Source organism: Thermosynechococcus sp. M3746_W2019_013 (assembly GCF_015296045.1).
Taxonomy (GTDB): domain Bacteria; phylum Cyanobacteriota; class Cyanobacteriia; order Thermosynechococcales; family Thermosynechococcaceae; genus Thermosynechococcus.
Genome location: NZ_DVDW01000007.1, coordinates 1 through 53,495, shown reverse-complemented (window position 1 = coordinate 53,495; position 53,495 = coordinate 1). Strand labels below are relative to the sequence as shown.

41 protein-coding genes and 2 pseudogenes are annotated in these 53,495 nt (G+C 55.1%); 18 read left to right on the top strand and 25 right to left on the bottom strand.

Going from position 1 to position 53,495, the window contains the following annotated elements; all coding sequences use genetic code 11:
• The 7 genes and pseudogenes from IGQ16_RS00995 to IGQ16_RS00965 all read left to right on the top strand — a co-directional run.
• Positions 1-1,505 (top strand): class I SAM-dependent DNA methyltransferase (locus IGQ16_RS00995; RefSeq protein ID WP_297059912.1); only part of this gene is annotated, 1,505 nt, incomplete at its 5' end.
• Entirely contained in the window at positions 1,505-3,304 is a 1,800-nt protein-coding gene (locus tag IGQ16_RS00990) for a DUF262 domain-containing protein (RefSeq protein ID WP_297059910.1), read from the top strand. The genes IGQ16_RS00995 and IGQ16_RS00990, both read left to right, overlap by 1 nt.
• Entirely contained in the window at positions 3,301-4,701 is a 1,401-nt protein-coding gene (locus IGQ16_RS00985; RefSeq protein ID WP_297059909.1) for a restriction endonuclease subunit S, read from the top strand. Before IGQ16_RS00990 ends, IGQ16_RS00985 begins: the two co-directional genes overlap by 4 nt.
• The gene (locus IGQ16_RS00980) at positions 4,682-5,161 is read left to right on the top strand and encodes a hypothetical protein (protein WP_297059907.1); all 480 of its coding nucleotides are present in this window, start codon (positions 4,682-4,684) and stop codon (positions 5,159-5,161) included. The genes IGQ16_RS00985 and IGQ16_RS00980 overlap by 20 nt, the downstream gene beginning before the upstream one ends.
• Positions 5,154-5,720, top strand: a complete 567-nt coding sequence (locus IGQ16_RS00975) for a type II toxin-antitoxin system death-on-curing family toxin (protein ID WP_297059905.1) — start codon at positions 5,154-5,156, stop codon at positions 5,718-5,720. Before IGQ16_RS00980 ends, IGQ16_RS00975 begins: the two co-directional genes overlap by 8 nt.
• Positions 5,717-8,737 (top strand): type I restriction endonuclease subunit R, encoded by a 3,021-nt coding sequence (locus IGQ16_RS00970; RefSeq protein ID WP_297059903.1) that lies wholly within the window; start codon positions 5,717-5,719, stop codon positions 8,735-8,737. Before IGQ16_RS00975 ends, IGQ16_RS00970 begins: the two co-directional genes overlap by 4 nt.
• Positions 8,728-9,168 (top strand): annotated as a pseudogene (locus tag IGQ16_RS00965) (type I restriction enzyme endonuclease domain-containing protein); the annotation flags it as partial. The gene IGQ16_RS00970 and the pseudogene IGQ16_RS00965, both read left to right, overlap by 10 nt.
• A gap of 704 nt (positions 9,169-9,872) precedes the next feature.
• Here IGQ16_RS00965 and IGQ16_RS00960 read toward each other — a convergent pair.
• Together IGQ16_RS00960 and guaA are read right to left on the bottom strand one after the other, a co-directional pair.
• Positions 9,873-11,738 carry a hypothetical protein gene (locus IGQ16_RS00960; RefSeq protein WP_297059901.1) on the bottom strand — a complete coding sequence of 622 codons (1,866 nt, stop codon included), beginning with the start codon at positions 11,736-11,738 and terminating at the stop codon, positions 9,873-9,875.
• A gap of 61 nt (positions 11,739-11,799) precedes the next feature.
• Positions 11,800-13,407 (bottom strand): glutamine-hydrolyzing GMP synthase, encoded by a 1,608-nt coding sequence (guaA, locus tag IGQ16_RS00955; RefSeq protein WP_024124192.1) that lies wholly within the window; start codon positions 13,405-13,407, stop codon positions 11,800-11,802.
• A 230-nt stretch (positions 13,408-13,637) separates the two neighbouring features.
• Here guaA and IGQ16_RS00950 point away from each other — a divergent pair, with 230 nt between their 5' ends.
• Positions 13,638-14,717 carry an Mrp/NBP35 family ATP-binding protein gene (locus tag IGQ16_RS00950; protein ID WP_024124191.1) on the top strand — a complete coding sequence of 360 codons (1,080 nt, stop codon included), beginning with the start codon at positions 13,638-13,640 and terminating at the stop codon, positions 14,715-14,717.
• Positions 14,714-15,190: a signal peptidase II gene (gene lspA / locus IGQ16_RS00945; protein ID WP_297059898.1), complete on the top strand. Its 477-nt coding sequence runs from the start codon at positions 14,714-14,716 to the stop codon at positions 15,188-15,190. Before IGQ16_RS00950 ends, lspA begins: the two co-directional genes overlap by 4 nt.
• Here lspA and IGQ16_RS00940 read toward each other — a convergent pair.
• Both IGQ16_RS00940 and IGQ16_RS00935 read right to left on the bottom strand, forming a co-directional pair.
• On the bottom strand, positions 15,187-15,918 hold the full coding sequence (locus IGQ16_RS00940) for a metallophosphoesterase family protein (protein WP_024124189.1): 732 nt from the start codon (positions 15,916-15,918) through the stop codon (positions 15,187-15,189). The genes lspA and IGQ16_RS00940 overlap by 4 nt on opposite strands.
• A gap of 11 nt (positions 15,919-15,929) precedes the next feature.
• Entirely contained in the window at positions 15,930-17,597 is a 1,668-nt protein-coding gene (locus tag IGQ16_RS00935; RefSeq protein ID WP_297059896.1) for a DUF3370 domain-containing protein, read from the bottom strand.
• A gap of 468 nt (positions 17,598-18,065) precedes the next feature.
• Here IGQ16_RS00935 and IGQ16_RS00930 point away from each other — a divergent pair, with 468 nt between their 5' ends.
• A complete protein-coding gene (locus IGQ16_RS00930; RefSeq protein WP_024124187.1) occupies positions 18,066-18,794 on the top strand; it encodes a response regulator transcription factor in 729 nt (242 codons plus the stop codon).
• Here the strand turns inward: IGQ16_RS00930 and IGQ16_RS00925 are convergent.
• From IGQ16_RS00925 to IGQ16_RS00875, 11 genes are all read right to left on the bottom strand, one after another.
• Positions 18,791-20,659, bottom strand: coding sequence for an NYN domain-containing protein (locus IGQ16_RS00925; protein WP_297059894.1), 1,869 nt, complete (start codon positions 20,657-20,659; stop codon positions 18,791-18,793). The genes IGQ16_RS00930 and IGQ16_RS00925 overlap by 4 nt on opposite strands.
• Positions 20,660-20,714: 55 nt before the next feature.
• Positions 20,715-21,728 carry a 23S rRNA (adenine(2503)-C(2))-methyltransferase RlmN gene (rlmN, locus tag IGQ16_RS00920; protein WP_297059892.1) on the bottom strand — a complete coding sequence of 338 codons (1,014 nt, stop codon included), beginning with the start codon at positions 21,726-21,728 and terminating at the stop codon, positions 20,715-20,717.
• A 58-nt stretch (positions 21,729-21,786) separates the two neighbouring features.
• Positions 21,787-22,911, bottom strand: a complete 1,125-nt coding sequence (locus IGQ16_RS00915) for a glycosyltransferase family 2 protein (protein ID WP_297059890.1) — start codon at positions 22,909-22,911, stop codon at positions 21,787-21,789.
• Entirely contained in the window at positions 22,911-23,126 is a 216-nt protein-coding gene (gene sipA / locus IGQ16_RS00910) for a regulatory protein SipA (RefSeq protein WP_297040841.1), read from the bottom strand. Before sipA ends, IGQ16_RS00915 begins: the two co-directional genes overlap by 1 nt.
• Before the next feature lie 92 nt (positions 23,127-23,218).
• Positions 23,219-23,593, bottom strand: coding sequence for a cytochrome c (locus IGQ16_RS00905; protein ID WP_024124182.1), 375 nt, complete (start codon positions 23,591-23,593; stop codon positions 23,219-23,221).
• 105 nt (positions 23,594-23,698) lie between these two features.
• Positions 23,699-25,042, bottom strand: coding sequence for a four-carbon acid sugar kinase family protein (locus IGQ16_RS00900; protein WP_024124181.1), 1,344 nt, complete (start codon positions 25,040-25,042; stop codon positions 23,699-23,701).
• Positions 25,043-25,521: 479 nt separating this feature from the next.
• Positions 25,522-29,073, bottom strand: a complete 3,552-nt coding sequence (gene metH / locus IGQ16_RS00895; RefSeq protein ID WP_297059888.1) for a methionine synthase — start codon at positions 29,071-29,073, stop codon at positions 25,522-25,524.
• Between the two features lie 136 nt (positions 29,074-29,209).
• Complete coding sequence (locus tag IGQ16_RS00890; RefSeq protein ID WP_024124179.1) at positions 29,210-29,878, bottom strand: glycoside hydrolase family protein; 669 nt, start codon at positions 29,876-29,878, stop codon at positions 29,210-29,212.
• A gap of 10 nt (positions 29,879-29,888) precedes the next feature.
• Positions 29,889-30,551 (bottom strand): SDR family oxidoreductase, encoded by a 663-nt coding sequence (locus IGQ16_RS00885; protein ID WP_024124178.1) that lies wholly within the window; start codon positions 30,549-30,551, stop codon positions 29,889-29,891.
• Positions 30,552-30,580: 29 nt separating this feature from the next.
• Positions 30,581-31,114, bottom strand: coding sequence for a LapA family protein (locus tag IGQ16_RS00880; protein WP_024124177.1), 534 nt, complete (start codon positions 31,112-31,114; stop codon positions 30,581-30,583).
• The gene (locus IGQ16_RS00875) at positions 31,114-31,734 is read right to left on the bottom strand and encodes a flavin prenyltransferase UbiX (protein WP_225871776.1); all 621 of its coding nucleotides are present in this window, start codon (positions 31,732-31,734) and stop codon (positions 31,114-31,116) included. The genes IGQ16_RS00880 and IGQ16_RS00875 overlap by 1 nt, the downstream gene beginning before the upstream one ends.
• Before the next feature lie 103 nt (positions 31,735-31,837).
• Here IGQ16_RS00875 and IGQ16_RS00870 point away from each other — a divergent pair, with 103 nt between their 5' ends.
• Positions 31,838-32,338, top strand: coding sequence for a hypothetical protein (locus tag IGQ16_RS00870; protein ID WP_041428959.1), 501 nt, complete (start codon positions 31,838-31,840; stop codon positions 32,336-32,338).
• Here the strand turns inward: IGQ16_RS00870 and IGQ16_RS00865 are convergent.
• The 3 genes from IGQ16_RS00865 to cysH are packed head-to-tail and all read right to left on the bottom strand — an operon-like array spanning position 32,335 to position 34,828.
• A complete protein-coding gene (locus IGQ16_RS00865; RefSeq protein WP_297059886.1) occupies positions 32,335-33,201 on the bottom strand; it encodes a polysaccharide deacetylase family protein in 867 nt (288 codons plus the stop codon). The two genes, IGQ16_RS00870 and IGQ16_RS00865, sit on opposite strands and share 4 nt — an antisense overlap.
• Before the next feature lie 24 nt (positions 33,202-33,225).
• Positions 33,226-34,113 carry a glycine--tRNA ligase subunit alpha gene (gene glyQ / locus IGQ16_RS00860; protein ID WP_024124173.1) on the bottom strand — a complete coding sequence of 296 codons (888 nt, stop codon included), beginning with the start codon at positions 34,111-34,113 and terminating at the stop codon, positions 33,226-33,228.
• A 4-nt stretch (positions 34,114-34,117) separates the two neighbouring features.
• The gene (cysH, locus tag IGQ16_RS00855; RefSeq protein ID WP_024124172.1) at positions 34,118-34,828 is read right to left on the bottom strand and encodes a phosphoadenosine phosphosulfate reductase; all 711 of its coding nucleotides are present in this window, start codon (positions 34,826-34,828) and stop codon (positions 34,118-34,120) included.
• A 287-nt stretch (positions 34,829-35,115) separates the two neighbouring features.
• Here cysH and IGQ16_RS00850 point away from each other — a divergent pair, with 287 nt between their 5' ends.
• Positions 35,116-35,259 (top strand): hypothetical protein, encoded by a 144-nt coding sequence (locus IGQ16_RS00850; RefSeq protein ID WP_157869628.1) that lies wholly within the window; start codon positions 35,116-35,118, stop codon positions 35,257-35,259.
• Positions 35,260-35,386: 127 nt separating this feature from the next.
• Here the strand turns inward: IGQ16_RS00850 and IGQ16_RS00845 are convergent, their stop codons facing one another.
• On the bottom strand, positions 35,387-36,088 hold the full coding sequence (locus IGQ16_RS00845; protein WP_297059914.1) for a YggS family pyridoxal phosphate-dependent enzyme: 702 nt from the start codon (positions 36,086-36,088) through the stop codon (positions 35,387-35,389).
• Positions 36,089-36,205: 117 nt separating this feature from the next.
• Here IGQ16_RS00845 and IGQ16_RS00840 point away from each other — a divergent pair, with 117 nt between their 5' ends.
• The gene (locus IGQ16_RS00840; protein ID WP_297059884.1) at positions 36,206-37,591 is read left to right on the top strand and encodes a hypothetical protein; all 1,386 of its coding nucleotides are present in this window, start codon (positions 36,206-36,208) and stop codon (positions 37,589-37,591) included.
• 107 nt (positions 37,592-37,698) lie between these two features.
• Here IGQ16_RS00840 and IGQ16_RS00835 read toward each other — a convergent pair whose 3' ends face one another.
• Positions 37,699-38,877 (bottom strand): DNA double-strand break repair nuclease NurA, encoded by a 1,179-nt coding sequence (locus IGQ16_RS00835; protein WP_297059882.1) that lies wholly within the window; start codon positions 38,875-38,877, stop codon positions 37,699-37,701.
• A 115-nt stretch (positions 38,878-38,992) separates the two neighbouring features.
• Between IGQ16_RS00835 and dxr the strand changes: the two genes are divergently transcribed.
• Together dxr and IGQ16_RS00825 are read left to right on the top strand one after the other, a co-directional pair.
• Positions 38,993-40,180: a 1-deoxy-D-xylulose-5-phosphate reductoisomerase gene (dxr, locus tag IGQ16_RS00830; RefSeq protein WP_024124169.1), complete on the top strand. Its 1,188-nt coding sequence runs from the start codon at positions 38,993-38,995 to the stop codon at positions 40,178-40,180.
• 41 nt (positions 40,181-40,221) lie between these two features.
• Positions 40,222-41,430: a 4-hydroxy-3-methylbut-2-enyl diphosphate reductase gene (locus IGQ16_RS00825; protein WP_297059880.1), complete on the top strand. Its 1,209-nt coding sequence runs from the start codon at positions 40,222-40,224 to the stop codon at positions 41,428-41,430.
• On the opposite strand, the gene rlmB is transcribed toward IGQ16_RS00825, so the two are convergent.
• The 4 genes from rlmB to sat all read right to left on the bottom strand — a co-directional run bounded on the left by rlmB (position 41,427) and on the right by sat (position 47,740).
• A complete protein-coding gene (gene rlmB / locus IGQ16_RS00820; protein ID WP_024124167.1) occupies positions 41,427-42,314 on the bottom strand; it encodes a 23S rRNA (guanosine(2251)-2'-O)-methyltransferase RlmB in 888 nt (295 codons plus the stop codon). The genes IGQ16_RS00825 and rlmB overlap by 4 nt on opposite strands.
• 27 nt (positions 42,315-42,341) lie before the next feature.
• Positions 42,342-43,661 carry an META domain-containing protein gene (locus IGQ16_RS00815; protein WP_297059878.1) on the bottom strand — a complete coding sequence of 440 codons (1,320 nt, stop codon included), beginning with the start codon at positions 43,659-43,661 and terminating at the stop codon, positions 42,342-42,344.
• A 76-nt stretch (positions 43,662-43,737) separates the two neighbouring features.
• Positions 43,738-45,297, bottom strand: a complete 1,560-nt coding sequence (locus IGQ16_RS00810; RefSeq protein WP_297059876.1) for a glycoside hydrolase family 3 N-terminal domain-containing protein — start codon at positions 45,295-45,297, stop codon at positions 43,738-43,740.
• 1,246 nt (positions 45,298-46,543) lie between these two features.
• Entirely contained in the window at positions 46,544-47,740 is a 1,197-nt protein-coding gene (gene sat / locus IGQ16_RS00805; RefSeq protein ID WP_297059874.1) for a sulfate adenylyltransferase, read from the bottom strand.
• A 66-nt stretch (positions 47,741-47,806) separates the two neighbouring features.
• On the opposite strand from sat, the gene IGQ16_RS00800 reads away from it, so the two are divergent.
• The 3 genes from IGQ16_RS00800 (at position 47,807) to IGQ16_RS00790 (ending at position 52,728) form a co-directional block, all read left to right on the top strand.
• Complete coding sequence (locus tag IGQ16_RS00800; protein WP_297040803.1) at positions 47,807-48,733, top strand: alpha/beta fold hydrolase; 927 nt, start codon at positions 47,807-47,809, stop codon at positions 48,731-48,733.
• A gap of 55 nt (positions 48,734-48,788) precedes the next feature.
• Positions 48,789-50,219 carry a sodium/glutamate symporter gene (locus IGQ16_RS00795; RefSeq protein WP_367116104.1) on the top strand — a complete coding sequence of 477 codons (1,431 nt, stop codon included), beginning with the start codon at positions 48,789-48,791 and terminating at the stop codon, positions 50,217-50,219.
• Between the two features lie 82 nt (positions 50,220-50,301).
• Entirely contained in the window at positions 50,302-52,728 is a 2,427-nt protein-coding gene (locus IGQ16_RS00790) for a sucrose synthase (RefSeq protein WP_297059870.1), read from the top strand.
• A 57-nt stretch (positions 52,729-52,785) separates the two neighbouring features.
• Here IGQ16_RS00790 and IGQ16_RS00780 read toward each other — a convergent pair.
• Positions 52,786-53,410 (bottom strand): annotated as a pseudogene (locus tag IGQ16_RS00780) (response regulator transcription factor).
• Positions 53,411-53,495: the final 85 nt, after the last annotated feature.

Below are 53,495 nucleotides of genomic sequence, written 5' to 3'. Positions count from 1 at the left end.
TGGGCACCCTCTTCGAGGAGCTGGTGCGCCGCTTCAACGAGGAAAACAACGAAGAGGCGGGCGAGCACTGGACCCCACGCGACGCCGTGCGGCTCATGGCCCGCTTGATCTTCGAGCCAATTGCCGACCGGATCACCGATGGCACCTACCTCCTTTACGACGGCGCCTGCGGTACCGGCGGAATGCTCACCGTGGCCGAGGAAATCCTGTTGCAATTGGCAAAAGAGCGCGGCAAACAGGTCTCCGTGCACCTTTTCGGCCAGGAGATCAACGCCGAAACCTACGCCATCTGTAAAGCCGACCTGTTGCTCAAGGGCGAAGGCGAAGCCGCCGACAACATCGTCGGCGGGCCCGAACACTCGACCCTGTCCAACGACGCCTTCCCTGGCCGCACCTTCGACTTCATGCTCTCCAATCCGCCCTACGGCAAGAGCTGGAAGAGCGACCTGGAACGCATGGGCGGCAAGGAGGGCATCCGGGACCCTCGCTTTGTCGTGCAGCACCGGGGCGAGGAGCTGTCGCTCGTCACCCGCTCGAGCGACGGCCAGCTCATGTTCCTCGTGAACCTGCTCTCCAAGATGAAGCACGACACCCCGCTCGGCAGCCGTATCGCCGAGGTGCACAACGGTTCATCGCTCTTTACGGGCGACGCCGGCCAGGGCGAAAGCAACATCCGCCGCTGGATCATCGAGAACGACTGGCTCGAGGCCATTGTTGCGCTGCCGCTCAACATGTTCTACAACACCGGCATTGCCACCTACGTATGGGTGCTCACGAACCGCAAGCCCGAGCACCGCAAAGGCCGCGTGCAGCTTATCAATGCCACGGAGTGGTACAAGCCCCTGCGCAAGAACCTCGGCAAGAAGAACTGCGAGCTCTCCGAAGAGGACATCCGCCGCATCCTCGATACCTTCCTCCAATTCGAGGAGAGCGAGCAGTCCAGGATCTTCCCCAACGCCGCCTTCGGCTACTGGAAGGTGACGGTGGAACGCCCCCTGCGCCTGAAAGGGATTGACCCGGGGCGCGCCTACACCCCCAAGGAGATCAAGGCGCTGCGGGAAACGGCTGAGCGCGCCGACGACGCGCCGCCAGTCATCAAGAAGATCCACAAGCCTGGCACCGCGCCCGATCCTTTGCGCGGGCTGTTTGAGGTCACCCTCCACGGCAAGACGCGCGTGGTGGAGTATGAGCCGGACACGGAGCTGCGCGACACCGAGCAGATCCCGTTCCTCGAATGCGAGGCTTGCCACCAGCCCGGCTACCTGCCGGGGCCGGAAGACCAGCGCGCGGCCATCGAAGCCTTCCTGCGCCGCGAGGTGCTGCCCTACGCGCCGGATGCCTGGTACGACCCGGCCAGCGTCAAGATCGGCTACGAGATCAACTTCAACCGCTACTTCTACAAGCCCAAGGCCCTGCGCACTCTGGAGGAGATCCGCGCTGATCTTATGGCGGTGGAGAAGGAGGCGGAGGGGCTGCTGAATGAGATTTTGGGAGGGCGCGAATAATGGCGACACAACGTTACTCTGTCACCCCGCACCCCATTGAAACCCTGCTGACCTGGGTGAAATCGGGCGAGATCGCCATACCGGAAATTCAGCGGCCCTTCGTGTGGGACTCGACCAAGGTGCGCAACCTGATCGACTCGCTCTACCAGGGCTACCCGGTGGGCTACTTGATCGCTTGGCGCAATCCCAACCTCAGACTCAAGGACGGTACTATCTCGGCGGGTAAGCGTATCCTCATCGATGGGCAGCAACGGGTCACGGCGCTGATGGCGGCCCTGCTTGGCCATGAGGTGTTGACGAAGGATTATGAGACAGTGCGTATCCGCATCGCCTTCCACCCTGGGGAGGAGCGCTTCGAGGTCCACAACTCCGCCATCGCTAAGGACAGGGCATGGATTCCTGACCTCAGCCACCTATTTGCCCCCGATGCTTACTTAGGTGATTTTGTTGACGATTATGTCAAGCGCAACCCCGAAACCGACCGAAAGCAAATCGGCCGGGTACTCGAACGTTTGAAAAAGATTGTCAACAACCATATCGGCCTGATTGAGCTCGCGGAGGATCTCGACATCGAGACAGTCACCGAAATTTTCATCCGCGTGAACTCGGCGGGTGTTGAGCTTTCCCAAGCCGACTTTGCCATGTCCAAGATCGCCGTTAACGAAAGATACGGCGGCAACCTGATGCGCAAGGCGATTGACTACTTCTGCCACCTGGCCGTGGCTCCAGAATTCGCCTCGAAGATCGAAAAAGGCGATCCAGACTTCGCAAGGTCCGAGTTCTGGCCGGCCATACGCTGGCTCAGGGATGTCAACGACGCCCTTTACGACCCCACCTATACGGATGTGCTGCGCGTGGCGTTCACCTTCGAGTTCGGCCGCGGCAAGCTGCAGGACCTGGTGGCATTGCTTTCCGGGCGCAATTTCGAGACCAAGCAGTACGAAGAATCCACCGCTGAGGAGTCTTTTGCCAAACTGAAATCGGGCATCCTCGCCTTTATGAAAAAGACCCACTTCGATCGCCTGACCATGATCCTGCGGTCGGTCGGTTTTGTCACCAGCGACCTTATCACCTCCCGCAACGCCGTCAACTTTGCCTACATTGTCTACCTCCGCGGTCGGCGCGAGGGTCTCCCGCCCGACGACATCGAGCGGTTGGTGCGGCGCTGGTATGCGATGTCCATCCTCACGGGGCGCTACACTGGCAGCCCCGATACAGCTTTTGACCTCGACATCCGCCAGATCGAGACGCAAGGGCTGCGAGACTACGCTGAAGCCATTATCGCAAGCGAACTGCCGGACACCTTCTGGACCGGAATGCTGCCTCAGCTCATGGAGACGTCCTCGGCCCAGTCGCCATATTTCATCGCCTATCTGGCTGCCCAGGCACGGCTTGGCGACAAGGGTTTCCTCTCCAAGGACATCACCGTCCGCGACCTCTTGCTGAACCGCGGCGACAAGCACCACATCTTCCCGCGCCGGTACCTTCAGCAGCAGGGGATGAACCGCGGTCGCTACAACCAGATCGCCAATTTCGTCATGGCGCAAAGCGAAGTCAACATCGCCATCGGCGACAAGCCACCGGAGGTCTACTTCAAGGAGATCGCCGAGCAGGTGAACGGCGGCCCCAAGCGATACGGCGGCATCACCGACCCTGAAACGCTGAAGCGCAACTTCGAGGAGAACTGCCTGCCCATAAGCCTGCTTAGCGGTCAGGTGCCGGATTATGAAACGTTCCTGGCTGAGCGGCGTCGGCTCATGGCCCTTCGCATCAAACGCTGGTTCGAGGTGCTGGGATGATCAACAGACTCCAACCCTACCCCGCCTACAAACACTCCGGCGTAGAGTGGCTGGGCGAGGTGCCAGAGCATTGGGAGGTCCGGCGGATCAAAACCTTGTTCCGTGAGACGGATGAACGCAATGGTGATCGTAGGAGTCCGCTTCTTTCACTAACACGAGAACGGGGAATTGTACCACAGGCGGAAGCTTCAAACCGAATCGCGAGCGTTGAAGATCTATCAAACTACAAGGTCTGCAAGTCCGGAGACCTGATCATGAATCGCATGCAGGCTTGGTCTGGCATGTTCGCCGTTTCGGGCATAGAGGGAGTCATAAGTCCTGACTACAGTGTATTCCAGCCGAAGGGACCAATTGACGTCCGTTACTTCGAGGCCCTCTTCAAGACTCCTGCGTTGGTTGATGAATTCGCCAAACGATCTAAAGGCATCGGCAGTGGATTCAACCGACTCTACACACCCGACTTTGGCGCTGTACCCATCGCATCGCCTCCGCTGCACGAACAAACCGCCATCGTCCGCTTCCTGGACTGGGCGGACCGACGGATACGGCGCTACATCCACGCCAAGCAGAAGCTCATCAAGCTGCTGGAGGAGTACAAGCAAGCCCTCATCCACCAGGCCGTCACCGGCAAGATTGATGTCCGCACCGGCCAGCCCTACCCCGCCTACAAAGACTCCGGCGTGCCGTGGCTGGGCGAGGTGCCGGAGCATTGGGAGATGGTTCCGAATCGAGCGCTGCTAAAAAAACGCAAGAAGCTTGTTGGAAGTCGGCACTCTGAGTATCAAATGTTGTCCTTGACGAAACAGGGAATCATCGTCCGTGACCTCACGATGCTCAAAGGCAAGTTTTCTGCGGATCTCGGTACGAGCCAGGAAGTGCGGCCAGGGGATTTGGTATTCTGTCTATTCGATATCCCCGAGACACCGCGTACGGTTGGCCTTTCGCCCTACTTTGGCATGATCACCGGCGCCTATACGATTTTCGAGCCACTTGGTAGATGCCGCGGGGAGTTCATTGAGCGTTTCTACATTGCAATGGATGACCGCAAGCTCCTTGCGCCCCTGTACACAGGGCTTAGAAATACCATTCCTCCGTCTGTATTTCTTCAGACGAAAACACCCGTCCCACCCCTCCCCGAACAAACCGCCATCGTCGAATACCTCGACGCCAAGACGGCCAAGATTGACGTCGCCATTGCCGCCGCCCGCCGTGAGATCGAACTCCTGCGCGAATACCGCGAGCGCTTGATTGCCGATGTGGTCACCGGCAAGGTGGACGTGCGCGAGGTGGCGGCACAGCTGCCAGAGGAGCCGCCCGAGGACGAGGTCGACCCTCTAACCGACGAAAGCGAAGAAACCACTGAAACACTCAGCGCCGATGAAGAAACCGAGGAATGACAAACCTTTTCTCCGTGCCGAAACCGCGCCGAAGGAACCTGCTACACGCGGCGAGATCGTCCTCTATCGCGCCCCCGATGGCAGCATCGCGCTCGATGTGCGCCTGGAGCAAGAGACGGTGTGGCTTACGCAAAAGCAAATGGCGCAGCTATTCCAGACCGAGCGCAGCGTGATCACCAAGCATCTGCGCAACATCTTCGCAAGTGGAGAGCTGAAGAGGGAATCAGTATGTGCAATTTTTGCACATACTGCCGAAGATGGGAAAACATACCAAACCCAATACTACAACCTCGACGCCATCATCTCCGTCGGCTATCGCGTCAATTCCCCACCGTGGGACCCAGTTTCGCATCTGGGCCACACAGGTGCTGCGCGAGCACCTGGTCAAAGGCTACACCGCCAACGTCCGTCGGCTGGAGGAGCTCCACCAAACCATCCGGGTGGTGGCAAGCATGACTGAACAGCACCTGCTTACCGGTGACGAAGCAGCAGTCCTGTTGCGGCTGGTGCGCGATTATGCCGATTCGCTGGTACTGCTCGATGACTACGACCACGGGCGGCTGGCGGCGGTAGTGGGGCGTACAAACCAGGCGCAGCCGCTGACGGCGGATGAAGCGCGGCAACTGATTGCGACGCTGCGAACTCATCTTGGCGCCGGGGATCTTTTCGGATGTGAACGGGAACCGGGCCGGCTCGAGGGCATCCTTGCGGCTGTGTTCCAGACGGTTTTCGGTCGGGATGCCTACCCCACCCTGGAGGAGAAAGCCGCTCACTTGTTGTACTTTGTGGTCAAGGATCATCCATTTGTTGACGGCAACAAACGCATTGGTGCAGCGCTGTTTCTTCGTTTCCTCGACAAAAACCAGTTGCTCTACGCTGCCCATGGTATGCGGCGAATTTCGGATGAGACCCTTGTGGCACTGACGCTGTTGCTGGCGGAAAGTCATGCCAAAGACAAGGAGGCACTCACGCGCCTTGTCGTGGCTTTGCTCAATCGTTTATCGAACGAAGTACCATGAAACCTACCGACACCAGCGAAACCGGACTCGAAACTCTGATCTGCCGGGCACTCACGGGCAGCGACTGTGCGCCCCGGACTGCTGGCACCCCGGCGGTAGTGGCTGAGCCTAAGGCAGCCTATGGCGGCGTAGGTTGGCTCCCCGGGGACCCGGCCGACTATGACCGAGAGTACTGCGTCGATCTGGTTCAGCTCGCGGCGTTTCTGCGCGCGACGCAGCCTGAGGTCGCCGACGCGCTCGATCTCGACAACGACAGCCCCACACGGCGGAAGTTTCTGGCGCGCCTTCAGGGCGAGGTGAGCAGGCGCGGGGTGGTGGACGTATTGCGCAACGGGGTTCAGCACGGGCCGCACCGCATCGAGCTGTTCTACGGCACGCCTTCCCCCGGAAATGAGCAAGCGCGGGCACTCTATGAGCAGAACCGCTTCACCGTCACGCGCCAGCTCCGCTACAGCCGCGACGAGACGCAGCGGGCGCTGGATCTTGTGCTCTTCATTAACGGCCTGCCGGTTTTCACCTTCGAGCTTAAGAACCGCCTCACCAAACAGACCGTCCATGACGCCATCGAGCAGTACCGGCGCGACCGCAACCCGCGCGAAAAGCTCTTCGAGCTGGGCCGCTGCGTGGCCCACTTCGCGGTTGACGACAACGAGGTGTGGTTCTGCACCCATCTTGCGGGCAAGGCATCGTGGTTTCTGCCCTTCAACAAGGGATGGAACGACGGCGCGGGCAATCCCCCCAATCCGCAGGGGCTCAAGACCGATTACCTCTGGCGGGAGATCCTCACCCGGGAGAGCCTTACCGACCTCCTCGAAAACTACGCGCAACTCATAGAGGAGAAAGACCTCAAGACCGGCAAGAAACGGCGACGGCAGATCTTTCCCCGCTATCACCAGCTCGACGTGGTGCGCAAGCTGCTCGCCGATGCACGGAAGCACGGCGCAGGCCGGCGGTATCTCATCCAGCATTCCGCCGGCAGTGGCAAGTCCAACTCCATCGCTTGGTTGGCTCACCAGCTCATTGGCCTTGCCAAAGACGGCAAGCCCGTCTTCGATTCCATTATCGTGGTGACCGACCGGCGCATCCTGGACCAGCAGATCCGGGACACGGTCAAACAGTTTGCCCAGGTGAGCGCCACGGTGGGGCATGCCGAGCATTCGGGAGATCTTCGGCGCTTCATTGAGAGCGGCAAGAAGATCATCATCACGACGCTGCAGAAGTTCCCCTTCATCCTCGACGAGATCGGCAACGACCACCGCGGGCGCCGCTTTGCCATCATCATTGACGAGGCGCACTCGAGCCAGGGCGGCCGCACTTCGGCCAAGATGAGCTTGGCCCTGTCGGAGGCGGGAAGAGAGGACGAAGACGAGACCTTCGAAGACCAGATCAACCGGCTCATGGAGGCCCGCAAGCTACTGGCGAACGCCAGCTATTTCGCGTTCACCGCCACCCCCAAGAACAAGACGCTGGAAATTTTCGGCACGCCCGACCCGCAGCCCGACGGCACGATCAAGCACCGGCCGTTCCACGTCTACACCATGAAGCAGGCCATTCAGGAAGGGTTCATCCTGGATGTGCTGGCCAACTACACTCCGGTGAAGAGCTACTACAAACTCATCAAGAAGATCGAGGACGACCCGGAGTTCGATGTCAAAAAAGCGCAGAAAAAGCTGCGCCGCTTCGTCGAGAATCACGAGCATGCCATCCGCCTCAAGGCCGAGATCATGGTGGACCACTTCCACGAGCAGGTGATCGCCAAGGGCAAGATCGGCGGGCAGGCGCGGGCGATGGTTGTCACAGGAAGCATCGAGCGTGCCATCGAGTATTTCCATGCCTTCCAGGCGTATTTGCAAGAACGCAAAAGCCCGTATCGGGCGATTGTGGCCTTCTCGGGTGAGCACGAGTACGGCGGGGTGAAGGTCACCGAAGCCAGCTTGAACGGCTTTCCCTCGAACCAGATCGCTGAGAAAATCCGGAAGGACCCGTATCGGTTTTTGATCTGTGCTGACAAGTTCCAGACCGGTTATGACGAGCCGCTCCTACATACCATGTATGTGGACAAGGTGCTCTCCGGCATCAAGGCGGTGCAGACCCTCTCGCGCCTCAATCGCGCCCACCCCCAGAAGCACGATACGTTTGTGCTCGATTTCGTCAACGACCCAGAAACGATCCGGTTGGCCTTCGAGCCCTACTACCGCACGACCATCCTCGCCGACGAGACCGACCCGAACAAACTGCACAACCTTAAGGCCGACCTCGACAACTACCAGGTGTACGCGCCTGAGCAAGTAGAGGAACTGGCGCGGCGCTACCTAAGCGGGGCTGACCGCGACCAGCTCGATCCCATCCTCGACGCCTGCGTCGCCACGTACATGGAAGAGCTCGACGAGGATGGCCAAGTAGACTTCAAAGGGAAAGCGAAGGCTTTTCTGCGGATTTACAACTTTCTGTCCTCGATCCTCCCCTACACCAATGCTGCGTGGGAGAAGCTGTCGATCTTCCTTAACTTTCTGGTACCCAAGCTCCCGGCACCCAAAGGGGAAGACCTTGCAAAGGGCATCCTCGCAGCGATTGACATGGACAGCTACCGGGTGGAAAAGCAGGCAAGCATGAAGATCGCGCTTGCCGATGCGGATGCCGAGATTGAGCCGGTGCCTGCTGGGGGCGGTGGGCACAAGCCCGAACCGGAGCTCGACCGTCTCTCGAACATCATCAAGGCTTTTAACGATCAGTTCGGCAACATACCCTGGACCGACGCCGATCGGGTGCGCAAGCTCATCACCGAGGAGATTCCTGCCCGCGTGGCGGCTGACGCCGCTTACCAGAATGCCCGCAAGAATTCCGACAAGCAGAACGCCCGCATCGAGCACGACAGGGCGCTTCAGCGGGTGATACTCGCGCTGCTCCAAGATGACTCCGAGCTGTTTAAGCAGTTCAGCGACAACGAGTCGTTCCGGCGCTGGCTTGCGGATACGGTGTTTGGACTCACCTACGGCGAACGTGGCAGCGCAGGGTAGCCAACGGCGAAATTCACACGCGCCGCAAGAAGAATCTCGTCCAGGCGCGTTCCTTTGCGGAGTTGCTCGAACAGGCACTCCGTCGCTATCAGAATCGGGCGATCGAAGCAGCGCAGGTGATCGAAGAACTCATTGCGCTGGCAAGAGAGATGCGCGAGGCGGACCGCCGTAGCGAAGAGCTGAAATTGTCAGAAGAGGAGCTGGCCTTCTACGACGCGCTTGAGACCAACGACAGCGCGGTGAAAGTGCTCGGCGAGCCTACACTCAGACAGATTGCCCGGGAGCTTGTGCAGATCGTGCGGTAAAGTGTGACCATAGATTGTACGGTGCGCGAAACAGACAGAGCTTCTGTCTGCAGAATGGGCGATCGCCTGAACGGGGTATCTAACAACCACTTCCAACGGACAGTCCCCTACGCAGCCCGCTGCTGAACCGGGTCATTGGAAACCGGAGGACATATCAGCAGCTTTTGAGAAGTAAGAGAAATTGATCAAAGCATCTTGAGGAGTCACATCGCCGATGTGTATTTTTGCTTGTGCGCCGACCCTTTGTCGTCGAAGCCCATAAGGCAGAAAGTGGATAAACTACCAGACGACATTTCCAGGACGCCCTTGAATCAGATTCATTGGTGGAATGGGGGTATAACCAGAGATGATTTCCAGGCACGGAACGTTCTTTTCCAGCAGGAGGACCAGGCCACCTACATCAAGAAGCTGCTGGAAAAATGCTTGCAGGAGAATATGGCATCGCTCATCTGATCGCCGACAGATCGTCAACCGGAGGGGCAGTTGTCCAGTCCAGAGGACATTTCCCCAGAGGTGCGCGCAGATCTCTCGGAGGCAGCACAGTCTCAGTTCATCACAGCCTCTAATGAGGTGCTAAAGGAGTCGAATGATGAAGAGAATACCCTGATGAAACCTTGGGAGCACACCAAAGCCCTCTTCCAATGCAATGAGAAGGGCATCTATCTAGATCCTAGGGTGTGCATTTTTTTGCAGACCTAAGAGCAGGAGAATGCTCTCTGGGTAGACGTCTAAGCCAGTGTAGGATTCTCTTGGAGGCTGGTGTTGATGAGCCGCTGAGCCATCAGTGCTCAGACGGGGAACCCAGAAGGGCGCTGGTTCCAGTGATCTTACTACCGCGATCCGCCAAATAACCAATGGAGATTAACCCCTACCCCTGGGGACTCTTGACCAATGAGACCTGAATTGGGAATACTGCTGCCAACTGCCGTTGAGCCATAGAGATCAATTCCCAGACCCCACTGGGGCACAACATAGCGCAATCCTGCACTGTAAACACCTGTTTGCCCAAAGACAGGTGTGGCTTCGGCAATAAATTGGAGGTTGCGGACAACTTCAACATTGAGGCCGATCCCAACGCCACCCACCACTTTTTGAGCGGGCGTCAAAATCCCCAACTTCGGATTCAGCAGCAGTGCCACATTCTTGGTTGGCTCATACATAAAGGCGAGTTCCAAACCCCCTAGGGAACGACTCGCACCCCCTCCCTGCTCAATGCCACGATTAAATGAGCCTTGAAAGGCGAAAGAAAAGGGATCTCCTTGAGCCTGATCGAGGAAGCGCAACTTGGCTGCCAGCCCCAACTGCAGGTTGCCACTGTAGTTGATGTTTTCGATGAGGGTTCTGCCGCGCTCCCACTGTTCAATGGCAACAGTCAATTGGGCATCGTAGGCCAGCCCAAAGCCCACCTGAAAACCGGTTCCTGTGGTGCCGCTATTGCCCCGCAGGTACAGCATACCTGGATCGAGGGTACTGGGGGAAGTAAGAGTCAGACCATTAAGGAGCAGCTGGCGATCGCGATCTGTGAGGGGTTGCCGCGGCCCGCTGCGAAAACTGGGCAGAAAAGGGGGAGCAAAATCAGGTCCCATATTGGGGGTATAGCTTAATCCCGCCATGATGCCCACTTGATCGGCACCGGGCAAAAAAGCCAAGGTACGACTTGCAGGGGTGATTCCAAAGGCGTTGGTTGCTGCCAGATCAATACTCACCGAGGGGTTCACGAGGAAACGCACACCAGCACTCCACACGGGCAGGTTGACGATCGCGCCATCACTACTGCGCACCGCATTGCCCCCAGGCCCCACCGGCATATTCACATCGGCAAAGAGGTTAAACCGAGGATGGGGTTGCCAACTGATGCCGGTGCCAAAGTTGACGTTGGTGTCGTAGAAGTTTGCCCCGCCGTTAATGGTGGCGGGAAAGTAGGTGAGGTTTGGTGTAAAGTGCCACTGTAACTGGGGATTGAAGGTGTAGGTAAGGGGAACTTGGAGTGAAGCAGCCACCGTCCATGTCCCTGTTGGCGCCGCAGCAGGCGTAAAGAGAAAATTGCTCGATCGCAGCCGCACCGCCTCTAGGGAGCCAGCCACGGCTACAGAGAGGTTTTTGCCACGATGCACTTGATATTTGAAACCACCGGCGATCGCCCCAAACTGAAGGTCAGGTTGTAGCCCATTCACCAAGCGTCCCAAGGGGTCGTCGTAGTAATTGCCACTAAAGCTCACTTGCAAACGATGATTGATGGCATAGTCAATGGAGCCATAGAAAATTTGTAGACCGCCGCCGCCGCCAGCCACTTCGGGATCATAGTTGCGAATTCCCCCCCGCAGTTCAAGGGTTTGCTCGGGCAGGATATTGGCCGTCTCCAAGTTAAAGAGACGGGTAGGCGGACGCATTAAGGGGGGAATGCGATACTGGGGTTCTTCGGCAATGACCGGTCTCGGTGCCTGCTCAGCGACGGGAGGTAAAACCGGTTGCGCCAATTCCTCTGAGGTCGCTGGCTGCCACGGGCGATCGCCACTGGGTTCAGGACCAGCTTGCCACTGGGGGGGAGTTTCCGCCGTTGGTACCACTTCAAAGGTTGGGGGAGTTGTCGGCCGAGCCTCAATTTGCCACTGGGGTGGCCCAGATTGCGCCGCTGCCCCTAGGGGCAGCCACACACCTGCACCGAAGCTAAGGGCCAGCGTCCATTTACTATTCATGCCACATCCCTCACACCACCATCTCTCCCAGGGAAACTGATCGCTCCCCCTGCCAGCAAATTTACTCCCACTCAATGGTTCCCGGCGGCTTGGAGGTAATGTCATAGACCACCCGATTCACCCCCGGCACTTCGTTGACAATGCGGTTAGAAATTCGCTCCAGGAGGTCGTAGGGGACCCGTGCCCAGTCGGCGGTCATGCCATCTTCGCTAGTGACAAATCGCAGCACCACCGGATAGGCATAGGTGCGCTGATCCCCCATGACTCCCACGGTACGAATCGGCAGTAACACCGCAAAGGCTTGCCAAAAGTCGTGATACATCTCAGCGCGGTTAATTTCCTGCCGCACAATCAGATCCGCATCCCGCAGAATCTCTAGGCGTTCCGGGGTCACTTCCCCCAGAATCCGAATTGCTAAACCAGGACCGGGAAAGGGATGCCGCCGCACAATTTCTTCGGGTAGCCCCAGCGATCGCCCCACTTGGCGCACTTCATCCTTAAAGAGCTTGCGTAGGGGTTCCACCAGCTTAAAACGCAAGTTCTCGGGCAGGCCGCCAACATTGTGGTGGCTTTTAATTTTCACGGCTACGCGCTCACCAGTTTGGGGGTCAATGTTGGCATTGGCAGATTCAATGACATCGGGATAAAGGGTTCCCTGCGCTAAGTAGTCAAAGGGACCGAGCCGCTGTGATTCTTCTTCGAAAACGCGGATAAATTCATGGCCAATGCGTTTGCGCTTTTCTTCAGGATCGGTGACCCCCACCAGTTGGGCAAGGAAGCGATCGCGGGCATTGACGTACTCCACCTTGATGTGAAACTGCTCCTGAAAGAGCTTGAGAAGTCGCTCGGGTTCCCCTTTGCGCATAAACCCTTGATCAATAAACATACAGGTGAGTTGATCGCCAATGGCACGGTGCAGCAAAAAGGCCAGCGTCGAGGAATCTACCCCCCCCGACAGGGCAAGGAGCACCCGTTTGTCCCCCACTTTGGCTCGCACTTCCCGGATGGCTTCTTCAACAAAGGCAGCAGTTGTCCAAGTGGGTTCGCAATCACAAATGTGATAGACAAAGTTGCGGATCAGGGCAATGCCCCCCAGGGAATGCACCACCTCTGGGTGAAACTGAACTCCATAGAGTTTCCGCTCGGGATGGGCGATCGCTGCCATTGGCGTATTGTGGGTATGCGCCAAGACCCGAAAACCCGGGGGCAACTCCGTGACACTATCGCCATGACTCATCCACATAATTGTTTCCTGCTCAACATTGGTGAGCAGATCCGTGGGGTCATCAATAAAAAGCGCCGCCTTGCCATACTCGCCGGCGATCGCTCGCTCCACCCTTCCCCCCAACTGTTGCACCATCAGTTGCATGCCGTAGCACACCCCAAGAATGGGAATCCCCAGGTTCCAGATCTCCGGATCGCATTGGGGCGCATTTTCGTCATAGACAGAGTTGGGGCCACCGGAGAGAATAATGCCCTTGGGTGCCAATTGGGCGAGTTGCTCAGCAGTGGTGCGATAGGAAATGACCTCGGAATAGACTTGGGTCTCCCGAATGCGGCGGGCAATCAGTTCCGAGTATTGCGACCCAAAATCGAGAATGACAATGAGTTGGCGTTGCAGGCCTTGGCCAGTGGCTGTATCCGGTTGGTGGAGGGTGGAGTGAGTCAACGTTGCAATCCTTCTGATCCCAAATGGCTCATACTTTCCAGAATACCGCCCTTTTCTAGAAATTATGGCCTGGGGGAAGTGATTCTCGCCCACGGTAACTTTAGCGGTTTTCAGAGGCTTGACTTCTTGGCAGCGCAGCGGTATCGCTGCTGTTGGCGACAGGGGAACTTGCCCAACATGGTACGATCGCTACCTAAGCTACTCAATAAACGTCAGTTATTCACTACCCCATGAGCGCCCCCCTAACCGTTGAATCTGTTTTAGCAGCACTGCGCCCCGTTGAAGATCCGGAACTGCGGCGATCGCTGGTGGAGTTGAACATGATCCGCGATGTCGCCATTGAGGATGGCACGGTTCGTTTTACACTGGTGCTGACAACCCCCGCCTGCCCCCTACGGGAATTCATTGTCGAAGATTGCAAAAAGGCCGTCTTTGCCCTACCGGGGGTAATGGATGTGCAAGTGGCAGTGACCGCTGAAACGCCCCAGCAAAAAAGTCTGCCCGATCGTACCAATGTACCGGGGGTCAAAAATATTATTGCTGTCTCCAGTGGTAAAGGGGGGGTTGGCAAAAGCACCGTTGCCGTGAATTTAGCCCTCGCCCTTGCCCAAGCGGGGGCTGCCGTCGGCATTATTGATGCCGATATCTATGGACCCAATGTCCCCACGATGCTGGGGCTAGAGGAGGCCATTGTCGAAGTGCGCAAGGAAGCAAGAGGCGATGTCCTGTTACCCCCAGTGGCCCACGGCTTGAAAGTGGTCTCCATGGCCTTCCTGATTGATCGCGATCAGCCAGTCATTTGGCGTGGTCCCATGCTCAACGGCATTATTCGCCAATTTCTCTACCAAAGTAATTGGGGGGCATTGGACTATCTGATTGTGGATTTGCCCCCGGGCACTGGGGATGCCCAACTCACCCTGGCTCAAGCGGTGCCCATGGCGGGTGTGGTGATTGTAACAACGCCCCAACCCGTTGCCCTTGGGGATGCGCGGCGGGGATTGCGGATGTTTCAGCAGTTGGGGGTAACGGTCCTGGGGTTAGTGGAAAATATGAGCTACTTTATTCCCCCTGATCTGCCCAATCGTCGCTATGACATTTTTGGCAGTGGCGGTGGCGAAGCCTTGGCAGCGGAAATGGGTGTGCCGCTTTTGGGACAGATACCCTTGGAATTGCCCGTGCGGGAAGGGGGAGATTTGGGTCAACCGATTCTGATTGCGGATCCGCAGTCGGCTGCCGCTCAAGCGCTGCGGGCGATCGCCCAACAGGTGGCAGCACGAGTCTCTGTGGCTGCCCTGAGCTCTGTGGGATGAGCAGTCAGCGGTTGAAGATCAAGAACTTCCTCTTTTGGTGGGTTGCTGGTCTCGCCTTAGCTAGCGATCGCCTGACCAAAGCATGGATTGTGGCCACCTATGCCCTCACAGTGCCGCCGCAAACAACGCCCATTATCCCGGGTGTCTTTCACATTACCTACGTTACGAATACTGGGGCAGCCTTTAGCCTCTTTGCCAATGGCAGTCTCTGGTTGCGCTGGCTGTCCCTCATTGTTAGCTTGGGGCTGATCACTTGGGCAATTCTAGGTCCGCGGTTAGATCGCTGGCAGCAGGTGGGCTATGGTTGTTTACTGGGTGGCGCCTTGGGCAATGGCATTGATCGCTTGCTCACGGGTGAGGTGGTTGACTTCTTGGATTTTCGCTGGATTCAATTTCCCGTCTTTAATGTGGCAGACATTGCCATCAACATCGGCATTGTGTGTCTTTTGTGGTCCGCGTCGCACCAACGCTAGCCCCTATTCCAAGACAACTTTGCCAAATCGACAAGAAATGTGTCCAGTTCCCCCTGGCGGGTACCACCGTAGAGCACATTCACTTGATAGACCCATTGATTGGTCCAGTCGAGGGCCGTCAGGTAGCCACTGCGGCGATGGTAAGCACCGGTTTCAATGTCTAGCCAACCGGCACCCCGCACAATTTGTCCTGCTTGAACCCTGGGAAACGTAAAGGTAATGGTGTGTCCGACCACAATAGTTTTATCTGGAAAGTAGGGGCTGGGGTGAGCCAAAAAGGACTCGCGAATCCAGCAACACTCTTGATGAGTTTGCTGTTCTAGGGGCAATGCCGGATTCAGCCCCGCATGGACAATAAACACATTCCCTAAATCTTGATAGAGGGGCACCGTGTGCAGCCAATCCAAATGTTCCCAAAGCAACTCTGTGGAGGTGTAGCTGGCAAGCGTCTCATCTCCACCACTTTGGGACCAAACCAAGAGTCGTGCCGGATTGATTTGTTTGCCCTCAAAGGTGAGAAGCATCATATCCTCATGGTTACCCCGTAGGGCACCATAGCCACACTGTCGCACCAATTCAACTACGGCCGCACTCCTGGGGCCTCGATCCACAAGGTCACCAAGGAAGTAGAGGCGATCGCCCACTGTGGGGGAAACGAGATCCAGCAAACGGCACAGACCCTCGTAGTGACCATGCACATCCCCAATTAGGATGAGGCGGCTGTCCACCGTGGTGACTCCTAGGGTGTACTGACAGGTGTGAGGGAGAGAGAATTGGGAGCGGCGGGCACTTGAGTGGTGTTCTCATAGCTAGGGCCAAGTAATGTCGCCACTGTCAGCACTTGGGGTGGCGTTGCATCGGGGGGATAGAGCAGATCCACAGTAACATTTCTTTTTTCACCTGGACGCATATTTAACGTTACTAACGGTTCTCCCCGCTGACCCTGCCGCTGTACTAAATGAACATAGCGCTCTTGCCTCTGTCCTAAATCATCTGTGAAGCGGACGCGCACCGTTCCTCGAAAAAAGACTTGGGGGGCTGGCGGTTCCAAAAATTTGAGGACAACACTGCGGTGATCTTGCTTGACAGGGGTTTGCAGCGTTAGCACGACGGACTGCAACTGACCGGTATTGTTGACCAAGGGCAAGGTCAAACTATAGTGAACGCCGTAATTGCCGTGGGCATAGTAGGCAGTGTCTGGATAGCGTACCAACATGGGCGCACTTTGAATTTGACCGGTGCCAAGGGTGCCGCGGTGGAGCGTACTAATCCCATAGGAGATGGCCCGCCCCGGTGCAGGAATTGTTAAAGCCTGTCCATGGGTTTGGTGATCGGTAAGGGTGGCTTGCCAGCGGGAGCCTTGACTAACCCCGGCCACACGGCCATAGAAGAAGCGACCAAACCGATCACTGGTGGGGGGAGTGGGTGGAATGTCGCGGGGAGTAACCAGTTGACCCCGGTGGAGCAGTGCCCACCATTCCTCTAGGGTGGGTGCCCGTTCGATGCCCTGCTCGTTCACGCGGGCAAACATTGACATTTGTGCCAGATAAATCGGGCCACTGCTTTCTAAGTACATTAGGGTTGAGCGGCCATTGGAGGAGGAGACATCACCAAAGGGATTCGTATCCGGGATTAAGGGCAACTTGGGACCGACCGCGCCATCGGCATTGAGCATCAACTCTGCGCGGAAACGATTGAGTACTGCATTGGGAAATTGGGTGGGCAACGGCAACGGCAGATTAGCCAGCAGCCGCGCTTCGCGAGGAGGAATCGTGACCTGTGAGGGAAAGAAGGTCTGGCGTACCCCCCGCAGCACTTGGTTGGTGACCCGACTCCCAGGCCCTGAAAAAACAAAGCCAGTGGGGTTATCGACTATGGCGGGCAAATTGCGGAAAGGGGCATCTGGAGTACTTAAAAAACTAGCGGCTTGATGAAATCTCACCGTGACATAGCGATCCGTTGGGTTGTAGGCCAGTAGCCCTAAATAGAGGGTTGGCGTACTCACCGCCCGATTGGATTGAGTAATGTGGTGGGCAAAAACATCAAAGCGCCCCTCTAGGGGATAGTTCAGGTGAGCCGCTGGTTGCCATTTCCCTTGGGGTGGAAACGTCGAGAGGAGAATCCCCTCCGAGCGCACCATCTCTGGACTGTTGCTATTAAAGACTGGCACATCGTCTAATTGGCCGGGGAGTGGACGAATGTCTTGGGGAAAGTAGGCAAAGTGGGTGGGTGTGACGTAGGTCGTTGTAGCCGGTGGGGAAGAGACTTCAGGGGGTAGGACCTTGACGGGTACGGCATTGGCTTGAACAACAACATTTGAGCGAGGCGAATATTCCTGTATGACGGTGGCTGAATGTTGGGGTGGAGTTGCTAGAGCGGCTTGTGCCACAAGAATGGGAGCCAGCATATCTGATCCAAACCACAGCATTACAGTGAGTGAGCAGTTCGCAAAAGTCAGGACAGGGTCATCGTTTCTGCCCAAAAGTTGCATTCCCAAAGTATAGCCTAGGTTTGTGGAAAATCCCCTCAAGAGCGCATAAAGCTTGCAGCATAAACGTACCTCCAGCTTGGGTAGCTCTGCGTATAGCACCCTAGAACTGGGTTTCAAACTCTACCCAGGGCTGATTAGAAAGTGGTCTCGGCCAATTTAGAGGGTTCAGTGACCCCTCAACCTTGTAAAGCTGTTGTAGGACAACATCCTATGTGCTGGGTATAGTCCAATTTTAGAAAGAAAAGGTCTATATCCCTAGATTGGCCTCAAATATTGAGAAAATCTAAAGAAACTCAGCAAACTCTTAAGGTTTTTGCAGCGATGTTTATAATTCTCTCAGAAGCGGTAGTCCGCCGCCTATGAGGATTGAGTACCGTTCATCCTATGAAGCCCCGCATCTTAATCATTGATGATGACCCTGCGATCGCTGACGTTTTGGCAATTAACCTGCAAATGGCGGGCTACGAGGTCACAAAGTCCTTGGATGGGATGCAAGGGCAAGCCCTCGCTGTGCAACTCTCTCCCGACCTCATTCTCCTTGACCTGATGTTGCCCCAAGTGGATGGCTTTACCATTTGCCAACGCCTGCGGCGCGATCCGCGCACCCAAGATATTCCGATTTTGATGCTGACGGCCCTGAGCCAAACCCATAACAAGGTGGAGGGGTTTAATGCCGGCGCCGATGACTATCTCACCAAACCCTTTGAATTGGAGGAAATGCTGGCACGGGTACGCGCCCTCTTGCGACGGGCCGATCGCATTCCTGCCACAGCAGGCCATCGAGAAATCCTCAGCTATGGTCCATTGACGCTAGTGCCCGAACGATTTGAGGCCTCTTGGTTTGGCAAAATCATTAAGCTGACACGCCTTGAGTTTGAACTGCTCCACTGTCTGCTGCAACGCCACGGCCAAACCGTTTCTCCCAGTGAAATCCTTAAGGAAGTCTGGGGCTATGACCCCGATGATGACATTGAAACCATCCGCGTCCATGTGCGTCACCTGCGCACCAAACTGGAACCTGATCCCCGCAATCCTCGCTATATCAAAACGGTTTATGGTGCTGGGTATTGTTTAGAGTTGCCAAGTCATATTGAACCCCCCAATGCGTCCTAGGACGGAGGTTCTGGTGCCTTTTCTGGACTCTTTGTAGGCAGTTGCAGCGGCTGGAGGGGAACCGCTTGGGCAAAGACCTGCTCATTGATTGTCTCACCAATCCTGCTGAGGCGCTCTTCCACAGCTTGGCGAAAGCGGCTTTGTAGCTCGATAACCAAACTAGAAAAGTCCTTGATGGCAGGGTTGAGGGTCAGGGTGTCACCACTGGAGGATAAGGCGCGCGTTAGAATACCCGCTTTGACATAGTTGGCGATCGCCCGCTTGATTCCTGTCTCACTCATTGGCTGCCCCTCCCTGTGGCTCTGCTCAAAAATGGCGTTAGTCATTCTTCTGGAGGCCACATTGCGGGGGCGATGGGCTATTAACCAGTGTCCCACGTTAGTTAAGAGGGCATCTCCTGCGACTTCCTGGGCAAAAATGGCGCGATAAATTGAGATGGTGTGGATACTCTGTGGCCCATGGGTATGAACTGTGCAGTACTCGGGGAGCTTATTTCGCCAACAGAGAACAGCTTTGCGCAATTGACTATTCACTGCAACGCAAATAGGTAACTGATGCTGATCGGCTAGATAAGCCACCCAGCCGGAGGGCTTGAGGAAACCAAACCGCAATGGGTCCAGTTGGGGGAGTACCGATTTGATATCCCAAAAGACAGTATCAAAAACAATTCCGTTGACGAGTTCCTGGGATTTTGCCGGATCGCTTGTATAGTAAGACAACAGTTCCAGTAGTTTTTCGGTTTCCCGTTGGCCGATAGCGCTCACAGGAATTTGATGATAGTTCAACGGCTCAATGGGTAAACGAGAAGACAATAAAGGTGAAGCCTGACTCGTCGTGTTGGCTGGCTTGGATTGAGGCGGGAAAAGTGTGCCGTTTCTGCCATTGGTTGGGGGAGGGGAATCAATGAAGGGATTCTCAAGAAAGATAAATTGGTGGCAAACCTTCTGAAAGCTAAGACTAGCGGCATTCCAATAGGCACAGCCAATCACAGTTTTACCGTAGTCGCGCAGGCGCAGGGCAATGGAGCCAAACCCACCATCACCAGAGATTAGAACAAAGGTGTTAATGTCAGGATAGTGGTGAATTAGGTCAATGGCATCGAGGGCGAGCTGAATGTCAGCGGCATTGCGTTGATCTCGATTGTGGCCATAGACAGGAACCCGTTGAATCTGTGAGCGCTGGAGTTGATCGTTAAGGGCTTGAAGCGTTTTATTTTGCCAGTTGCCATAGGCGCGCTTGATGGCAATTTCCCCCAGATCAATGGTGCTTTTAATTGACTCCAGAATCTTGTCTAAGGACACAAGCTCATTGACTTTGGCGGGGTCTAATCGCTGCCCTTGGTTAAAGACTAAGTTCTCAATGTCATAGAGGACAGCGGTTTTTAGGGTATTTGCGGGGGGTTGGGGTCTTTGGAGGAGTGTCTGAATGGTTTGCAGAGCCGCACTCTGGGCGTGAATGGCTTCAATCAGTGGCTCTAGTTCCTGGGCACTCAGTGGGGAGGTGTCTCTTAAATTGTCCTTGAGGGTTTCCAGTGGCTGGGCTATCTGGTTGCGAATCGGGCGCCGGGCTTCGGGAAGTGCTTCGTGTAGTTGCTGGGCAAGGTCAGTGAGGCGTTGTTGCTTGAGTTCTTGCAGGAGAAGTGTCTTGAGTTCCGTAGTCTCTGGAAAGGATGCGAGGAGGGTGTGAATGTCTTGAAGCAGGCGATCGCTACGGCGCTGGTTCTTTTCAATGAGGGGAGCCCCCGCAAGGGCACCAATGCCACTCCCTAAAAGGGCTGCTAAGGGTTGTTGGGGTTGAATCAGGGTGGCAATACCACCGAGGGCGATCGCGCCAATGGGAGCAACGAACCAAAGCTCTGGCTTCATTCAATAATGGGATAGGAATTACAGGAAATTAGAAAGTTATGATAGCAAAAAATGTTTAGGGAATGAGTTGGCCTTGGCGCAATTGGCCACAGGCGGCTTGCTGATCCAGACCCCGCGATCGCCGAATGCTGGCAGTAACCCCTCGGGCTTGCAGTTGACTGAGAAATTGCCGCAGGCGCTGATCCGTAGGACGTTGATAGGCTGCCTCAGGAATGGGATTGTAGGGAATCAGGTTGACATGGTTTTGGAAGCCCCGCAATAGCTGCGCCAGCTCCTCGGCGTGCTGGGGGCGATCGTTGACCCCCGCCAGAACAGTATATTCAAAGGTAATGCGGCGACCGGTTTGTTGCACATAGCCACGACAGTCGGCAATTAACTGGCTGAGGGGATAGTGTTTGGCACTGGGAATGAGTTGCTCCCGTAGGGCTTGGTTGGGGGCATGGAGGCTGACGGCAAGGGTGGTTTGCAATTGGTGCTGTGCCAGTTGCTGAATTTGTTGGGGAATGCCCACGGTGGAAATGGTGATGTGCCGCTGACCAATGCCAATATCGCGATTGAGACAGGTGATTGCCTGGAGAACGGCAGGTAAGTTTAACAGGGGTTCGCCCATGCCCATAAATACCACATGGCTGACACGGCGCTCCATTTCACTTTGGATCGTGAGCACCTGATCCACGATTTCGTGGCAGGCCAGATTGCGGCGGTAGCCCCCTTTACCGGTGGCACAAAAATCACAAGCCATTGGGCAGCCTACTTGGGAAGATACGCAGACCGTCAGGCGATCGCCACTGGGAATGCCTACGGTTTCAATGGTTTCACCATCGGCTAAGGTCAACAGCAGCTTTACGGTGCCATCCTGGGCATCATGGCGGTAGCGAATTTCTGAGCGGCCAATCTCTACACCTGTCAGGGCATCGCGCCACTGTTTCGGAAAGACAGTGATCTCTTGGAGCGATCGCGCCCCCTTTTGATAGAGCCACTGATGGAGTTGTTGCCCGCGATAGCCGGGCTGTCCTTGGGCTTCTACCCATGCTTTCAGTTCTGCTGCGGACTGTCCCAGCAGTGCCATCCTGTTTAACTGCTTTACTTTCCTATTTGATCCTAGCAAACTACTAACCTACGCTTTTCTAAATTTTCTGAAGTTGCTGCAAGTATATCTGGGCAGGGGTATAGCCAGGGTTAAATTCAAGGGCTTTTTGAAAGTAGGCAATGGCGCGATCGCGCTCCTGAAGGGTCATATAGGTGTAGCCCAAACTGTAGGCGGGCTGGGTGGTCATCCACTGGCGATCAAAGGGTTCAGCGCGATCGTAGGTTCCCTGCTCAAGGAGATCTAAACAGCGGTGAAAGTAGGGCAGCGCCCCTCGCTGCAGGCCCAATTCAAAGATAAGTAGCCCCGCTACATAGAGCAGGGGCGGATAGCGATCAAAGAAGCGCAGGCCATAGCTGAGGTAATACTGGGCGGTTTCGTAGTCCTTGGCTTCAAAGGCGCGGTAGCTAACCCAAAAGAGAAGATGACGGAGCCATGTGGTGTCCCTAGGGAGTATCCCCTGTTCGACGGCAGGGGCAATCTGCTCGAGGGCTTGTTCGTACCATGCTTGGGAGCGATCGTTATCGCCACAGGCGGCGTAGTGATCCCCAAGGCAGACCAAGTTTTGCAGGCGGCGATCGCCCTGCTGCACCATTTTTTCAAGGATCGGGATATTGCGATCGCGAATTTTGGCAAGGAATTGCTCTTGGCTTTGTTGGTTGTGGTGAATGAGATAAACCCCCTGCAATTGACCCACCACCGCTTCTCGTTCTCGATAGTAGAGTTGCTCATGGAGGGCGCCGGCAAAATGGAGGTCGGGGAAGCGGCGGCCAAAGCGCACATTCCAAAATTCACTCCAGTTGCGATCGCTAGACTGTTCACGGCGCAGCAGACTCCACTGATTCATGGCATGGGCACCCGGCGCCGTCAATTGGTCTTGCCAGTGGGCATCCGTAACCACCAATTCTTCATCGGCATCAATGTAAAAGACCCACTCCCCAGTGGCCTGGGCTAAGGCGGCATTACGGGCGGCTGCAAAATCCGCTTGCCAAGCAACGGCATGGACGTGGGGTGTAAATTCCCGAGCAATGGCGATCGTCTCATCGGTGGAGCCTGTGTCCACAATAATGATTTCATCCACCCAAGGCTGAACCGACAGCAAGCAACGCCGCAATTGATGGGCCTCGTTTTTGACAATCATGCACAGGGACAGCAGGGGAGCCATTAAACCCGCTTCAAATACTTGGCTTCCAGCAAAAAGGCACCCCGCTCGAGCCGCACCACCCAATAGTTTCGCGGTTGCTGGCCTAGAATAACCCCTTCTTCACCGAGGGTGAGGATACTGGCGGGACGCAACATTGGCATTGGTTCCGCTGTTTTCACATAGGGTGGCAGTTCCACAAGGCGAACGCGATCGCCCACTGCAAAGACTTCTTCCATTCCCACCAAAGGATGCTCGAAATTGGCAATGCTAATAACACAATTTTTAATTTAATATACCAGCTTTACCTGGGGGATTTTTGTCAAAATTTTTAGAGTGTCTTCAAGTAGCTTAATAGGTCAGCCATGTCTTGGGGCTGGGCTTGAAACTTGGGCATGGGCGGGGTATTGCCACTGATAATTTGCTGAATGAGCTGTACCTGCGATCGCCGGTGGCTAATCTGCACGAGGCTAGGGCCGACTTCCCCTTTGCCATCAATGCCATGGCAACCCGCACAGTTGAGGATGAAAATTTGTTCGCCGCGACTGGGATTGCCCACCGCCGCCCGTACAGCTTGAATGTAGGGATCCCGCAGGGGCAACAGGAGAGCCAACATCCAACCGCCGCCCACCAGCAGTACCACTAAAACAGGCAGTAGCCACCGCCATACCGTTGATTTCGCCCCAACCGTGTTGACTAAACTCATTCACTTATCGGGAAAGATTAAAAATTGTTTATTATTGTTGCAACTGCATTCTAAACCCTGAACTCAGCGAGATTCAAGGGAGTGGGGAATCATTCCTAATCATTCCTAAATTGCAGTGCCACTGCCCTGAAAGCGATGATAGACCGTGCGCAGTGCCTCGCGATCGCCCACATTACCGGGGAACAGCACCACGGGTAATTCTGGAAAGCGGGGATGATCGGCAGCGGTGCGCACCACGGAGCAGCCGGGAATCACTTGCCCCAAGAGGCGAACCGTGGCCAGGTTTAAGCCCTTACTGAGCACATCGTTGGAAGTGATGCCTCCTTTGCTGATCAGATAGCGCAAATCGGCGGGGAGCTGCTGAAGGATCGCCATCAGCACTTCAGAAACCCGCTGCCCAAAGGCTAAGCGTGTCGGTGCATCTGCAAAGGTGAGTTCCTGACGGCTGGTATAGATGACAGGGGTTTTCCCCTGGGCGATCGCCCGATCCACCGCCGCCAAGACCTCAGCAATCATTTCTGCTTCAGCCACCGCACTGTCCCGCAATCGTGCTACGGGCACTTCAATGGAAAACACATCGGGTTCCTTCAGCAGGGCGGTCAGTTGTTCAGTGGTTTTGCGCACATGGGAACCCACTAAAACTGCCCCATAGCGCCCAGGGCGGCAATAGGTGGCCATTGCCGCTGGCGGGGTGGGTTGGGGGGGCAGTTGTGCGAGGGCAGTCAGTAAACTGGCAGCACTGCGGAACAAAAAGCGTTTTCCTTGACTGGCCACCTGGAGCACGGCCGCAGCAAACTGATCCAAATCCCCTTGGGTTTCAGCATCCACAACGGCGCAGACATTCCCCTGCAAGCGGGCTAAACGATCGAGCAAGGCCGCTGGGTGCCGCAAATCCGCCAGTAAAAAGCGTTCTACAGCGCCGGCTGGAATTCGCCCTTGGGTCTTTTCGGCCACATAGTCGGGCAAATAGCTGTGGCGGTAGCCAAAGACAGAATCGCGAGCAAACTCAGTTTCATGGACAGGCACAGGCTGACCCTCGACCATGAGGTAGTGCTGGCTATCGCGGGTAATGCGCCCCCCCTCCAAAAAGGCAGGCACTAGAAAATGGGCATCAAAGGGACCCAGTTCCGCAGCAATGATATCCGTTTCGAGGGGATAGTGGCCGCGGAGGGTGGAGTCGGAACGACTGACAATCATGTAATCGGTTGTGCCCGTTTGGGCGATCGCCTCCTTGAGATGACGACAAACCCTGCGCGTCACCTCTGCTGCCATTTCTGCTGGCAAGGCACGGGTATTGGTGAGGATAAAAAAGATGGGTACGCTATCAGCAAGGCCACGACAGAGGGTATCCACATCCCAGCGGGTCAACAGCAGGCAACTGTGCACCGTTTGTGAACCGGTGGGGTCATCATCTAGGACAATAATTTTTGGGCGCGTCACCGCGGGCATCTCCGGCACTCTTTACGTTTGCAGTTTATCATTGGGGCGATCGCTGATCTCAATCAATAGCAATTGCATTGGCTGGACTCCACCCTTGCAATCAGAGTTGCTAAGGGATGAACTTGCCGCCGCCGATCAAAACCTGCCCTCTGGTTTAGCGGTGGACCGATAACCCAAATGACTCGGTTCTTGCAAGGAGGGAAAGATCAAGTCTATACCGCCACGCATCAAAGGGAACCAGCAACCCGCCACCATGACTCGACAACAGGTTATCCCTAGGGGATCAGGAGAGTTCACCTAGAACCCGTGGCAGTGCCCCAAGTCCCTGCCCTCGTTGAGGGACTACAAGTGCCCAAAAATGCTGGCGAAACATTGAGAGACAACTGGTTGCTGCCATTGGCCTTGGGAGGCGTCAGGGGCAGCTAGTCCTCAAAGAACTGCTCAGCCAACAGGGTTTTCGCTCCGATTGGTCCAAGGAAAGCTGGGGCTTAGACGCTAAAATACTTGGCGGTGGGATGGTAGCAGATAATGGCTGTCGTGGATTGCTCAGGGTAGAGTTGTTCGCTCTCGTCCATGTACATGCCGATGCGATCGCTATTAAGGAGTCGCAGTTGCGTATATTGGTCCTGCATATTGGGGCAGGCAGGATAACCAAAGCTATAGCGGGAGCCTTGGTAGCGCTGGGCAAGAATATCGCGAATGGACTCGGGATCAGGGGTGCACCCCAACTCGCGGCGAATGCGGGCATGACACCACTCGGCGAGGGCTTCAGCCGTTTGCACCGCCATCCCGTGGAAGTAGAGGTAATCGCTGTATTGATTGGCGGCAAATAGCTGCTGCGCCACTTGGGTGGCAATTTCACCAACGGTGACGGCCTGCATGGGAAAGACATCAATGATGCCCGATTCCACAGGAGCAAAGAAGTCGGCAATACACAGACGACGGCCACCCTTTTGGCGGGGGAAGGTAAACTGGGCGATCGCCCGCTCAGGGACACAGGCCTCTTTATCCCCTACCCTTTCGGGATCATAGATATAGACAGTGTTGCCCTCACTTTGGCAGGGGAAGTACCCATAAATCAGTTCAGGATGGAGCAGGTTTTCAGCAAGGATGCGCTGTTTCCACTCCTCAAGGATGGGATAGACCTTCTCCGCAAGGAAGACGTTGTAGGTGGCACGGTCTTGATCCTTAGGTTTACGAAACTGCCACTGACCTGCAATCAGGGCTTGGAGATCCAGATAGGCAAAGACCTCAGAAAGTGGAATCTGATCCGGCTTGAGGTGACAAATGCCCCAGAAGGGGGGTGTGGGGCGGGGAATATCTACAGCAACAGCTTCAGAGCGGCGGGTATCCACCACTTCTGGTGTGTCGGGTTCAGCAACCGCGGTGGGTTCGGGGGCGATCGCGGGTGTGCTCCCTGCCTCTGGGGTGGAGATCGTTGTACCATCCAAAAATCCTTGGCGATCGTCCCACTGACCTGCGGCCTTTGCACTCATTAGCCGATCCATAAAATGCAAATCGGCAAAGGCATCCTTGCCGTAGATCACTTGACCGTGGTAGGTGGACCGGCAATCCTCATAGACAAATTTGGGGGTGAGGGCAGCTCCCCCCAAAATGACGGGAACGGTAATGCCCCGCTCATTAAAGACCTCGAGATTTTCCTTCATAAAGGCGGTGGATTTGACCAAGAGGCCACTCATGGCAATGCAGTCTGCCTGATGCTCCTCATAGGCTTGGATGATATTTTCAACCGGCTGCTTAATCCCCAAGTTAATCACGCGATAGCCGTTGTTGGTGAGGATAATATCCACTAAGTTTTTACCAATATCATGGACATCCCCCTTCACGGTGGCAATGACGACGGTGCCCTTGGCAGTGTCCCCGGTGGCGGATTTTTCCATAAAGGGTTCGAGGTAGGCCACAGCCGCCTTCATCGTTTCTGCCGACTGCAAAACAAAGGGAAGCTGCATCTGCCCAGAGGCAAAGAGTTCGCCCACCACCTTCATGCCGTCGAGCAGGAATGTATTGATAATTTCAAGGGGGGCATAGGTTTCAAGGGCCTTGGCAAGGGTCTCCTCGAGGCCAAGGCGATCGCCATCAATAATGTGGCGTTTGAGCCGCTCCTCAAGGGGCAGGTTTTCCACTGGGGAGCGATCCTGCTTGGTGGTCTTGCCCTCAAACAGACGAGTCAGTTCCGCAAGGGGGTCATAGACACACACTTCCCCCTCAAATCGCCGTCGGTCGTAGATGAGATCACGGCAGACCTGCTGCTGCTGTGGCTCAATTTTGGCCAAGGGCAGGATCTTGGCAGCACTGACGATCGCAGCATCCATGCCCGCCTGCATGGCCTCGTGGAGAAACATTGAGTTGAGGACTTGGCGAGCTGCTGGATTTAAGCCAAAGGAGATATTGGAAACCCCCAGCAGAATATGGCAGCCGGGGAGTTCAGCGCGAATTCGCCGAATGGCCGCAATGGTTTCTCGACCATTGCCCCGATCCTCTTCAATCCCTGTGGAAATTGGCAGTGCCAGAGGGTCAAAGAAAATTTCCCAGGGGGGAATGCCGTAGTCAAGGGCTGCCCTGTAGGCCCGTTGGGCAATGGCAAACTTTTTTTCAGCCGTTCGCGCCATCCCCTCTTCATCAATGGTACCGATGACCACGCCGGCGCCGTAGGTTTTTGCCAGTTCTAGGACCTTATAAAAGCGGGGTTCACCATCCTCAAAGTTGGTGGAGTTCAGCAAGCACTTGCCCCCGGCCACCTTCAGACCCGCTTCCATCTTTTGCCATTCAGTCGAGTCGAGCATCAGGGGCAGCGTTACGTTGGTAACCAGCCGCGATACCAGCTCGCGCATATCCCGCACCCCATCGCGCCCCACATAGTCCACGTTGACATCCAGGATGTGGGCACCTTCACGCACTTGGGCACGGGCCAGGGCAACGAGACCATCCCAATCTTCGGCATTGAGGAGATCGCGGCATTTTTTGGAGCCACTGGCATTGAGTCGCTCACCAATAATCAGGAAGGAATTCTCTTGGTCATAGGGCTGAGGACTGTAGATGGAGGCGGCAGCGGGAACTCGTTGGGGCGATCGCGCCTTGGGGGTCAGGGTCGCTGCAATTTCTGCCAGGGCTGCAATATGATCCGGCCGCGTGCCACAGCAGCCGCCAATCACTTGTACCCCAAAGTCTTCGACGAAGCGGGTTAGGGCCAGCCGCAATTCCATCGGCGTCAGCTTGTAGTGGGCATGGCCACCGATGTTTTCAGGTAAGCCGGCATTGGGAATACAGGAAATGACAAAGGGGGAGTGCTGCGAAAGGTAGCGGATGTGCTCCGTCATCAAATCGGGGCCAGTGGCGCAGTTGAGACCCAAAATATCAATCGGATAGGGTTCCAGAATCGTCAGGGCGGCGCCAATTTCCGAGCCCACCAGCATCGTGCCCTGCTGCTCCATCGTCACGGAAACCATCAGGGGGCGGCGTTCTCCCCGCTCCTGAAAGACGGCCATCACCCCATTGAGGGCTGCTTTAATTTGCAGGACATCTTGGCAGGTTTCAATGATAAAGAGATCCACCCCGCCGTCAAAGAGGCCAGCAGCCTGTTCGTGAAAGGCCCTGTAGAGGGTGTCGTAGTCAATGTGGCCCAGGGTGGGCAGTTTAGTACCTGGTCCCATCGAGCCGGCAACAAAGCGGGGTTTTTCGGGGGTGCTAAATTCAGCGGCCACGGATTTAGCAAGCACAGCGGCTTTCTTGCTGATTTCGTAGGCGCGATCGCCCAAATTGTATTCACTTAGAACAATTGAAGACGAGCCAAAGGTGTCCGTTTCAATGACATCGGCTCCTGCTGCCAAAAAATCGCGATGCACTTTGGCCACCGCCTCTGGCTGACTAATGACCAGATATTCGTTGCAGCCTTCGTACTCCTTGCCACCAAAATCCTCTGCCGTCAGGTTTTGTGCCTGAAGATTTGTGCCCATTGCGCCATCAAAGACAATGACACGACGGGGTTCTGCATGGAGATACTCAAGAAACGACATAGACATCTACCAAGGCCAGCCAATTTGCACCAGAGGGTTCTTTTGATTTTAATCTGTGGGGGCAAGGGAAAGCCTCTTTGTTACTGAGTGCATTGCAAGACCAGAATCAGCGATTGGAGCAGCCGTCGGCAGAGAAAATGAACTAGGGCGATGGGCTCCTCCCCGCAGATTGGGCGGTCTGGAAGGCGGCTAATTCTTGAGCCAACAATTGCTGGTAGATCTCTTCGAGGTAGGGCGTGATCCGGTTGCTCTCCATGCCATAGCCCAGACTGGTCCATGTATCCGACAGGAGGGCAAAGACCTCCTGTACTCGGCCTTCCCGCAGGAGCTGGGGAATATCGGCATTCCAAGCGGCAGGATCCGTGAGCCAGCGATAGACCACCTGATCCTGATACTCTGGGGCAAAGCTATAGCCCTGCCAAAACCAGCTTGGCGGTTGGGGATGATAGCGGGCGGCTTTTTCTTGCCAAGTGGTGGTGAGAAATTGATAGCGGCCGGCGGCGGTGGTACACAGGTGCTGATTGGCGCCTTGGCGAATGGGAATACAGCGATCGGGATGCTGGCTGAGGTCTTGGACGTGCTCCCCCCCATAGAGCAGCGTGTAGGGATTGGCATCATTGGCTTCACTGGCAGAAATGGTGCGCATCAGGGCCCGTACATAGGGATCCCCCCCCTGCATCACTAAGGGGGCAATTTGACCCGGCTGCCAGCGGTACCAGTACCACCAGAGAGCACTTGAACGCGTCCCCAAAAAGAAATAGCCTATCGCCACCAGACCGGCGATCGCCCCCAACCAACGGGAAAAGCGCATCAACTTATCCTCACACCGCCGCAACTGAGCGGAATAACTCTGGATAGGCCACCGGCGTCTGATCGGAACGGCTCACCACCTCAAAGATTTTGTTGTAGGCACTTGGCTCGCCCAAGGCTGCCACACAGATTTCTGCCACCCGCGATCGCGGGATACTGCCCTCAAAGAGGGTATCCGCTGGGGCAATGATCGGAAAGCCACCCTCATCGGTTTCCTTCAGACCCCCTGGCCGCACAATCGTGTAAGTTAGACCGCTTTCTTGGAGATAACGTTCTGCCTGCTGCTTCCAATACAAAATTAGCCAAAAAAGATTCAGGGGATGGAAAAATTGCGAGACACACAGCGACGAGACAAGAATAAACTGCTGCACTGGGGCGGCTTTGGCGGCATCCACAAGATTTTTGGTGCCCAGATAATCAACACTCAGGGGTTCTAGGGGGTTAAGACTGGGGCTAGCGCCCGTGGCACAGATCACTGCCTCGCAATCTTTAAGGGCGGGGGGAAGTGTCTGGGGTTGGGTGACATCGGCAGTACGAATCTCGACCCTTGGCCACCGCCCTTGGGCTTTGGCGGGGTTACGCACAACGGCAATTGCCTGATGCTCAGATGATTGTAGGGCACTCACAATTCGCTGACCGGTGCGGCCTGTAGCACCAACCACTGCAACCTTCACAGCAGATCCCTCCGATGCAACGCCTTTGATCATAGGGGAATATCCCAGTCTTCTTCATCCTCAGGGGGATTGTCGTTGGAGGGCGGCGGCGTCAGAATGCGGTATTCAGCATCCATAACTTGAGGGGGAGGCGGTGGGGCTTTGGCAGTGGCTTTGCGGGAAGGACGATATTGATAGGAGTAGGTTGTGGGGGGGCGATCTTGAATGTCTGGTTCAAGGTCTGGTTCGCGCGGGGCTGGCTCTGGCTCGCTAAACCAATCCTCGACATCGCCAGTATCCATCTCTGGCTCATCCAGCGGCGGACGCATCGAGGCATCCAGTTCAGGTTCAGGGGGGTGCGATCGCGGGGTTGGCCGCGCTATTGGAGCCGGTGTTTCGAGGGTTAACCAGAGTAAGCACTGGCCAGCCACGATCCCTGAAAGGGCGGCCACCACAATCCAAGCGGCAAGGGGAAGGGCCGGGGTTTGCTGTCCTAAAAAGCGCAGGGAGACCACCGGCTGCCAATTTTGGATGGCAAGTGTTGTCAGCAGGGCGATCGCCCCCAAATAAATCCAAGCACGCATTAGGAAAGGGGTCCTTGCCAACGTTGCAGAGGCACACAATCCAACCCTAACTGATCAAGGGCACGGGCGATCACAAAATCCACTAAGTCCTCAATGGTCTGTGGCCGGTGATACCAAGCAGGAATGGCGGGTACAATGCGCGCCCCGGCCATTGCCAATTGGGTCAGGTTTTGCAGATGAATGAGACTAAAGGGGGTTTCGCGGGGCACCAACACCAATGGACGGTGTTCTTTGAGGTGGACATCTGCCACCCGCTCTAGGAGATCGGAACTCAGGCCTGCCGCCAACTTGGCCACCGTACTCATACTACAGGGGAGAATCACCATGCCCAGGGTGCGAAAGGAACCGCTGGCGATTGCCGCTGCCACATCTGTTGGCCGATGACAGGTGAGGCAACCTTCCCAAACTTGGGCCTGTTCGCGCCAAAACAGTTCCTGCTTATCGGGCTGAATTGGCAGAGTGAGGCCATATTCTGCCTGCCACACTTGATGTGCGGCCTTCGATGCCACAAGTTGAATAGGATAGTTGGCTTGTAATAGAAATTTAATGGCGCGCACTGCATAAATGAGCCCAGACGCACCCGTTACACCCAACACAATTGGCAAAGAAGAGGAGGTCACAACCGCAATCACCAAACAAAACCGTTATAAGGTTAACAAAGTTGGGGCAACTGCCCCCTTTTCATGATCTGCAATCTCCCCCAACAGGACTTGGTAAATGCCCATGACAGCCCCTGATCCTCTATCTTCTTCCCCCAGTGAGTGGGCAGTTGTCTCTCCCGAAGTACTCGGGGAGTTGTTTGATGCGGCCTTGTTGGAGGGACTCGTGAGTAGTGAAACCCCGGACTTAGAAGCCCTGTTTCAGGATTTAACTCCCCTGGATCTCAAACCCGCAGCGATCGCCCCCGAACAGTGGCAACACCTGCAAGCTCAGCACCAGCAAATTGCCCAGCACCTTGAGGAAACCTTGACGTACCTTGCCAAGGTGAAAGCGTTGGCCTATCAGCTTCAGGCCGTGGCCAGTGAGTTTGTGCCCACCCCCAAGTATCGGCGCCGCCAACCGCCCCCTCCCCATCCCTTGGAATATCTCACGGCTGAACTACTGCGGGCGATCGCTGACACTCAGGCCAGCTTAGAACCAATCTATGAACCCTTGAATCAACTGGGGGAAACCCTCAATGGTACCTCGACGCCACAGATTCATGAATTTCCCCTAGAGCCTTAGCGAGGGGGCAGAGAGCGTGGCTGCAATTGCGGTTCACTGCGACTAGGGGGGCTAGGCGTCAACTGAGGAGTGGGCAGACCTTCTGGGGTCGGTGTCGGAGTGATTGTCGGTTGAGGGGTGGGTGTCTCAGGCTTTGGTGGGGGGGCTTTCACTGCCAGTTGCAGCAGTTCCGGCACAGTGACAAAGCGATAGCCTTTTTGCCGCAGGCGGCGAATCAGCGTGGGGAGGGCCTTGCGGGTCGTGGCGCGATCGCCGCCACCATCGTGGAGCAGAATAATGCTGCCCGGTTTGACATTCTTCAGGGTACGCTCCACAATATCTGCGGCTGTTGTGTTGGGTCGAGTGTCATGGGGATCCACGGACCACATAATGACGGCATAGTTTTTCGACTTGGCATAGTCCACTAGCCCTGTGGTCAAATTGCCCCCCGGTGGCCGAAAAAGGCGCGTTTGGGCTTGGCTTTGCTTGGCAATCAGTGCAGAGGTGTTTTCAATTTCCTGCTTAGCTACTTTAGGGTCAACGGGTTGGTAGGGATGACTCCAACTATGGTTGCCAACGGCATGACCCCCTTTGACAATGTCAGCAATGATATCGGGATACATGAGGGCGTGCTTGCCCAGGATAAAAAATGTGGCCTTGGCCTCCTCCTCTTTGAGAATTTGCAGAACTTGGCGAGTTGAGGCTCCCCAAGGGCCATCATCAAAGGTGAGGGCCACCACTTTTTCGGGCGGCAGCGGTTTGACCTGATAGACCAACTGCCTCCAAAACTTTCTAGGACTAACAAAGTGCGGCACATCCGCTGCCAGCGTTGCCGATGCCGCAAACACAGTCAAGACCACCAACAGGTGCCACTGCCGTCCCATGGATGCTCCTTAGAGAATTGTGACTTAGGGGGCGATCGGCGCCGGCTCCTTCAGCAGTGGAAACCCCAGAGCTTCCCGTTGTTGGACATAGGCTTGGGCGACCCGCCGGGCCAAGCCGCGAATGCGACCAATGTAGCGCGTACGCTCTGCCACCGAAATGACACCGCGGGCATCCAGCAGGTTAAAGGTGTGGGAACACTTGAGCACATAATCCAAACTGGGCAGTACCAACTGCTTTTCCAGAAGCTGCTCCGCCTCCTGCTGGTAGAGACTAAAAAGGGTGAACAATCGTTCCGGGTCGGAGGCTTCAAAGTTGTAGGTGGATTGCTCAATTTCTCCTTGGAGATGGACATCGCCATAGGTGAGGGTAGAGTTCCATCGGATACTGGCGATCGCATCCACCTCCTGGAGATACATTGTCAACCGTTCTAGGCCGTAGGTAATCTCAATGGAAACCGGCCGACAATCCAGACCACCACACTGCTGGAAGTAGGTAAACTGTGTCACTTCCATGCCATCTAGCCACACCTCCCAGCCTACGCCCCACGCGCCAACGGCAGCATCCTCCCAGTTGTCTTCGACAAAGCGAATGTCATGGTCTGGGGGGCGAATGCCAAGGGCGCGCAGTGACTCCAAATAAATCTCTTGGATATTATCAGGAGAGGGCTTAATCAGCACTTGGTACTGGTAGTAGTACTGATAGCGGTTGGGATTCTCGCCATAGCGGCCATCCGCTGGCCGCCGACAGGGTTCGACATAGGCCACTGCCCAAGGTTCAGGTCCGAGGGCACGTAAAAAGGTATGGGGGCTTTTGGTACCGGCGCCTTTTTCCACATCGTAGGGCTGAGCAATCAGGCATCCCTGAGCCGCCCAAAATTGGTGCAGTGTGGCAATAACGTCCTGAAAGTACATGGGCTTAGATGTGAATCCCGCACTCAGTTTTGCCCATGCCGCGCCAGCGACCTGCCCGTTCATCTTCGCCATCGGCGATAGGGGTGGTGAGGGGTTCATCGCCAATGCTGGCATAGCCGCGATCGTGGAGGGGATTGTAAATCACCCCGTGCTCCATCACATAGGCCCAAGTTTGTTTACGTGTCCAAGCAGCAAGGGGATTAATTTTCAGACGACCCTCTTTGTCCAGTTCCACATAGGGCATATTGGCACGGGTGACCGCTTGGTCTCGACGCCGTCCCGTAATCCAAGCCACAGTATTCAGTTCTGCCAAGCCCCGTTGCAGCGGTTCAATTTTAGTGAGATGGTGAAACTGCTCAACATTGGTTTCCCAAAGCTTGTCGCCATAGCGGGCAGCAAAGGCTTCGCGGCTGTCAACATCGGGGGTTTTGTAGGTGCGCAAATCCAGACCGTATTTTTCCTTGGCCTGCTGCACAAATGCTAGGGTCTCGGCAAAGTGATGCAGTGTGTCCAAAAAGAGAACGGGCACCGGCGGATTGGGGCGCAGATCACGGTAGAGGAGGTCTGTAATCACCATGTCATCCACGTTAAAGGCACTGGTCTGCACCAGCCCCTGGGGAATTGCGGTGACGGCCCATGCCAAAATGTCACGAGGGTGTGCCCCTTCAAAGCGTTGGTTGAGGGCATCGAGGTCAAAGCTTAGGGATGCGGCCATAGGCGGTGTTAGCAGGGTTTTAGAAAGCATCCTTTAGCTTACCAAAGAATTGGGTCTAAGGACCCGCCCTGCTACGCACGACCACCGGTCTAAGGGACAGCTTTATTTTTCTTTGTTTTGTGATAAAGCGCTGCCATGTTAATCAGTTAATCAGAGGAGCCAAGTCCCTCTGAAAGTCTAACAGCAACCTATAGACTGAGCAGATCTTCGGTGCGTGGTGGCATCTAAGCAATGCCGTCTACACCCGCCCTTTACTGCCGGCTTACCATCCAGCAGGCAAGCTCATCATGTCCATTGGCCAATGCCACCTACAGGATGAATTCATTGCCCCCGCCGCGGCTGAGCGTCGGGTCTATCTGCTGCTGGGCATCACTGTCAAAATCGGCCTTGGTAGCAAAAATGCGGCCCACCTTGCTCTCGGCTGGTCCTAAGCTGCGGGAGTCACCACCGATTCTGAGCATGACAATCAACACTGTGATGGCCTTGAGCTTTGATCGCCGGGCAGTTTTCTTTTTTCACCACTGGAGACGATTTCAGAACCAATCCCTTGCAAGGGCATTACTCCTGCCGAATTGCTAACGCCGATTGGCGATCGCCAAAAATAGCCGTACCAATGCGCACCATCGTTGCGCCGGCCTGCACCGCCAGGGGATAGTCTTGGGTCATCCCCATCGAATACTCCTGCCACTGGAGCTGCTGCCATGGCTTTGTGCTCAGTTCCTCACCCCAAGCCCGCAATTCCTGAAATACTTGCAACTGTTCTGAGGGGGCCAACCCCAAGGGCAGAATGGTCATCAGACCACAGCAGCACAGATGGGAGAGAGCATCCAGGTGGGGCAGGGCGGCCTCTAGCTCTGATTTTTCCCAGCCATATTTTTGGGGGTCGGGGCGGAGTTTTACCTGCAAGAGACAGCGGGGACTGGCTGCCCCCGTCTCCTTGAGGAGGGTATCGATCCGCTCGGCCAACTTCCAGCGGTCAACGGTGTGAATCCAATCAAAGAGTTGCAGCGCCTGCCGTACTTTATTTGTTTGCAAATGGCCAATCAGATGCCATGTAATATCCGTGAGGTCAGCCAATTCAGCGCGTTTGCTGGCAGCTTCCTGCACGCGACTTTCGCCAAAATCCCGAATGCCGGCCTCATAGGCAGCACGAATCGCAGCCGCTGGCATAAACTTGCTGACGGCAATCAGGCGGACCTGGGGGGGCAGCGTTGATTTGAGGTGGCTGGCGCGATCGCGAATTTCAGCAGCGGATAACACAGGCAATGTCTGGGCAAGGATGCTTTTTGATCGTAAAACCCTGTTGCAAAAAGTGAAACCATGGCAGGATTGCCAGTCTCGTTGACTAGGCTAGGGGGTAGGATTCAGAACACTTCTATGGCTGTGCCCCTCAAGCTCTCCCTTGGCCTCATTGGTTTACTCGCTCTTGGCCCTCTTTTAGGGGGGGAGTTGCTCTCCCCAGGAAAAAACTGGATGTCTGCCGCCCAAGGTCAACCCAATTGGGGCATTGAATCAGCCCCAACCCCATCCCCTCAACCCGACTCCCCACCGCGCGTTTCTGTGGCTGACTACGATCGCTACCACGAAGTGATTGAGCGCACCCGCAGCATGATCCACAACCCAGAGGCGCAGCGCCTTGCCCAGCAGTATGGCTTGAATATTCTTGACATCACCTGGGAAGACACGGCTCGCTACCACAACTCTGCTGTGGGTCCCAATATCAGCGATATGACAATTCAAATCCAGCAGTACAACCCACGCACCAAGGGGTATGAACTGAGTCTGATGCCAGTGATTCGCTTTCCCAACTTTAGCGATCGCACGGCCGATATTCCCCTCGAACGCTTCTTTATCTTTGTGGGCAATGAAAAGGGCCAGTCGCTCCAGCGGGTCAACCTCAAGGAATTCCTCGGTAACTTCCGCAACTATCTCCACAACCCGCGCTCGTGGGCGGGGAATGGGCGCTCCCTTTTGGCGGATCGTGATAGCCATGTGCTGGTGAGTGCCCAAGCCTGTTTCCTACCGATTCCACCCCAAGGGGAAGCCACCTTTAACCCCGTCCTCTTTAACTACCAGAGCTACGAAAAAAATCCAGCGGTTTTAGCAATTCTCGTCACCCGCCAAGGTACCAGTGCCACCGTCATTGACAATCAGCGGGATGCCTTTGCAGCCGGCCAAACCTGGGGACAGCGGTTATTTTTCAACAAGAATGGCGAACGGGCAAGTCTGGTGGGACAACGCGCCAGTGATTTTGGCGTCAGCAGCGGCGGTAGGGAAATGACCTCTGCCCAAGCGGAAGCCGCGGGGATGAATATGGTGATGCTGATCCAAGTGCCTCTGAAGCAACCCCCGTGGCCACGACCGGCGATGCCCTTTTTCCCGATGGCCGCCCCCACTTTGATGAAAGCCGCACCCAGCGCTGGTCGCTCCAATGTAGAGGCGGCAGTAATTAGCTATGGCGCGGTGGAAGGCCCCTTCACTGAAATTGATAACCTGCCCATCGAGCGAGATCCCCGCTTCCCAATCCGTGTGACGGTGCAATTCTATAAGGCGACCGACAATGGCGTTGTCTCTGCTAAGGATATGCGCCACATCAAGGATCAAATTGCCAAGGTCTATAGCAATGCCGATTATGTCGGTAGCCTCGTCATCGATGGTGATACGGGTCGCCCCACGGAATACACAGGCAGCAAGCAGGAACCCCGCGGCTGGTGGGAAGACTTCTGGCAACGCCACCAACAAAACTACGGGTCAGACCCGTGAGGAAGCCCTAGAAATGTTCCGGCATTGCGGGGCAAAGACTGGCTGTTAAGGTCACAATGGGAATTGGAACAAGCACTAAAGGCGCTGCACCATTCACCCCCATAAAGCTAGCGCCGCTGCTGCTTACTCACCCATTTGCGGCTAAAGCGCAGTTCTATGCCTACGCCCTCTGCCCAGACTTGTAGTTGCTTGAGGAACGCCTGGCGATCGCTCCCCTGGAGAACGGCCACTTGATCGGCAACCTCAAGGGCATAGGGATAGCCCTGACCCGTAATCAGTTCGCCACAGAGCCAGCGAATTACCACCTCCAGTAGTCCTGCTTCGTAGATCCACAGGGGGAGTTCAACACGTACCGGATAGCCTTGATGAGCCTTGAGGTAGCAAAAGCCAATACCCCTGGTCCAAGCCCCATAATTTTCAAGGATACCGCCGCGATCGCAGATAAACAGAGGGGAGCGATCGCCCCACTGGGTCAAAACAGTGTTCAAGAGTTGGGCATCGCAGAGGTGCGGGCTAGGGGGGAGGCGATCCAGATGTCCCAAGAGGGTCACTAAATCCCGGGCTTGGGAGCTATCAATGTAGGCGAGCAGTGGAATCCGTTGCTCCCAACTAGCCTCTAGGGTCTGGCAGAGAGCTGCCACATATCGCCCCTGCCATTGGGGGGTATAGGACTCCGCAAACGTGGCCACAAAAGAGCCATCAAACAGTAGCAACGCGGGTGCGGTTACCTCGGCCATGCGCTCCCGTAGCGTTTTTAATTCCAGTTCAAAACGGCGCAGGTGAATGTAGCGCTCGTGGAGGCGGTATGTTTGGGGTTGAGCCAGTTCTGTCTCTGCTTGGCGCAGTTCCGCTGGTGTGATCAGTTCAAGGGCAATTTCCTTGGCGTAGGGGCGATCGCGCCGATGGTGATTGAGGAACCAGCCCGCCTGTACCACACCCACGGGCAAAAATAGCTCCTCACTGGGAACCATCTGGGAGCCATCCACCGCAACAGTGGTGACCTCCATGAGTTGGGCCATTGCCCACCCCTGTGCTGCCTGCCGATGGGGCCACTGTACCCCCAAGGGAATGCACCACCCCTGATTCCAAGGTTCAATGGGACGTGCCCCCCAATGGGTAATCTGCGGATCAATGGCAGCGGTAACCTTAGGAATCGTTTGTTGCTGCCATCTCCCTAGGGCCTCTTGATAGGCCTGTCGCACCTCAGCAAAGGCAGTGTCATACCTGAGAAATTCATCCTTTTTATCATTCAGTTGCTGCAGCAGTTGGGAAAGGGGTAACACCATAACTGGGAAAGACTCAAGAAACGCCTGTTGCTATTCTCATCGGAATAGGTATGGGTTTGCCTTGTGTCCCCTCCTGCGGTAGATATTAAGGTGTCCACTGACCCTCCCAAAAATTGTGAAGGCACTCAATCTCCTTGGCTCCACCGGCTCCATTGGTACGCAAACCCTTGACATCGTTGCCCAATATCCTGATCGCTTTCGCGTGGTTGGCCTTGCTGCCGGGCGCAACCTGGAGCGACTGATTCCCCAAATTCGCCAATTTCAGCCCGAGATTGTCAGTATTGCCGATCCTGAACAATTGCCGGAGCTAGAGGCGGCATTGGCTGATCTGCCCCAAAAACCGCAACTAGTGGCTGGGGAAGCGGGTATTGCAGCGGTGGCCGCCTATGGAGATGCCGAAGTTGTCGTCACGGGCATTGTCGGCTGTGCCGGTCTGGTGCCGACGATCGCCGCCATTAAAGCGGGCAAAGATATTGCCCTAGCCAATAAGGAAACGCTGATTGCCGGTGGTCCTGTGGTCTTGCCGCTGCTTCAGGAGTACGGTGTCAAGCTGCTGCCTGCTGATTCTGAGCACTCCGCTATTTTTCAGTGTTTGCAGGGGGTGCCCGAAGGCGGATTGCGGAAAATCATTCTCACGGCCTCAGGAGGCGCCTTTCGCGATTGGCCAGTGGAGAAACTCGCCCAGGTGACGGTGGCCGATGCCCTCAAACATCCCAACTGGTCGATGGGGCCAAAAATTACCGTGGACTCGGCAACCTTGATGAATAAAGGCCTAGAGGTGATTGAGGCCCATTACCTCTTCGGCATGGACTACGACAATATCGAGATTGTCATCCATCCCCAAAGTATTATTCACTCCCTGATTGAGTTGCAGGATACCTCGGTGCTGGCGCAGTTGGGCTGGCCGGACATGCGCTTGCCCTTGTTATATGCCCTCGCTTGGCCCGAGCGCATCCCCACCAATTGGTCGCCCTTAGACTTAGTGAAGGCGGGGGATTTGACCTTCCGATCGCCCGATCACCAAAAGTATCCCTGTATGGGACTGGCCTATGCTGCTGGTCGTGCTGGGGGGGCCATGCCGGCAGTCCTCAACGCCGCCAATGAACAGGCGGTAGCCCTCTTTATTGCCGAGGCGATTTCGTTCCTTGAGATTCCCCGCCTCATTGAGATGGCCTGCGATCGCTACTCTGCTCAAAACATCACTAATCCCACCCTAGAGGATATTTTGGCCGCCGATCGCTGGGCGCGAGCAACGGTGCAGGAGTTAGCCCAGCGGGGCGTCAGCCCCATGGTTGCTCTCTAGAGTGTGTCAAAATACCATCAGATTGCCTCAGAGGAGAACCAATGGATACCCGCGCATTCAAGCGATCGCTACACAGTTCAGAAAACTACCACCGCAAAGGCTTTGGCCACAGCGAGGCAGTGAACCAGCAGCTCCAAGGGGAGTATCAAAGTTCTCTGATTCAGCAAATCCGCGCCAATGGCTATCGCTGGCAGCAGGGGGATGTGACGATTCGCTTAGCGGCAGCCTTTGGCTTTTGTTGGGGAGTTGAACGTGCCGTTGCCCTGGCCTATGAAACCCGTACCCACTTTCCTACAGAGCGCATTTGGATCACTAATGAAATTATCCATAACCCCTCCGTGAATGAGCGCCTACGGCAAATGGCCGTGGAATTTATCCCCCTTGTGAATGGGGTAAAGGACTTTAGTGAGGTGCGCCCGGGGGATGTGGTGATTTTGCCGGCCTTTGGTGCCAGTGTCCAAGAAATGCAATTGCTCAATGAGCGCGGCTGCACGATTGTGGATACCACCTGCCCATGGGTCTCGAAGGTGTGGCACAGTGTTGAGAAGCACAAAAAGGTAAGTTTCACCTCGATCATTCACGGTAAATACAACCACGAAGAAACCATTGCCACCAGTTCCTTTGCCGGCGCGTATTTGATTGTGCTCAACCTAGAGGAAGCCCGCTATGTCTGCGATTACATTCTCCAGGGGGGCGATCGCGCCGCATTTATGGCCAAGTTTGCCAAGGCCTGTTCCCCTGGCTTTGACCCTGATCGCGATCTGGTGCGGGTCGGCATTGCCAACCAAACAACGATGCTCAAGGGGGAAACAGAGCAAATCGGCAAACTCTTTGAGCGTACGATGATCCAAAAATACGGGCCCGATCGCCTCAATGAGCACTTTATGAGCTTCAATACGATTTGCGATGCCACCCAAGAACGCCAAGATGCAATGCTCAGCTTGGTCAAGGAACCCTTGGATCTAATGGTGGTCATAGGTGGCTACAACTCCTCGAATACCACCCACCTGCAGGAAATTGCCATTGAGCATGGGATTCCCTCCTACCACATTGATTCTGCCGATCGCATTGGGCCGGGAAATCGCATTGAGCACAAGCCCCTGCATCAGAATCCCACCGTGGCTGAAAACTGGCTGCCCGATCGCCCGATCACGATTGGCATTACCTCCGGTGCCTCCACCCCCGATAAGGTGGTTGAGGAGGTTCTCAATAAAATTTTTGCCCTGCGGTCTGTGGCAACAGTGTCCTAGCCCTGGGGTCCCTGGGTCAAATCCCAAGCGGGCGATCGCTGACAACTGATCTCGTAGAGGGCAATCCCCACCGCCACTGAGGCATTGAGGCTACTGGTGCGCCCTGCCAAGGGAATGGCAACAATTTCGTCGCAATGCTTTTGCGTTTGCAGGCTAATCCCATCCCCTTCACTGCCAACCACAAAAACGGTGGGGCGATCAAAGGTGATTTTCGGTAGGGGCACAGCGCCGCGCTCCGAGAGGCCATAGATCCAATAGCCCGCTGCCTTCAGGGTTTCAAGGGCTTGGTTGAGGTTGATCACCCGTGCCACCGGTAAATACTCCAAGGCGCCTGCGGCTGCTTTGGCCACGGTTGCGGTAATACCCACTGCCCGTCGTTGGGGAATAATCACCCCCTGCATCCCTAGGGCCTCTGCAGTGCGGATCATGGCACCAAGATTTTGCGGATCCGTAATGCCATCAGCGGCCAATAGCACCGGTTGATTCACGGTTGCAGCCTTGGCCAACAGATCCTCAAGGGACCAATAGTTATAGGCAGCCACCTGAATGGCGATCCCCTGATGTCGTCCCCGCTGGCAGAGTTGATCGAGGCGCTCCGGAGTGACGGTATCAATAATTGCTCCCTGCTGTTTGGCTTCATTCAAGCGTTGATGAAAACGCGGATCGTAGCGCAGCGAAGGAATCACCCAAATACGGTTGCAGGGACGGCCACTTTCAAGGGCTGAGAGCACCGCATGGCGACCATAGAGGAGTTCGGGGGCATCCTCCACCGGGGCAGTTGGGGGTGCCTTCTGAATTGGTTTGGCTGGAGTGCGTCGCTGGGGGCGAGGAGGGCGGGTCGCTGTCGGGCGATTTTTTTTGCGGGGACGAGGTTTCTCGGTCATGAAGAATCACTCAATGGCAGATCTTCCCTAGGGTGTTCGCTGAAACATCGCAAGGGGGCGATCGCCATCATAGAACGTCAATGTATTTCCCTCAATGCGGTAGCGGTTCGTTTGCTCGAGGCTCTGCAAAAACGACATCTCTATCCTTTGTGCCCATGGACCCATACAGGCTCGCCGCGTTGTCGCAACTGCTGAAAACCGCAATTGCTGGGCATTGACGCTGTAGCCACTGGTAAAGTTATTACAGCCACTGAAACCTGTTGCTTGCTGGGCACTGGGATCAAACTCAATAAACACGGTATCCATGGGATTACGCGGTGGCAGCGGCGGATTCCCGAGGCGCTGAAGTTGCCAGCGGCCACTGAGGGGACTTGCAGTCGCACCCGCTTCAAAGGTCAACAATAGGCGATTACCCTCAAAAAGTTGCAGGGTATTTCCTTGAATACGGTAGCGGTTGGTGCGGTTGAGGCCCTGTAGCATCTGGGTTTCCACACTCTGAAGCTGTTCTTGGCCACAGCGACGTTGGCTGGTTGCTAAGGGGGCAAAAAGGAGACGTGGGCCGTTGGCGATGTAGCCACCATTAAAATGATTACAGCCAGTAAAGCCATTGGCACGGCGGTTGGCACCCTCAAACTCAATGAAGGCGGTATCCACTGGCACGGCTTCATTAGCGATGCGCCTGAGACGCCACCGCTGACCGCTAAGGCTGAGGTCCGGACCGCTGAGGCTCAGGTCGGGAGGGTGATTCCCCGTTGCTTGTGTGGAAACGACCACCGGCACTAAGCGCGGCAGAGGCAGTAGTCCCCCTTCAAGGCGATAGGTTACGGTACTGATGCGACTGGGGCAACAGAGGGGATCATTGGGGTGATAGCGGGCAAAGTCTGCGGTGAAGGTGCCATCACTTTGGAACTTGACCTTGCCAAGGAACGAGCCATCGGCACGGGAATCCATGAGATTTGGCGACAATGTTCCCAAGTAACGTCCCCGGGCAAAAACAAAGGCCTGATACCCCATCGGGCGACACATACCATCAAAACTAGTATTACCAAGGATAATTTCCACATTCTGATGGCGAATGGGTGTGCCCACCAGATACCAGCCCCGCTGTTGGATCAGGCGATCGGCCATGGATTGGGGAGAACGCAGTGTGCTGCGACAGCGGTTCAACTCACTGGGATCCGGATTGCCCCGCGGGGGAATGTCTAGGAGAGGCAGGCTGGGATTCCAGTTACGCAGCGGTTGATCGAGCCAAGACTGGGGAGCTGCAAAACTCATGGGGGCGATCGCTAGGGTTGTGGCAACTGTGTAGAGAGTTGCCAAGCCAGCCACCGTAGGAAACTTCATCATGGCACCAAATCCTAGGGGGTATCTCTAGGGACGTGAAAGCAGTATAGGGGTTTCCTATGGATTCCCTCACAAAAGATCAAGAAACCTTTAGTAAGTACGCCAGCGCCAGACCTTGGGCAATGCTGTAGTGTCCATAGCTAAAGACGCGGGGCACCTTGGGGTGAAGCCACTGGGTTATCTCCTGGTAGGCATAGGGACTGCCATAAACCACCAGACCCGCCAGTTGATTTTGGGTTTGCAGTTGTTCGAGGGTGGCGATCGCTGGCGCACTTAAACCCGCTTTGCCTCGGAAAGGATTGCCGCGACTAAACACCTGCACTAAGGTCGGTGCCTTGGGCAAGGCCTCAATCATCGTCAGGGGTGTTTGCTGATCAACCACCAGTCGTTGGCTAAATCCCCAAGTGGGAGGCAGGGTGAGGGCTGGAGAGGTACGGCTCAAAAAACTCGCCTGTAGGGCATCATCCACAATCAGACAATTGACCCCAGAGGTCACTGCTGGCAAGGCGGGGCCGGCACGCTCAAGACTCTCTTGGGCAATAGTGGTGGCCACCTCAACTGCTGGTGTGGTTTGGAAATAGTCTAACTGCAATGCCAAGGGCTGAAGGCGATCCTTTGCAGCTTGGATGCGGGCTACGGCAGCCTGAATGCGTTCAGAAGGAATCCGCCCTGACTCAACGGCAGCAACCACTGCTTCAATGGCTGCTGGGGGATCTGAGGGCATGAGCAAAATATCGGCACCGGCTTCTACAGCTTTGACGGCGGCTTCGGCGGTACCGTAGGCGTTGGCGATCGCCCCCATGACCAGGGCATCGGTGACAATTAGCCCCCTGAACCCCATCTGTTGGCGCAAAATTCCCGTGAGAATTGGGGGAGACAGGGTGGCGGGCCGCTCGGCATCCAAGGCAGGTAGGTGGACATGGGCACTCATGACAGCATCCACCCCTGCAGCAATGGCAGCAATAAAGGGCGGCCATTCAATGGCTTGCAGGCGATCGCGATCGTGGGGCATCACGGGTAGCTCTAAATGGGAATCCGTTGCCGTATCCCCATGGCCGGGAAAATGTTTTGCCGTTGTTAGCACTGGATGGGTACGTGCCCCTTGGATGAAAGCGGTTGCCAGAGCACTCACAATGTCTGGCTCCTCGCCAAAGGCACGCACATTAATCACTGGGTTCGCGGGATTGTTATTCACATCCACCACTGGGGCAAGCACCCAATTTAAGCCAATGGCTAAAGCCTCAGCTGCGGTGTGGGCTCCCATTGCCCTAGCCAGCTCAACCGCCCGTTGTGGATTCTTTTTGGCAATGGCTCCCAAAGCCGCCGGCGGCGGAAATTGCGTCGCACCACTGAAGCGTTGGCCGACCCCCTCCTCAATATCCGCTGCGAGTAATAGGGGAATCGTCGCCCAAGATTGAAGCTGCTGACAGCGTTCTGCCACTTCGACGGCACTGCCCCCCAAGAGAATCACCCCGCCTACTCCCCAGTCTTTAATCCAGTGTTTTAAGGTGTTTTGGGGCGGCTCCCAAGCGGGATACTGAATCTGGCGATCGTAGAGGTAGCCACTGGCTCGCACAACCACCATTTGCGCCACCTGCGAGCGCAGCGAAAGATCAGAAAGAGGGGGAAGAAATGTCATGGGTGGAATCGCATTGAGAACAGAATTTCACAAATCAATAACTTCCTTATTCAGGATATAAAAAATTGTCTCAAACTCTCTCAGGCAACGGGTCTGATTTTTTATACTAAAAGTACAGCCTTTAGAGTCCTTTTCTATGGATGGGCTGCAGGCGGGAAAACGATCTTCTCCTATAGGAGCTTTCCCGGTTGTGAGTGTGTTCCATGCATGGGAAAAGGGCTATACCTAATGGCCCGGAGACAAAGTCCGATCCCGTTGCTCCGGTAGAGCAAGTTTCGAGTTTTTCCTGCGGTGTTCATTCATTCAGCCACAGGCGGAAGCCTAAATCGCTTTCTTTAGGAGTTGACCTATGTTAAGAGCAATACGTGAGAAACTGCAAAGTATGATGGTCTTTTTGATGGAGGCATTTGGACGCATCTTCACCCCGCGGAATGATCACTATCCTTCCACAGGAGCACAGCCCTTCACGGGGACACCCGCCCGTAAGAGCTAGTTACTGTCTTGCGCAAGCAGAACCCCTATAGAGACTTTACAGGTAAAAATAACCAGTATAGTTCTGCATCAGCTCCGCCATAGTGGCAAGAAGGGGGCGGGTGCAGTTTTTTATGAGCTGGGGGCGATCGCCCCAACTGTTAAAAGCAGAGATAATGTTCGGTCGAAAAATACCACCAAAAGGGCGCAACCACTAAATCTAACGGCATATTGCAGAATCAGTTAAGGAATATTTCAGATATTGAATTTTCAGTTAACATTTGAGGATTCCCAAAGGGCTATGCTAACTTAAAAGTAGGCACAGAAAGAAAGGTTAACGATAAGAGTGAACTTAAGGCTTGTGCCTCCCAGTCCTTGAGTTCAGGATAAAGCAAAGTTACTCCAAGATAAATCTCACTCCTGTCTTGCGGGTAACATCAAAATTAATCCTTTGAGCTTCACCGTTGTGTATTTGTCCTCTCGCTTTATCCAGCCTTATCGTTTGTGTGGTTACTGCCGAAGTCCCCATCCTGTGTCCATGGGAGTTAAGGCAAAGCTAGGTAACCTCCCAATATCCGAGGTCGTCAACGTTGACAGCAATTCAGTACCTAGTGTCCATGCTCCAAGCCTGATCGGTTAAGATCGCCGAGTGGGGTTTGAGTCGCCAGTTGAAACCACAAGTTGTCCACCTTAGTTGTTGAGTTACTCTATCGTCGTTGCTAACTTCTTAGGGGTCTTGCTGCCGTCAGCTTGACCCCCTCGTTTTATTTTTGGGCTATGGCGTGGGTTGCGGTTGTCGCATAGCGCGTGCCAGTTCTGCTGCAACTTCTGGCCGCGAAAACTCTGGAGGCGGCAATTCTCCTCGGCGCAGCATTTCCCGTACCTTAGTCCCTGAGAGGTGAATGCGCTCTTCAGGTTTGCTGGGACTCGTTTTACTGGTGGCCATCGACTGAGTGCGGGTGCAGTAGAAGGCGTGCTCAAACTTCAAGGGAATAATCCCCAAGGCCCCTGGATCAAATTCATCAAAGATATGTTGGGCATCGTAGGTGCCGTAGTAGTCTCCCACGCCAGCGTGGTCGCGACCAACGATGAAATGGGTACAGCCATAGTTTTTGCGGACGAGGGCATGGAAAATTGCCTCCCGTGGCCCTGCATAGCGCATGGCTGCCGGATTGATCGCTAGAATCACCCGATCTTTGGGAAAATAGTGGTCCAACACAATTTCATAGCAGCGCATCCGCACGTCCGCAGGAATGTCATCTTCCTTGGTGGCGCCCACAAGGGGATGCAAAAAGAGGCCATCAACGATTTCAAGGGCACATTTTTGAATGTATTCATGGGCACGGTGGATCGGGTTGCGGGTCTGAAAACCAACGATCGTCCGCCAACCTTTTTCGCGGAAAAGGGCACGGGAATCCACTGGATCAATGCAATAGTTGGGAAATTGGGGATGGGGATGTCGCTCTAGGAGCCAAATCGGACCTGCAAGGTTGACTTCTCCCTGTTCATAGACCACCTTAACGCCGGGGTGTTTGTCATCTTCGGTGCGATAGACACAGCGAGCCTCACGGCGTTTGTCATAGGTATATTTTTCGGTGAGTTCAAGAATTCCCAAAAACTGACCCGCTGCATTATCTAGGCGAATGGTTTGGCCAATTTCCAGGGGAGCCGCCACCTCAGCACTGACAGAGAGGGTAATGGGAATTGACCAGGGCAACCCATTGGTAAGATACATTTCTTCGACAACTCGCTCATAGTCGGCCTGTCCCATAAATCCCGTCAGAGGGCTAAAGCCACCAATGGCAATGAGTTCCAAGTCAGAGACAGCTCGCTCATCGAGGGTCACGCGGGGCAATTGATCGGCGCGAGCAAGCCAAGCCTGTTTTTGTTCGGGGGACAGAATACGATTGACAAGGATACCGCCGTGGGGGGCGATCGCGTCCTTTGTTTGTACGGTTGCTGATGGACTCAAGGTCGAACTCCTTTTGGGTCTGGATGAATCTGTTGCAAAACTTCATAAGATAGAAGTCATTATTGGATGAATGGGTACAGGAGACAACTGGTGGAGCCCTATCGCTATGGCGTCCAGCGGGATTGGTGCTGGCGGGGCTGGCAGAGTCGCTATGGTTTTTGGCGACCTGCTTCCAAGGGGGATCGGGGGTCTCCCGTGATCTTGCTGCACGGCTTTGGGGCATCTCTAGGGCACTGGCGGTACAATTTGCGGCTGCTGGGAGAGCATCAGCCGACCTATGCCCTTGATTTGATGGGGTTCGGGGCAGCAGAAAAGCCCATTGCGGCCTATGGTGCTGAGTTTTGGGCGGCTCAGGTTCATGCCTTTTGGCAAGGAATTGTGGGGCAACCAGCAGTGGTGGTTGGCAACTCCATTGGCGCCTTGATTGCTCTCACCTGCGCCTACCGCTACCCGCAGATGGCGGCGGGAGTGGTGATGTTGAGTCTGCCGGATCCAGCCCTGCGTGAAGAGTTGATTCCACGGGCGATCGCACCCCTTGTGGGGACAATTGAACAGATTTTTACCGCCCCTTGGCTGCTGCGCGCTCTGTTTTACACAATTCGCTGTCCTTTTATTGTCAAGCGCTGGGCCCAACTGGCCTACGCCAACCCCGCCTGTGTGGATGATGAATTGCTGGAAATTCTGCTTACCCCGGCCTACGACCGCCATAGCGATCGCGCCTTTGGGCAAATCATTCGCGCCATGAGCCGTCCAGACTTCGGACCCAGCGCCAAGAGGATGCTCAAGCGTGTGTCCCAACCCCTATTGCTGATTTGGGGAAAACAGGATCGCTTCATCCCCCCAATCCTTAGCCGGCAGTTTCAACAGGTCCAGCCAACACTGGAAGTGGTGGCGCTCGATCACAGCGGGCACTGCCCCCACGATGAACAGCCCGATCGCGTCAATGGCCTACTTTTGGATTGGTTGCGCCGCCACGAACTTTTGAGGGGTTGAGTCCTGCGGTTGCAGGCTCTATGATCACGGCAATCTTTAGGAGTTGGCATCGCAGATGTTTAGGCTAGTGACAGTTTTTTGGGCGTTTATTTTCATGGGTGTTTTGCTGCTGGGGGGGCGAATTGTGCGGCAGCGTTGGGCGCTCATGAGATCCCTCTATATGCCCAGTTCAGTGATTGCGGGCATCTTGGGACTCATCCTTGGTCCTAGTGTGCTGGGGGCGATCGCCAGCCACATTGCTCCCGCCTCGGGTTTGGTCAATGGCCTTTTTGCCGAAGATATCCGTGAAGTTTGGAAGCAATCCCCGAGTATTTTCATCAACATTGTTTTCGCCTGTCTATTTTTAGGGGAGATCATCCCTAGCCCTCGGGAAATTTGGCAGAAAGCCTCACCGCAGGTGGCCTTTGGTCAGATTCTGGCTTGGGGGCAATATGTTGTGGGTTTGCTGCTAACTTGGCTTGTTCTCACTCCCGTATTTGGCATGGATCCGATTGCTGGTGCCCTGATTGAGATCACCTTTGAGGGGGGACATGGAACTGCCGCTGGGATGGCCGATACCTTTAGGGAGTTAAACTTTAGTGCGGGTGCTGATATGGCCTTGGGCTTGGCGACGGTGGGTTTGGTCTCTGGGGTGGTTTTTGGGGTGGCACTGATTAACTGGGCACGGCGCACGGGACGCCTCCAGATCCAACCCTTGGCAGACTTCAAAGCTGAGGAGAATCCAGACCCCCATCCCCACGATGACGCAGAAACACGGCAGCGGCGCCAACAACTGCTGCGGGAGTTACTCATTGATCCTTTGTCATTAAATTTCTGTTTTGTCGGCTTGGCGATTCTTGTGGGCTGGGTGATTCTTGAGGCCCTGCGGCTCTTAGAGCGTGTCAGTTGGGGACACACGGGTTTGAAGCTCATGGCCTATGTGCCCCTATTTCCCTTGGCTCTCATCGGTGGCATTATTGTGCAGTTAATCTTGACCCGTTGGCGCAAACAGTACCTGATTAGCCGGCCACTGATTAACCACATTGGCGGTGTAGCTTTGGATGTGACGATTATTACCGCCCTGGCCACCCTCTCTTTAACGGCCATTGGTGAAAATCTCATCCCCTTTATCCTCTTGAGTTTGGGGGGAATTGGTTGGAATCTCTTTGTCATGCTCTATTTAGCGCCGCGAATTTTGCCCATGTTTTGGTTTGAGCGTGGGATTGGTGACATGGGGCAATCAATGGGAGTGACATCTACTGGATTATTGCTGATTCGTATGGTAGACCCCCGCAATCAATCGGGGGCACTGGAAAGTTTTGCCTACAAGCAAATTCTCTTTGAGCCAATTGTCGGGGGTGGGTTGTTTACTGCTGCAGCACCGATTCTGATCCGCAATTTTGGCGTTGCACCGGTGCTGGGACTGACAAGTGGCCTATTGCTGTTGTGGTTGTGGTTTGGTTTTTGGAACTATGGCCAAATCCGGCGATCGCTGGTGCAAAATTGACCCTATTCAGGGAGAAACCTAGAATGGAAACGACCCAAGCCCCTGTGCCGTCTCAAGTAAAAGCCGTGTTCTGAGTTTGCCGATGACCTCTGTGCTCCTCAAATCCGTTGTTGAAAGTGATGAACGTGCCGATCTGCGCCAGTTTTCACGCATCCTGCAACTAGGAGAAAAAGGTTATCTCCTGCGCAATGATATTCTGGATGCCTTTGCAGATTACTGTCGCAATCAAGGGCGACCTGTCCCCCCACCCTCAGAGTCACGCCTCAGTAAGCTGGTGTTCTACACCCAAGAGATCATTGTTGACAACGAAAGTCTCTGCTGGATTATTCGGCCACGGATTGCGCAGCAGGAGGTGTGTCGGCTGCTGGTGGAGGATTTGACAATTGTGCCGATGACGATCCCGGAGCTATTGGATCTGCGCGATCGCCTTGTCAATCACTACCATCCCAACGAGGGGGATGTTTTTGAAATTGATGTTCAGCCTTTCTATGACTACTCGCCGATCATCCGCGATGCCAAGAATATCGGTAAGGGGGTGGAATTTCTCAATCGTTACTTATCTAGTAAGCTGTTCCAAGACCCACGCCAGTGGCAGCAAAACCTTTTTAACTTTTTGCAAATTCACCGCTACAACGGCTATCAACTCCTGATTAATGAGCGGATTCGCTCTCCTCAACACCTCTCAGAACAGGTGAAACAAGCTCTTGTAGCCCTAAGCGATCGCGCCCCCACCGCGGCCTATAGTGAGTTTCGCTTTGAACTGCAAAATCTCGGCTTTGAACCGGGTTGGGGCAATACTGTCGCCCGGGTGCGGGACACCCTAGAAATTTTGGATCAACTCTTGGACTCTCCCGATCACCAAGTGCTGGAGGCCTTTGTCTCGCGGATTCCGATGCTCTTTCGCATTGCCCTGATTTCTCCCCACGGCTGGTTTGGCCAAGAGGGGGTGCTGGGGCGACCCGACACCGGTGGGCAGGTGGTCTATATCCTCGACCAAGTGAAAAGCCTTGAAAAACAAATGCGGGAGGATTTAGAACTGGCGGGGTTGGGGGTACTCGAGGCACGGCCTAAAATTATTGTGCTCACCCGTCTGATTCCCAACGCCGAAGGGACCCTGTGCAACCAACGCCTAGAGAAAATCTACGGCACCAATGATGCTTGGATCCTGCGGGTCCCCTTCCGGGAATTTAATCCTAAGGTGACGCAAAACTGGATTTCTCGCTTTGAAATCTGGCCCTATTTGGAAACCTTTGCCATTGATGCGGAGCGAGAGTTGCGAGCCGAGTTTGGCCATGTCCCCGACTTGATTATTGGCAACTATTCCGATGGCAACCTAGTGGCTTTCCTCTTGGCGCGGCGACTGAAGGTTACCCAGTGCAACATTGCCCATGCCCTCGAGAAATCGAAATACCTGTTTAGTAACCTCTACTGGCAGGACTTGGAGGATAAGTATCACTTCTCGCTGCAATTTACGGCGGATCTGATTGCCATGAATGCCGCCAACTTTATTATCAGCAGTACCTACCAAGAGATTGTGGGCACACCCGACAGCATCGGCCAGTACGAGTCCTATCAGTCCTTTACAATGCCCGATCTGTACCATGTGGTGAATGGCATTGAACTCTTTAGCCCGAAGTTTAATGTGGTGCCACCGGGGGTGAATGAACAAGTTTACTTTCCCTACTACCACTATACGGAGCGACTAGAGGGCGATCGCCAGCGGTTGGAGGAACTGCTCTTTACCCTTGAAGACCCGCAGCAGATCTATGGTTACTTAGAGGCTCCTGAAAAACGCCCCCTCTTTTCGATGGCACGGCTGGATCGGATTAAGAACCTCACCGGCCTAGCGGAAGCCTTTGGCCGCAGCAAAGCACTGCAGGAGCGCTGCAACTTAATTTTGGTGGCGGGCAAGTTACGCACCGCAGACTCCAGCGATCGCGAGGAAATTGCCGAGATTGAGAAGCTCTACCAAATCATCCATGAATACAATCTTCATGGCAAAATTCGCTGGCTAGGGATTCGTTTACCAAAAGCAGATTCGGGGGAAATTTATCGCATTATTGCCGATCGCCAAGGAATTTTTGTCCAGCCTGCTTTGTTTGAAGCCTTTGGCTTAACGATTCTGGAGGCAATGATCAGTGGTCTGCCCACCTTTGGTACGCGCTTTGGTGGCCCTCTGGAAATTATCCAAGATGGGGTGAATGGCTTTTATATCAACCCAACCCACTTAGAAGAAATGGCCGAAACCATCGTCCGCTTTCTGGAGGCTTGCGATCGCGATCCCCAGGAGTGGCAACGGATTTCCAAAGCCGGCATCGAGCGGGTCTATAGCACCTACACTTGGAAAATTCACTGCAGCCGCCTGCTCTCCCTTGCCAAGATCTATGGCTTCTGGAACTTCTCTTCCCAAGAAAACCGCGAAGATATGATGCGCTACATGGAAGCGCTGTTCCATCTACTCTATAAACCCCGCGCCCAAGCCCTACTGGCCGAGCACATGCAGCGGTGACACAGGCGAGTTACAGCAGCTAAGGTATTGGAGGATGCCCCTCATAAAGAGCGCAGGTCACACGTAATGATAATCGATCGCCCAGCGAGCCAACTCAGTGCGATTGTGGCAACCCGTTTTCCCTAGCATATTGCTGACGTGGCTTTCCACTGTGCGCTGACTCACGTGTAGCTCTGCAGCAATTTCACGATTCGACATTCCCCGGGCGACATATTGGAGAATTCGCGTTTCTGTGGGGGGGGGTGGGCCCAGGGGGGGCTTGTCGTCCTTGAGCCTCCCACAGGCGAGCCGTTTGTTTGAGGAGGGCTTGGATTTGGGCTAGGAGTTCATCCGGTTCAAAGGGCTTGACCAGGTAAACATCACCGCCGGTTTGCAACCCCTTAATGCGATCGTGGGTTTGCCCCTTAGCAGAGAGAAAGAGCACTGGCAACCAACTGAGGTGTGCCTGTTGTCGCACCGCACTGACAAAGCTATAGCCATCCATCTGCGGCATCATCACATCACAAATAATTAAATCTGGAGTGTGTTGCCGAAGAATTGCCAGTCCTTCATTGCCATGGGCTGCGGTGAGCACGCGATATCCCTGCATCTCAAGGTAATCCTTGACCAAGAGCACCAGGTTGGGATCGTCATCTACCAAGAGAATGGTGGCTTTTTGTCCAGAGGATGCCTCAAAGGTCATACATTTAGAACAGTCAACGGTGCTGGGGCAGAGTTTTACTGAGAATGAGCGTGCTCCTTTAGAATAGCTTATTCCTCTTGGGAGG

Excerpts from the sequence above, each read along its gene's own strand:
- IGQ16_RS00990 (WP_297059910.1), top strand. The coding sequence starts at position 1,505 with ATGGCGACACAACGTTACTCTGTCACCCCGCACCCCATTGAAACCCTG.
- IGQ16_RS00985 (WP_297059909.1), top strand. The coding sequence starts at position 3,301 with ATGATCAACAGACTCCAACCCTACCCCGCCTACAAACACTCCGGCGTA.
- IGQ16_RS00980 (WP_297059907.1), top strand. The coding sequence starts at position 4,682 with ATGAAGAAACCGAGGAATGACAAACCTTTTCTCCGTGCCGAAACCGCG.
- IGQ16_RS00975 (WP_297059905.1), top strand. The coding sequence starts at position 5,154 with ATGACTGAACAGCACCTGCTTACCGGTGACGAAGCAGCAGTCCTGTTG.
- IGQ16_RS00970 (WP_297059903.1), top strand. The coding sequence starts at position 5,717 with ATGAAACCTACCGACACCAGCGAAACCGGACTCGAAACTCTGATCTGC.
- IGQ16_RS00960 (WP_297059901.1), bottom strand. The coding sequence starts at position 11,738 with ATGAATAGTAAATGGACGCTGGCCCTTAGCTTCGGTGCAGGTGTGTGG.
- IGQ16_RS00950 (WP_024124191.1), top strand. The coding sequence starts at position 13,638 with ATGAGCGCCCCCCTAACCGTTGAATCTGTTTTAGCAGCACTGCGCCCC.
- lspA (WP_297059898.1), top strand. The coding sequence starts at position 14,714 with ATGAGCAGTCAGCGGTTGAAGATCAAGAACTTCCTCTTTTGGTGGGTT.
- IGQ16_RS00935 (WP_297059896.1), bottom strand. The coding sequence starts at position 17,597 with ATGCTGGCTCCCATTCTTGTGGCACAAGCCGCTCTAGCAACTCCACCC.
- IGQ16_RS00930 (WP_024124187.1), top strand. The coding sequence starts at position 18,066 with ATGAAGCCCCGCATCTTAATCATTGATGATGACCCTGCGATCGCTGAC.
- IGQ16_RS00925 (WP_297059894.1), bottom strand. The coding sequence starts at position 20,659 with ATGAAGCCAGAGCTTTGGTTCGTTGCTCCCATTGGCGCGATCGCCCTC.
- rlmN (WP_297059892.1), bottom strand. The coding sequence starts at position 21,728 with ATGGCACTGCTGGGACAGTCCGCAGCAGAACTGAAAGCATGGGTAGAA.
- IGQ16_RS00915 (WP_297059890.1), bottom strand. The coding sequence starts at position 22,911 with ATGGCTCCCCTGCTGTCCCTGTGCATGATTGTCAAAAACGAGGCCCAT.
- sipA (WP_297040841.1), bottom strand. The coding sequence starts at position 23,126 with ATGGAAGAAGTCTTTGCAGTGGGCGATCGCGTTCGCCTTGTGGAACTG.
- IGQ16_RS00905 (WP_024124182.1), bottom strand. The coding sequence starts at position 23,593 with ATGAGTTTAGTCAACACGGTTGGGGCGAAATCAACGGTATGGCGGTGG.
- IGQ16_RS00900 (WP_024124181.1), bottom strand. The coding sequence starts at position 25,042 with ATGCCCGCGGTGACGCGCCCAAAAATTATTGTCCTAGATGATGACCCC.
- metH (WP_297059888.1), bottom strand. The coding sequence starts at position 29,073 with ATGTCTATGTCGTTTCTTGAGTATCTCCATGCAGAACCCCGTCGTGTC.
- IGQ16_RS00890 (WP_024124179.1), bottom strand. The coding sequence starts at position 29,878 with ATGCGCTTTTCCCGTTGGTTGGGGGCGATCGCCGGTCTGGTGGCGATA.
- IGQ16_RS00880 (WP_024124177.1), bottom strand. The coding sequence starts at position 31,114 with ATGCGTGCTTGGATTTATTTGGGGGCGATCGCCCTGCTGACAACACTT.
- IGQ16_RS00870 (WP_041428959.1), top strand. The coding sequence starts at position 31,838 with ATGACAGCCCCTGATCCTCTATCTTCTTCCCCCAGTGAGTGGGCAGTT.
- IGQ16_RS00865 (WP_297059886.1), bottom strand. The coding sequence starts at position 33,201 with ATGGGACGGCAGTGGCACCTGTTGGTGGTCTTGACTGTGTTTGCGGCA.
- glyQ (WP_024124173.1), bottom strand. The coding sequence starts at position 34,113 with ATGTACTTTCAGGACGTTATTGCCACACTGCACCAATTTTGGGCGGCT.
- cysH (WP_024124172.1), bottom strand. The coding sequence starts at position 34,828 with ATGGCCGCATCCCTAAGCTTTGACCTCGATGCCCTCAACCAACGCTTT.
- IGQ16_RS00850 (WP_157869628.1), top strand. The coding sequence starts at position 35,116 with ATGTCCATTGGCCAATGCCACCTACAGGATGAATTCATTGCCCCCGCC.
- IGQ16_RS00840 (WP_297059884.1), top strand. The coding sequence starts at position 36,206 with ATGGCTGTGCCCCTCAAGCTCTCCCTTGGCCTCATTGGTTTACTCGCT.
- IGQ16_RS00835 (WP_297059882.1), bottom strand. The coding sequence starts at position 38,877 with ATGGTGTTACCCCTTTCCCAACTGCTGCAGCAACTGAATGATAAAAAG.
- IGQ16_RS00825 (WP_297059880.1), top strand. The coding sequence starts at position 40,222 with ATGGATACCCGCGCATTCAAGCGATCGCTACACAGTTCAGAAAACTAC.
- rlmB (WP_024124167.1), bottom strand. The coding sequence starts at position 42,314 with ATGACCGAGAAACCTCGTCCCCGCAAAAAAAATCGCCCGACAGCGACC.
- IGQ16_RS00815 (WP_297059878.1), bottom strand. The coding sequence starts at position 43,661 with ATGATGAAGTTTCCTACGGTGGCTGGCTTGGCAACTCTCTACACAGTT.
- IGQ16_RS00810 (WP_297059876.1), bottom strand. The coding sequence starts at position 45,297 with ATGACATTTCTTCCCCCTCTTTCTGATCTTTCGCTGCGCTCGCAGGTG.
- IGQ16_RS00800 (WP_297040803.1), top strand. The coding sequence starts at position 47,807 with ATGAATGGGTACAGGAGACAACTGGTGGAGCCCTATCGCTATGGCGTC.
- IGQ16_RS00795 (WP_367116104.1), top strand. The coding sequence starts at position 48,789 with ATGTTTAGGCTAGTGACAGTTTTTTGGGCGTTTATTTTCATGGGTGTT.
- IGQ16_RS00790 (WP_297059870.1), top strand. The coding sequence starts at position 50,302 with ATGACCTCTGTGCTCCTCAAATCCGTTGTTGAAAGTGATGAACGTGCC.